The 57,074-nt window shown below is 43.6% G+C and carries 65 protein-coding genes and 1 other annotated feature (2 of these 66 cut by a window edge); of the genes, 3 read left to right on the top strand and 62 right to left on the bottom strand.

Going from position 1 to position 57,074, the window contains the following annotated elements; all coding sequences use genetic code 11:
• The 34 genes from D6856_RS06970 to rpsJ form a co-directional block, all read right to left on the bottom strand.
• A protein-coding gene (locus tag D6856_RS06970; protein WP_092247171.1) for a bL17 family ribosomal protein crosses the window boundary here: on the bottom strand, positions 1–397 show its 5' portion. The gene continues 140 nt to the left of window position 1, outside the view; 397 of the gene's 537 nt are visible here — the first part of the coding sequence; its start codon is at positions 395–397; its stop codon lies beyond the left edge, outside the window.
• A gap of 166 nt (positions 398–563) precedes the next feature.
• Positions 564–1,523 carry a DNA-directed RNA polymerase subunit alpha gene (locus D6856_RS06965; protein WP_092247173.1) on the bottom strand — a complete coding sequence of 320 codons (960 nt, stop codon included), beginning with the start codon at positions 1,521–1,523 and terminating at the stop codon, positions 564–566.
• A gap of 58 nt (positions 1,524–1,581) precedes the next feature.
• The gene (rpsD, locus tag D6856_RS06960) at positions 1,582–2,172 is read right to left on the bottom strand and encodes a 30S ribosomal protein S4 (protein WP_092247176.1); all 591 of its coding nucleotides are present in this window, start codon (positions 2,170–2,172) and stop codon (positions 1,582–1,584) included.
• A 294-nt stretch (positions 2,173–2,466) separates the two neighbouring features.
• A complete protein-coding gene (gene rpsK / locus D6856_RS06955) occupies positions 2,467–2,874 on the bottom strand; it encodes a 30S ribosomal protein S11 (protein ID WP_092247179.1) in 408 nt (135 codons plus the stop codon).
• Between the two features lie 85 nt (positions 2,875–2,959).
• Entirely contained in the window at positions 2,960–3,328 is a 369-nt protein-coding gene (rpsM, locus tag D6856_RS06950) for a 30S ribosomal protein S13 (protein WP_092247182.1), read from the bottom strand.
• 204 nt (positions 3,329–3,532) lie between these two features.
• Positions 3,533–3,646, bottom strand: a complete 114-nt coding sequence (gene rpmJ, locus D6856_RS06945) for a 50S ribosomal protein L36 (protein ID WP_013280022.1) — start codon at positions 3,644–3,646, stop codon at positions 3,533–3,535.
• Between the two features lie 133 nt (positions 3,647–3,779).
• The gene (locus D6856_RS06940; RefSeq protein ID WP_092247185.1) at positions 3,780–5,168 is read right to left on the bottom strand and encodes a uracil-xanthine permease family protein; all 1,389 of its coding nucleotides are present in this window, start codon (positions 5,166–5,168) and stop codon (positions 3,780–3,782) included.
• Positions 5,169–5,279: 111 nt separating this feature from the next.
• The gene (locus D6856_RS06935) at positions 5,280–6,365 is read right to left on the bottom strand and encodes a GGDEF domain-containing protein (RefSeq protein ID WP_158588854.1); all 1,086 of its coding nucleotides are present in this window, start codon (positions 6,363–6,365) and stop codon (positions 5,280–5,282) included.
• Positions 6,366–6,473: 108 nt separating this feature from the next.
• Positions 6,474–7,565 carry a GGDEF domain-containing protein gene (locus D6856_RS06930; RefSeq protein ID WP_120686306.1) on the bottom strand — a complete coding sequence of 364 codons (1,092 nt, stop codon included), beginning with the start codon at positions 7,563–7,565 and terminating at the stop codon, positions 6,474–6,476.
• A 74-nt stretch (positions 7,566–7,639) separates the two neighbouring features.
• Entirely contained in the window at positions 7,640–7,858 is a 219-nt protein-coding gene (infA, locus tag D6856_RS06925; protein ID WP_013280019.1) for a translation initiation factor IF-1, read from the bottom strand.
• A 31-nt stretch (positions 7,859–7,889) separates the two neighbouring features.
• A complete protein-coding gene (map, locus tag D6856_RS06920) occupies positions 7,890–8,642 on the bottom strand; it encodes a type I methionyl aminopeptidase (protein ID WP_120686305.1) in 753 nt (250 codons plus the stop codon).
• Between the two features lie 17 nt (positions 8,643–8,659).
• Entirely contained in the window at positions 8,660–9,304 is a 645-nt protein-coding gene (locus D6856_RS06915) for an adenylate kinase (RefSeq protein ID WP_092247196.1), read from the bottom strand.
• 85 nt (positions 9,305–9,389) lie between these two features.
• The gene (gene secY / locus D6856_RS06910; protein ID WP_120686304.1) at positions 9,390–10,709 is read right to left on the bottom strand and encodes a preprotein translocase subunit SecY; all 1,320 of its coding nucleotides are present in this window, start codon (positions 10,707–10,709) and stop codon (positions 9,390–9,392) included.
• Positions 10,709–11,149, bottom strand: a complete 441-nt coding sequence (gene rplO, locus D6856_RS06905; RefSeq protein WP_026655616.1) for a 50S ribosomal protein L15 — start codon at positions 11,147–11,149, stop codon at positions 10,709–10,711. Before rplO ends, secY begins: the two co-directional genes overlap by 1 nt.
• A 127-nt stretch (positions 11,150–11,276) precedes the next feature.
• Positions 11,277–11,471, bottom strand: a complete 195-nt coding sequence (gene rpmD / locus D6856_RS06900) for a 50S ribosomal protein L30 (RefSeq protein WP_092247202.1) — start codon at positions 11,469–11,471, stop codon at positions 11,277–11,279.
• 15 nt (positions 11,472–11,486) lie between these two features.
• A complete protein-coding gene (gene rpsE, locus D6856_RS06895) occupies positions 11,487–11,996 on the bottom strand; it encodes a 30S ribosomal protein S5 (protein ID WP_092247205.1) in 510 nt (169 codons plus the stop codon).
• 18 nt (positions 11,997–12,014) lie between these two features.
• Positions 12,015–12,383, bottom strand: a complete 369-nt coding sequence (gene rplR / locus D6856_RS06890; RefSeq protein WP_092247208.1) for a 50S ribosomal protein L18 — start codon at positions 12,381–12,383, stop codon at positions 12,015–12,017.
• Between the two features lie 21 nt (positions 12,384–12,404).
• Positions 12,405–12,944, bottom strand: coding sequence for a 50S ribosomal protein L6 (gene rplF, locus D6856_RS06885; RefSeq protein WP_120686303.1), 540 nt, complete (start codon positions 12,942–12,944; stop codon positions 12,405–12,407).
• 15 nt (positions 12,945–12,959) lie between these two features.
• Positions 12,960–13,361, bottom strand: coding sequence for a 30S ribosomal protein S8 (gene rpsH / locus D6856_RS06880; protein WP_092247214.1), 402 nt, complete (start codon positions 13,359–13,361; stop codon positions 12,960–12,962).
• Positions 13,362–13,540: 179 nt separating this feature from the next.
• A complete protein-coding gene (locus D6856_RS06875; RefSeq protein ID WP_022764364.1) occupies positions 13,541–13,726 on the bottom strand; it encodes a type Z 30S ribosomal protein S14 in 186 nt (61 codons plus the stop codon).
• A 20-nt stretch (positions 13,727–13,746) separates the two neighbouring features.
• The gene (gene rplE, locus D6856_RS06870) at positions 13,747–14,286 is read right to left on the bottom strand and encodes a 50S ribosomal protein L5 (protein ID WP_092247217.1); all 540 of its coding nucleotides are present in this window, start codon (positions 14,284–14,286) and stop codon (positions 13,747–13,749) included.
• Positions 14,287–14,308: 22 nt separating this feature from the next.
• Complete coding sequence (gene rplX / locus D6856_RS06865; RefSeq protein WP_092247219.1) at positions 14,309–14,638, bottom strand: 50S ribosomal protein L24; 330 nt, start codon at positions 14,636–14,638, stop codon at positions 14,309–14,311.
• A 13-nt stretch (positions 14,639–14,651) separates the two neighbouring features.
• A complete protein-coding gene (gene rplN / locus D6856_RS06860) occupies positions 14,652–15,020 on the bottom strand; it encodes a 50S ribosomal protein L14 (RefSeq protein ID WP_013280006.1) in 369 nt (122 codons plus the stop codon).
• Positions 15,021–15,041: 21 nt separating this feature from the next.
• Entirely contained in the window at positions 15,042–15,296 is a 255-nt protein-coding gene (gene rpsQ / locus D6856_RS06855; RefSeq protein WP_013280005.1) for a 30S ribosomal protein S17, read from the bottom strand.
• A gap of 31 nt (positions 15,297–15,327) precedes the next feature.
• Positions 15,328–15,537 carry a 50S ribosomal protein L29 gene (gene rpmC / locus D6856_RS06850; RefSeq protein ID WP_092247222.1) on the bottom strand — a complete coding sequence of 70 codons (210 nt, stop codon included), beginning with the start codon at positions 15,535–15,537 and terminating at the stop codon, positions 15,328–15,330.
• Entirely contained in the window at positions 15,534–15,965 is a 432-nt protein-coding gene (gene rplP / locus D6856_RS06845; protein WP_092247225.1) for a 50S ribosomal protein L16, read from the bottom strand. Before rplP ends, rpmC begins: the two co-directional genes overlap by 4 nt.
• Complete coding sequence (rpsC, locus tag D6856_RS06840; RefSeq protein WP_022778093.1) at positions 15,965–16,636, bottom strand: 30S ribosomal protein S3; 672 nt, start codon at positions 16,634–16,636, stop codon at positions 15,965–15,967. The genes rplP and rpsC overlap by 1 nt, the downstream gene beginning before the upstream one ends.
• 19 nt (positions 16,637–16,655) lie before the next feature.
• Positions 16,656–17,051, bottom strand: a complete 396-nt coding sequence (gene rplV / locus D6856_RS06835) for a 50S ribosomal protein L22 (RefSeq protein ID WP_442857313.1) — start codon at positions 17,049–17,051, stop codon at positions 16,656–16,658.
• Positions 17,052–17,079: 28 nt separating this feature from the next.
• Positions 17,080–17,370, bottom strand: a complete 291-nt coding sequence (rpsS, locus tag D6856_RS06830) for a 30S ribosomal protein S19 (protein ID WP_092247228.1) — start codon at positions 17,368–17,370, stop codon at positions 17,080–17,082.
• Positions 17,371–17,381: 11 nt separating this feature from the next.
• Positions 17,382–18,224, bottom strand: a complete 843-nt coding sequence (gene rplB, locus D6856_RS06825; protein ID WP_120686302.1) for a 50S ribosomal protein L2 — start codon at positions 18,222–18,224, stop codon at positions 17,382–17,384.
• A 101-nt stretch (positions 18,225–18,325) separates the two neighbouring features.
• A complete protein-coding gene (gene rplW / locus D6856_RS06820; RefSeq protein WP_092247233.1) occupies positions 18,326–18,625 on the bottom strand; it encodes a 50S ribosomal protein L23 in 300 nt (99 codons plus the stop codon).
• Entirely contained in the window at positions 18,625–19,248 is a 624-nt protein-coding gene (rplD, locus tag D6856_RS06815; protein WP_092247235.1) for a 50S ribosomal protein L4, read from the bottom strand. The genes rplW and rplD overlap by 1 nt, the downstream gene beginning before the upstream one ends.
• Positions 19,249–19,274: 26 nt before the next feature.
• A complete protein-coding gene (rplC, locus tag D6856_RS06810; protein WP_092247238.1) occupies positions 19,275–19,958 on the bottom strand; it encodes a 50S ribosomal protein L3 in 684 nt (227 codons plus the stop codon).
• Positions 19,959–20,139: 181 nt separating this feature from the next.
• Entirely contained in the window at positions 20,140–20,451 is a 312-nt protein-coding gene (gene rpsJ / locus D6856_RS06805) for a 30S ribosomal protein S10 (RefSeq protein ID WP_013279995.1), read from the bottom strand.
• 510 nt (positions 20,452–20,961) lie between these two features.
• On the opposite strand from rpsJ, the gene D6856_RS06800 reads away from it, so the two are divergent.
• Positions 20,962–21,825 carry a class I SAM-dependent methyltransferase gene (locus D6856_RS06800; protein ID WP_120686301.1) on the top strand — a complete coding sequence of 288 codons (864 nt, stop codon included), beginning with the start codon at positions 20,962–20,964 and terminating at the stop codon, positions 21,823–21,825.
• Here the strand turns inward: D6856_RS06800 and D6856_RS06795 are convergent, their stop codons facing one another.
• The 17 genes from D6856_RS06795 to D6856_RS06715 all read right to left on the bottom strand — a co-directional run bounded on the left by D6856_RS06795 (position 21,826) and on the right by D6856_RS06715 (position 42,280).
• The gene (locus D6856_RS06795) at positions 21,826–22,536 is read right to left on the bottom strand and encodes a GTP pyrophosphokinase (protein WP_120657379.1); all 711 of its coding nucleotides are present in this window, start codon (positions 22,534–22,536) and stop codon (positions 21,826–21,828) included.
• A gap of 121 nt (positions 22,537–22,657) precedes the next feature.
• Positions 22,658–23,698, bottom strand: a complete 1,041-nt coding sequence (locus D6856_RS06790; RefSeq protein ID WP_120686300.1) for a hypothetical protein — start codon at positions 23,696–23,698, stop codon at positions 22,658–22,660.
• 315 nt (positions 23,699–24,013) lie between these two features.
• Positions 24,014–25,204 (bottom strand): elongation factor Tu, encoded by a 1,191-nt coding sequence (tuf, locus tag D6856_RS06785; protein WP_120657381.1) that lies wholly within the window; start codon positions 25,202–25,204, stop codon positions 24,014–24,016.
• Positions 25,205–25,303: 99 nt separating this feature from the next.
• Positions 25,304–27,421 (bottom strand): elongation factor G, encoded by a 2,118-nt coding sequence (gene fusA, locus D6856_RS06780; protein WP_120686299.1) that lies wholly within the window; start codon positions 27,419–27,421, stop codon positions 25,304–25,306.
• Positions 27,422–27,457: 36 nt separating this feature from the next.
• Complete coding sequence (rpsG, locus tag D6856_RS06775; protein WP_026515646.1) at positions 27,458–27,928, bottom strand: 30S ribosomal protein S7; 471 nt, start codon at positions 27,926–27,928, stop codon at positions 27,458–27,460.
• Positions 27,929–28,059: 131 nt separating this feature from the next.
• A complete protein-coding gene (gene rpsL / locus D6856_RS06770) occupies positions 28,060–28,479 on the bottom strand; it encodes a 30S ribosomal protein S12 (protein WP_092247259.1) in 420 nt (139 codons plus the stop codon).
• Positions 28,480–28,694: 215 nt separating this feature from the next.
• On the bottom strand, positions 28,695–32,420 hold the full coding sequence (gene rpoC, locus D6856_RS06765; RefSeq protein ID WP_092247355.1) for a DNA-directed RNA polymerase subunit beta': 3,726 nt from the start codon (positions 32,418–32,420) through the stop codon (positions 28,695–28,697).
• 53 nt (positions 32,421–32,473) lie between these two features.
• Positions 32,474–36,346, bottom strand: coding sequence for a DNA-directed RNA polymerase subunit beta (rpoB, locus tag D6856_RS06760; RefSeq protein WP_120686298.1), 3,873 nt, complete (start codon positions 36,344–36,346; stop codon positions 32,474–32,476).
• Between the two features lie 229 nt (positions 36,347–36,575).
• Entirely contained in the window at positions 36,576–36,953 is a 378-nt protein-coding gene (gene rplL, locus D6856_RS06755; RefSeq protein WP_120657384.1) for a 50S ribosomal protein L7/L12, read from the bottom strand.
• A 64-nt stretch (positions 36,954–37,017) separates the two neighbouring features.
• On the bottom strand, positions 37,018–37,650 hold the full coding sequence (rplJ, locus tag D6856_RS06750; protein ID WP_120686297.1) for a 50S ribosomal protein L10: 633 nt from the start codon (positions 37,648–37,650) through the stop codon (positions 37,018–37,020).
• A gap of 21 nt (positions 37,651–37,671) precedes the next feature.
• Positions 37,672–37,803 (bottom strand) — a sequence feature (ribosomal protein L10 leader region).
• Positions 37,804–37,845: 42 nt separating this feature from the next.
• Complete coding sequence (locus tag D6856_RS06745; protein ID WP_120686296.1) at positions 37,846–39,096, bottom strand: CapA family protein; 1,251 nt, start codon at positions 39,094–39,096, stop codon at positions 37,846–37,848.
• Positions 39,097–39,192: 96 nt separating this feature from the next.
• On the bottom strand, positions 39,193–39,882 hold the full coding sequence (rplA, locus tag D6856_RS06740) for a 50S ribosomal protein L1 (protein WP_092247271.1): 690 nt from the start codon (positions 39,880–39,882) through the stop codon (positions 39,193–39,195).
• Between the two features lie 13 nt (positions 39,883–39,895).
• Entirely contained in the window at positions 39,896–40,321 is a 426-nt protein-coding gene (rplK, locus tag D6856_RS06735) for a 50S ribosomal protein L11 (RefSeq protein ID WP_022765113.1), read from the bottom strand.
• Positions 40,322–40,465: 144 nt separating this feature from the next.
• Complete coding sequence (nusG, locus tag D6856_RS06730; protein ID WP_092247274.1) at positions 40,466–41,098, bottom strand: transcription termination/antitermination protein NusG; 633 nt, start codon at positions 41,096–41,098, stop codon at positions 40,466–40,468.
• A 12-nt stretch (positions 41,099–41,110) separates the two neighbouring features.
• Positions 41,111–41,371: a preprotein translocase subunit SecE gene (gene secE / locus D6856_RS06725; protein ID WP_092247276.1), complete on the bottom strand. Its 261-nt coding sequence runs from the start codon at positions 41,369–41,371 to the stop codon at positions 41,111–41,113.
• A 31-nt stretch (positions 41,372–41,402) separates the two neighbouring features.
• Positions 41,403–41,552 (bottom strand): 50S ribosomal protein L33, encoded by a 150-nt coding sequence (gene rpmG / locus D6856_RS06720; protein WP_013281689.1) that lies wholly within the window; start codon positions 41,550–41,552, stop codon positions 41,403–41,405.
• 173 nt (positions 41,553–41,725) lie between these two features.
• The gene (locus D6856_RS06715; RefSeq protein WP_243114046.1) at positions 41,726–42,280 is read right to left on the bottom strand and encodes a biotin transporter BioY; all 555 of its coding nucleotides are present in this window, start codon (positions 42,278–42,280) and stop codon (positions 41,726–41,728) included.
• A 218-nt stretch (positions 42,281–42,498) separates the two neighbouring features.
• Between D6856_RS06715 and bioB the strand changes: the two genes are divergently transcribed.
• Positions 42,499–43,455 (top strand): biotin synthase BioB, encoded by a 957-nt coding sequence (gene bioB, locus D6856_RS06710; protein ID WP_120686295.1) that lies wholly within the window; start codon positions 42,499–42,501, stop codon positions 43,453–43,455.
• A 42-nt stretch (positions 43,456–43,497) separates the two neighbouring features.
• On the opposite strand, the gene D6856_RS06705 is transcribed toward bioB, so the two are convergent.
• The 4 genes from D6856_RS06705 to D6856_RS06690 form a co-directional block, all read right to left on the bottom strand.
• The gene (locus tag D6856_RS06705) at positions 43,498–44,292 is read right to left on the bottom strand and encodes a biotin--[acetyl-CoA-carboxylase] ligase (protein WP_092247361.1); all 795 of its coding nucleotides are present in this window, start codon (positions 44,290–44,292) and stop codon (positions 43,498–43,500) included.
• 11 nt (positions 44,293–44,303) lie between these two features.
• Entirely contained in the window at positions 44,304–45,068 is a 765-nt protein-coding gene (locus D6856_RS06700; RefSeq protein WP_120686294.1) for a hypothetical protein, read from the bottom strand.
• A gap of 47 nt (positions 45,069–45,115) precedes the next feature.
• Positions 45,116–46,468 carry a hypothetical protein gene (locus D6856_RS06695; RefSeq protein WP_120686293.1) on the bottom strand — a complete coding sequence of 451 codons (1,353 nt, stop codon included), beginning with the start codon at positions 46,466–46,468 and terminating at the stop codon, positions 45,116–45,118.
• Positions 46,469–46,543: 75 nt separating this feature from the next.
• A complete protein-coding gene (locus D6856_RS06690; protein WP_120686292.1) occupies positions 46,544–48,613 on the bottom strand; it encodes a hypothetical protein in 2,070 nt (689 codons plus the stop codon).
• 245 nt (positions 48,614–48,858) lie between these two features.
• Here D6856_RS06690 and fliD point away from each other — a divergent pair, with 245 nt between their 5' ends.
• Complete coding sequence (gene fliD, locus D6856_RS06685; protein WP_120686291.1) at positions 48,859–50,169, top strand: flagellar filament capping protein FliD; 1,311 nt, start codon at positions 48,859–48,861, stop codon at positions 50,167–50,169.
• 136 nt (positions 50,170–50,305) lie between these two features.
• Here the strand turns inward: fliD and glf are convergent, their stop codons facing one another.
• The 7 genes from glf to rfbH form a co-directional block, all read right to left on the bottom strand.
• Positions 50,306–51,502 (bottom strand): UDP-galactopyranose mutase, encoded by a 1,197-nt coding sequence (glf, locus tag D6856_RS06680; RefSeq protein WP_120686290.1) that lies wholly within the window; start codon positions 51,500–51,502, stop codon positions 50,306–50,308.
• A 152-nt stretch (positions 51,503–51,654) separates the two neighbouring features.
• Positions 51,655–51,990 (bottom strand): hypothetical protein, encoded by a 336-nt coding sequence (locus D6856_RS06675; RefSeq protein ID WP_022778055.1) that lies wholly within the window; start codon positions 51,988–51,990, stop codon positions 51,655–51,657.
• A gap of 375 nt (positions 51,991–52,365) precedes the next feature.
• On the bottom strand, positions 52,366–53,097 hold the full coding sequence (locus D6856_RS06670) for a zinc ribbon domain-containing protein (RefSeq protein ID WP_120686289.1): 732 nt from the start codon (positions 53,095–53,097) through the stop codon (positions 52,366–52,368).
• Between the two features lie 24 nt (positions 53,098–53,121).
• The gene (locus D6856_RS06665) at positions 53,122–54,732 is read right to left on the bottom strand and encodes a glycosyltransferase (protein ID WP_120686288.1); all 1,611 of its coding nucleotides are present in this window, start codon (positions 54,730–54,732) and stop codon (positions 53,122–53,124) included.
• Between the two features lie 21 nt (positions 54,733–54,753).
• A complete protein-coding gene (locus D6856_RS06660; protein WP_120686287.1) occupies positions 54,754–55,893 on the bottom strand; it encodes a GGDEF domain-containing protein in 1,140 nt (379 codons plus the stop codon).
• A 109-nt stretch (positions 55,894–56,002) separates the two neighbouring features.
• Positions 56,003–56,920 (bottom strand): NAD-dependent epimerase/dehydratase family protein, encoded by a 918-nt coding sequence (locus tag D6856_RS06655; protein WP_120686286.1) that lies wholly within the window; start codon positions 56,918–56,920, stop codon positions 56,003–56,005.
• A protein-coding gene (gene rfbH, locus D6856_RS06650; RefSeq protein ID WP_120686285.1) for a lipopolysaccharide biosynthesis protein RfbH crosses the window boundary here: on the bottom strand, positions 56,913–57,074 show its 3' portion. The gene runs 1,200 nt beyond the window's last position; 162 of the gene's 1,362 nt are visible here — the last part of the coding sequence; its start codon lies off the right edge, out of view; the stop codon is at positions 56,913–56,915. The genes D6856_RS06655 and rfbH overlap by 8 nt, the downstream gene beginning before the upstream one ends.

Here is a 57,074-nt window from a genome sequence, read left to right as displayed (position 1 = left end):
TAGTGTTTCTCTTTCTTCCCTTGTTCTCCTGAGGAACATCAAGTACAGGATAAAGAGTCTTAAGAAGCTGTCTTCTTGCGTGCATACGTGAAGGCATATCTTTCTTGATTTCCTTCTTAACGGTTGTGTACTTAGTAACCTTCTTACCGTCAACAACTTCCTTTACTCTCTTACCGTCCTTGTCCTTCTCAGGAACCTTGCAATCAACTGTAAGTGTCTCGAAGTTGTCCTTTTCCTTAGCTGCAAGAGTGATCATAGGCTCTACGATCTTCTTGATTTCCTTTGCTCTTGCCTCTGTGGTAACAATCTTTCCGTTGTAAAGAAGTGCTGTTACCTGGTTACGAAGAAGTGCTCTTCTGGGCTTTGTTGCTTTTCCAAGCTTTCTGTACATTGCCATGTCTATTTACATCCTTTCTCATTCGCAAGGTTCCCCTTGCAGTGGTACATCACAAAATGCGCATCGGTCTTACTTTTATGATGTTGTTGCATTGTCCATTATGAGAATCCACATTGGTACGCATCGGATTTACCCTCCGCGGATATCATATCAATTCATGTAGATATTACTGTTCGCTATCAATTCTGAGTGAAAGTCCGAGCTCATCAAGCTTAGCAAGAACTTCCTCAAGTGACTTACGTCCAAGATTACGAACCTTCATCATATCATCAGGAGTCTTGTTTGCAAGTTCCTGAACGGTATTGATGCCTGCTCTCTTGAGGCAGTTGAATGAACGAACCGAAAGTTCAAGCTCATCAATTGACATCTCGAGAACCTTGCCCTTCTCGTCATCTTCCTTCTCTACCATAACCTCTGCGGTCTTAGCATTCTCGGAAAGATCGATGAACAGGCTTAAATGCTCACTGAGTACCTTAGCTGCAAGGCTTACTGCCTCGTCGGGAGCAAGTGTACCGTCTGTGTGAACATCAAGTGTAAGCTTATCAAAATCAGTTACCTGACCTACACGAGTATTCTCTACAGTTACGTTAACTCTCTCTACAGGTGTGTAGATAGAATCGATTGCGATCACTCCGATAGGAAGATCTCCTGACTTATTCTTGTCAGAACTTACATAACCTCTTCCCTTTGTGATTGTAAGCTCCATGTAGAGCTTAGCATCTTTTCCGGAAAGTGTAGCGATAACCTGATCGGGATTCATGATCTCAATATCCTGGTCAACCTGAATATCAGAAGCCTTTACAACACCTTCACCGCTGAACTCAATGTATGCAGTCTTAGGCTCATTGGTATCTGAAGAATTCTTAATGGAAAGATTCTTGATATTCATAATGATCTCAGTTACGTCTTCCTTAACTCCGGGAATAGAACTGAACTCATGAAGAACACCTTCGATCTTAACCTGGCTTACTGCTGCTCCGGGAAGTGATGAGAGCATAATCCTACGAAGGGAATTGCCCAGTGTAATACCGTAACCTCTCTCAAGAGGCTCTACTACGAATTTACCATATTTCTTATCATCTGAGATCTCAGCAACTTCAATATTTGGTCTTTCAAAATCAAACACTGATATACCCTCCTTATGTGCTTAGTCAACAAGTTATTTATTAAATGTGCCCTACGAATTACTTAGAGTACAACTCGACGATAAGCATCTCGTCAACGGGAACGTCGATAACATCCCTTGAAGGAAGCTCTTTGATTGTACCCTTGAGGCTCTCCTTGTTAACATCAAGCCACTCAGGAACGAGTCTTGCTGCAGTGATTTCTGCGATATCCTTGAATCTCTGGATATTCTTAGCTACGTCCTTAACTTCGATAACATCACCGGCCTTGATAAGGTATGAAGGTACATTAACCACCTTGCCGTTAACAGTGATGAACTTGTGAAGAACAACCTGTCTAGCCTCTCTTCTTGTTCTGGCGAATCCCATTCTGAATACTACGTTATCAAGTCTTGTCTCAAGAATTGTCATAAGGTTTGAACCTGTCTGACCCTTCATTCTATCAGCTCTGTCATAGTAGTTTCTGAAAGGCTTCTCAAGAACGCCATAGATGAACTTAGCCTTCTGCTTCTCACGAAGCTGAAGTGCGTACTCACTCTTCTTACCTGTTCTTGAAGATGTTCTCTTGGACTTCTTGTCATATCCAAGGAATGTAGGATCCAGATCGAGAGATCTGCATCTCTTTAATACGGGAACTCTGTTTACTGCCATGTTTGGCTCCTTTCTTTTTCTCAGACAACCTCGGTCGTCTGATGTTGTTTACAGTGTTTGCGCACCTTCGTCCAACGAGTTTTAATATACATCTATAAATCTATATATGCACATGTAACTACATTGATGTTGTGAAGCAATATAACGAATTGCTACGTGCTACGCACTCTCGCAATTCTACATACATTCGAAATCCGCATTATCATGCTACTTTCTCATGTATGTTTAGGTCTGTAAATACATAAATTTGTTTGTGCAAGCACACAAATTTATGTGTTTCCACCCCTTTATTGCTTACACTCTACGACGCTTAGGCGGGCGGCATCCGTTATGAGGTACAGGTGTTACGTCTGTGATAGATGTAACTGTAAGACCACTTGCAGCGAGGGCTCTGATTGCAGCCTCTCTTCCTGATCCGGGTCCCTTAACGAATACATCAACAGTCTTAAGGCCATGTACAAGCGCAGCCTTAGTTGCTGTCTCTGCAGCTACCTGTGCAGCATAAGGAGTAGATTTCCTTGAACCCTTAAATCCCAGACCGCCGGCACTTGCCCAGCTAAGAGCGTTTCCTGCAGCATCTGTCAATGTAACGATAGTGTTATTGAAAGATGACTGAATGTGTGCCTGTCCGTGTTCAACGTTTTTCTTGACACGTTTCTTTGCAGCTGATTTCTTAGCTGCAGTTGCTTTCTGATTTGCCATTTTAAACTAACCTACTTTCTTCCTATAAATACTAGTTATAATGTTACTTCGCTCATCTGCCATGCTCAGATACAATAAAGAAAAATTATTTCTTCTTGTTTGCGATTGTTCTCTTCGGTCCTTTTCTTGTTCTTGCGTTTGTCTTAGTTCTCTGACCACGGCAAGGAAGTCCTCTTCTGTGACGGATTCCTCTGAAACATCCGATCTCTGAAAGTCTCTTGATGTTCATAGCGATCTCTCTTCTGAGGTCACCTTCTACATCGTAGTCGCTACCGATAATCTCGGCAATTCTCTTAACTTCTTCATCTGTAAGATCACGAACACGTGTGTCCGGATTTACTTTTGCTGCTTCAAGAATCTTGTTTGAGCTTGTTCTACCGATTCCGTAGATATATGTCAAACCGATCTCTACTCGCTTATCTCTGGGTAAATCTACACCTGCAATACGAGCCATTTTAATTCCTCCATTGAATAAATATAAATAATAGTTGTGAGAAGCTTAGCTTCTCTTGCTCCGATCAAAATACCCCGGAGCGGTTACTTGTTTGATTGGGGCAAATGACATGCCCAACCGGACAGGATCATCCGATCTTTCCAATACGCTATAGATCAGCATGTTCTATATTGGTATCAAAAAGTAATCCGAAAACGGCTCGAATTATCCCTGTCTCTGTTTGTGCTTAGGGTTATCGCAGATAACTCTGATAACGCCCTTTCTCTTAATAACCTTGCACTTCTCGCACATAGGCTTAACAGAAGACCTAACTTTCATTGTTACTCCTTTCCTGCATGGTACAGCATAATGCTTAAAGAAGGGCATAATATCCCCTCTAAATAAAAAGACCATTTAACATAGTAACATAATCAAAGTCAATAGGCAATAGATTTTTTACAATATTTCGATATTAGTTTTCTTCATCCTGAGCATTATTGTTGAAGCTGACTCCTCGATTGATGTCTCCCTTGTAATTCTCGCCGAAATTGTAGTCGTTTCCGGGAAGAATGATGTTGAGAAGAATACCGAGTATAGCTGCTATTGCAAGTGATGTAAGTGTGATCGATACGCCTTTTACCTCAAACGTTATACCGTTTGTAAAGCCAAGTCCCGATACAAGAATAATAGCAGCGATAATAAGGTTTCTTGACTTAGTAAAGTCTACCTTGTTCTCTACAACGTTTCTTACACCGATGGCTGAGATCATTCCGTATAATATGAAGCTTATTCCTCCGATGATCGCTGTGGGCATAGTTCCAATAACATCGGCAATCTTGGGAATAAAGCTGACTACGATCGCATAGCAAGCGGCGATACGCACAACCTTGGGATCATAAACCTTAGAAAGCTCAAGAACACCGGTATTTTCGCCGTATGTTGTATTTGCGGGGCCTCCGAATAGTCCTGCCACCGCTGTTGCAAGGCCGTCACCGAAAAGAGTTCTGTGAAGGCCGGGATCTTCGATAAAGTTTTTACCTGTTGTTGCGGAAATGGCTGAAATATCTCCGACATGCTCCATCATTGTAGCGATCGCGATAGGAGCCATAACAAGTATGGATGTAACGTCAAATTTGGCAATAATGAAAGGAGGAAGTCCCACCCAGCTTGCCTGCGCGATAGGCTCAAAGTTGATGATCGCGCTTCCGTCAGCATTGGTAAAGCCCATGGCCTGCATGATCAGGGCAACGACATAAGCTATAACAACGCCCATAAGTATGGGGATGATCCTAAACATTCCTTTTCCCCAGATATTGAATATAACAACTACCGCAAGTGCCACAAATGCAAGGAATACATTGGCTGAAGCATTCTGAATCGCAGAAGGCACAAGGGAAAGTCCGATACACATAATGATGGGTCCTGTAACGACAGGCGGAAGGAAGTGCATAACCTTCTTAACCCCCACAAGCTTAATGATAACCGCAAGTACGAGGTACAAAAGTCCCGCAATAACGATTCCGCCGCAGGCATACGGTAACTTCTCTCCGAAAGTCATATTTGCATATTTGCCTGTATTTAAATTTGCCACTGTTGAAAAGCCGCCCAAAAAGGCGAATGACGATCCCAGAAAAGCCGGAACCTTAAATTTGGAAAATACGTGGAAGAGGAGCGTTCCCAATCCCGCAAAAAGAAGTGTAACCTGTACCGAAAGTCCTTCACCCCGGAAATATCCGTTTACAAGGATCGGAACCAAAATAGTTGCTCCGAACATGGCGAACATGTGCTGCAGTCCCAAAATAGCCATCTTCGGCTTCCCCAACGTTGTTGCATCATAAATAGCCTGTCTCTTTTCACCCATAACAATCCTCCATAAAAATAAAGAAATAAAAAAGAAATCTTGAACGACGGTAGATTGCCCGTCATTCAAGATTATATCATACTTAACGCCAATATTTCGTATCTATTTTTGTCAGCCGTGTTTCACGACATGGAGGCCTTTTCCTCTCTCTTTTGCCTCAAATAATGCCCTTCCCGCTATGTTTTTGATCTCATCGAAGGAATGCGAATTTTTGTCTTCGCATATACCTATACTGCACGAGAATCCCTTGGCGTCCTCAATCTTTAGTTTCGCCAGGTCCTGCTCGATGTTCTTACATCTCTTTTCTATAAATGTCTCAGGCATCTCGCCCATTACGAGCACCATGAACTTATCACCGCCGACACGTCCCACAACATCGCTTGGGTGAAAATACTCTCGAAGTATTGCGCCGAAGTGCTTTAGAAGCTCATCTCCTATCTGGTGGCCATAGTCTTCGTTAATATACTTAAAGTCATCAAAGTCAAAAACAAACAACGTTGCTTTTGCTCCGGGATTTCTCTCCGTGATATATTCCTTGCTTCGCTCTTCAAAAGATTTTTTGTTCAAAAGACCTGTGAGTATATCCGTCTTACTCTTTTTCTCCATGTCATGCGACACTTCGCTTCTGTCCGTTATGTTATTCATGAGAACGTAATAGCAAAGGCTCGTGACCATTATGGAAAGTGCGATCAAAATAATATCCTCGCGGATCACGGGATTTCTTTTTATCCAATAATCAGCTGTAAGAAAGACAAGGGAAAGTACCACCTTATATATAAGCATTCGCACAAAATAATCAAGATATACGGAAGTGATTATGAATATTCCGATCGGAAGTATTACGGACATTCTGGAAGGCTTAATATAAGCTTCCGTAAGCCCGAACGCAAGAAAGATAACAGAGTAAAATGCGAGCGAAAAGACTCTTACTCTGTTAAAGCTTATTCGTATGTACGGAACAGACTGTCTGTATGCAAGATAACACAGGCCGACCATGATCACGGGAACAAACAGAAATACATCGAACTGTATTGTCAGATTACAGCACCAAGATACTACAAAATAAATGAGTATGCTAAGCGTAATAAAGACCGGCGATTGCTCAATCGCTTTAATATTGTCCGCTGCTATCTTTTTCTCATTATAAGCAATAAAAAAATTGCTTCCTTCGTATACTCGATAAAATCTCTCTAACATTTGGATATCCTCTTGTACACACAAAGAAAAAGCCATGTCTATACATAAAATTATAAGACATGGCTTGATTTTGTACAATAAAACATTTATTAAGTTATGAAAAAAAGCTCATAAAGCACTTTCTGATATGCAAAATTTAGCTTTTCCGCTCTTTTTGGCCTTATACAAAGCTTCATCCGCAGCGTGATATAACTGGGTAAAATTACGTCCCCAAGTATCCTCAACGATTCCTATACTGCATGTAAGTCCCGACGCCTCGTCGATTGTGGTCGTCTTAAACTCATGCAAGACACTTCGACATCTGCGTTCGGTAAATCCTTCAGGCATCTCGCCCATTACAAGTACCATGAATTCATCGCCTCCGATCCTGCCTATAACGTCGTTGGGATGAAAATAGCCCTGCAGGATCTGCGAAAAGGTCTTTATAACCTTATCACCGGTCTGGTGTCCGTAATGATCGTTGACGTATTTAAAATCATCCAGATCAAATATGAAAAGAACACATTTCGCACCGGCTATCCTGTTGGTGAGATATTCGTTGCAACGCTCCTCAAAAGAAAGCTTGTTGAGTACGCCTGTGAGAAGATCCGTCGTACTTCTCTGAACCAGTTTCTTCCTGTCTTCGCCCTTATCCGCTGCAAGATCTATGATCTCATAATAGCAAAAGCATGAGATAAGAACTGCAGTCACAGCGATCATGATATCCTTTCGAACATCATAATACGGTCTTACGACATAATCCATTGCACCATAGATTGCCGTGAGTACGATCTTGAACCAAGTTGTCTCCACAAAGTTGTCAATGTAGACAGCCGTAAATGCAACCATGGCAAACGGAAAAAAAATACATCTGGATTCAGTGTTGTGAAGAATATCGACATAAGAATAGCTTAGTATGATCCAAGCATAGAATATAAAGCAATAAATCCTGGTGAGTACAAAGCTCTCGGTAATATTGCTCAAGAATACTCTCTGAAAAAAGGCTATGCCTGCCGCGATAAGACAAAGCACTATCTGCGCAGCATAAACCGGATAGTTCCCTGAAAACAAGAACGATAAACAAAGAAGCAAAAGGCATACGCAAGTGAGAAATATTATAAGATCCCCCGTATTTCTAATGTTGTCCTCCGCTATCCTTTTCTTGCTATGATGTATGAACGAAACGCTGTCAAAATATCTGTCGAAAATTTTCTGTATCATGAATTCCTCACACAAGAACAGGCGTCATATTATACAACTATATTTTTATTATACTATTTTATTCGGATAAAAAATTATTTATCTCTCCAGATAATTCTACCTTTTGTGAGATCATAAGGTGAAAGCTCAAGAGTAACCTTATCTCCGGGAAGAATTCTGATGAAGTTCTGGCGAAGCTTACCACTGATATGAGCAAGTACAACGTGTCCGTTCTCAAGCTCTACCTGAAACATGGTATTGGGAAGCTTCTCGATTACTTTTCCTTCGATTTCAATAACATCAGCCTTTGACATCTTTTATCTCCTTATTACATTAAGATCAAATTTAAATAATGGTTAATATCTCCGGTTCACCATCCGTGATGGCGATGGTATTTTCATAATGCGCTGCATATGAACCGTCTACGGTAACAACCGTCCACTCATCATCAAGCCATCCGACATAACGCTCACCCATTGTGATCATAGGCTCTACGCATATCGTCATGCCCTTCTTAAGCTTGATTCCTCGTCTCCACTGCTTATAATTCGGAACCGTAGGCTCCTCGTGAAGACTTGTTCCGATGCCGTGGCCCGTAAGTTCCCTTACTATACCGTAACCGTGAGGTTTGATATAAGCATCTATTGCCGCAGATATATCATAAAGTCTGTTTCCCGCCTTAGCCTTTTTTATTCCTTCAAAAAAGCTCTCTCTGGTAACATCAATAAGTTTCTGCGCCTCATCGCTTATCTTGCCGACACCCCAGGTTCTTGCCGCATCAGAATGATACCCTTTATATATAAGTCCCGTATCGAAAGAGACTATATCTCCTTCCATAAGGATTCTGTCTCTGCTTGGTATTCCATGAACGACTTCGTCGTTTACAGATATGCACATAGATGCCGGAAAACCTTCATAGTTCTTACAATTAGGTATTCCGCCAAGAGCACGGATAGTCTTTTCCCCGATCTCATCGAGCTCATATGTTGAGATTCCGGGGCGAAGAGCGGCATGCAGTTCTTCATGAACCTTTGCCAAAAGATGCCCTGACTGTCTCATAAGGTCGATCTCTTGCTCTGTTTTAATACTTATAGCCATATAATAACACCAAGACCTTACGCGTTCAAAATATCAACGATACCGTTAAATACAACCTGCATATCTTTTGTTCCGTCTACAGTCTTTAAGATACCTTTATTCTCGTAATATTCGATAAGAGGCTGAGTCTGCTCATGATAAACGCTGAGTCTGTTCTGTACTGTCTCAGGTTTGTCATCATCTCTCTGAACAAGCTCACTTCCGCACTTATCGCAGATTCCGTCCTTCTGAGGCTTAATATGCTCAATATGATAGGTAGCACCACACTTAAGGCATGCTCTTCTTCCTGACATTCTGCGAACGATATTCTCATCGGGAACGTCAACGTTGATAGCAAAATCAACCTTGTCACCGAGCTTTGTAAGCTCTGCGTCAAGAACGTCTGCCTGAGGTATGGTACGAGGGAATCCATCAAGAACATAACCGTTCTCACAATCCTTGTTTGCTACTCTGTCGAGCAAAAGCTGTACTGTAAGTTCATCGGGAACAAGCTGTCCCTTATCCATATATTCCTTAGCCTTCTTGCCAAGCTCTGTTCCGTTCTTGATATTGGCTCTGAAGATGTCTCCTGTTGAGATGTGGGGAACATTGTACTTCTCCGCGATCATCTGAGCCTGTGTTCCTTTACCCGCGCCGGGTGCGCCTAACATAATAATTTTCATAAATCACTATCCTTCTCTAAAAGTAGAATAAGAGGTTGCAAGACTCGCATAATACGAGCCTTGTACCTCTTTTTAAGTTACAAAATCAGTCTTCCAAAAAACCTTTGTAATTACGAACAAGCATCTGAGACTCAATCTGCTTGATAGTCTCAAGGATAACACTTACCACGATGATAAGGCTGGTTCCACCGAATGAAACCTTAGCTCCGAACATACCGTTAAAGAAGATGGGGAGCACACCGATAATGATGAGTCCGCAAGCTCCGATAAAGATGATATAGTTCAGGATGCTTGTAAGATATTCACTTGTAGGCTTTCCGGGTCTTATTCCGGGTATAAATCCGCCCTGCTTCTTCATATTCTCTGCAATCTCAATAGGATTGAAAGAAATTGACGTATAGAAATACGCAAAGAAGATAAGCAAAAGGATATATACAAGTAATCCAATCGAATAATTCCAGTGATTGGGATTACACCACTCACCCTGACTGAGATACTTTGAGATCTCAGCCCAAATTCCGTCTCCTTTATAACCTGTTAACGAAGTTATAAGAACAGGGAACTGGAAAAGTGACATTGCAAAGATAATAGGCATAACGCCTGCTGTATTAACTTTAAGGGGCATTTCCATGCGGTTACCACCGTATGTCTTTCTGCCCTGTATCTTCTTGGCATACTGAACAGGAATCCTGCGCTCAGCGCCATTAAGAATAACTACCAATACAACCATGGCAATAATTACCGCAAAAATAATTATTGCAGAAACCACTCCCCTTGCAATAGGCTTACCGATCACAAACTGTCCAAACAATGCCGCGATATCATTGGGCATTCTGGAGAGAATGTTTATGGTCAGAACTATTGAAATACCATTTCCAACCCCATTGTCTGTGATTCTTTCGCCAATCCACATTAGGAATGCACTACCGGCTGTAAATGCAGCTACAATCTGAATTATAAGGAATACCTTATTGCCTTCTGCAAGATATCCGCCCTTATTAAATCCAATTGACATAGCAATAGATTCAATAAGTGCCAAGGCAATGGTAAAGAACCTTGTAAGCTTTGTAAGCTTCTTTCTTCCGTCTTCTCCGTCTCTCTGCCACTCCTCAAACTTGGGAATAGCGATTGTAAGAAGCTGAACTATAATGGATGATGTGATATAAGGTGTGATGTTGAGAGCAAGAATTGACATCTTCTCAAATGAACCACCTGTAAATCTATCCAAGAAGCCAAACGTGTCACCTTCTTTGATGCTTGCCAGCCATGCTTTAAACTCTTCAATATTCATACCGGGTACCGCGATAGCAGAACCAAATCTGATTACAGCAAGCATAAAGAGTGTGAAAAGAATTTTCATTCTTATCTCTTTGACCTTTAATGCATTCATTAGGGACTTAAACATTAGATCACCTCTGTTGTTCCACCAAGTGCCTCGATTTTTTCTTTAGCAGCTGCGCTGAAAGCGTTAGCCTTAACCGTAAGCTTCTTAGTAAATTCTCCGTTGCCAAGAATCTTAACACCATCAAGCTCTTTCTTGATGATACCCTGATCCTTGAGTGCCTGAACATCAACAACTGCTCCGTTATCAAATACTTCAAGTGCACTTACGTTGATGCCTACGATATTCTTATGATTGATATTCTTGAAGCCTCTCTTGGGAAGTCTTCTGAAAAGGGGCATCTGACCACCTTCAAAGCCAAGTCTGGGAGCTCCTGAACGAGCCTTCTGACCCTTGTGACCCTTACCGGCTGTCTTACCGTTTCCTGAAGCATGACCACGGCCTCTTCTAAAATTATCGCTCTGTACAGAACCTTCAGCAGGTCTTAAGTTTGATAATTCCATGATATTCCTCCTTCATTTAACTCCGAGGCTTATACCGCTCAACGCAGCCGATATCGCTATCTTCCACTCGCGTATACGTAAAGCAGCCCCGGATACTATTTACATGTAATATAGAATAATCTAAAAATTAGATTTCTTCAACTTTTACAAGATGTCTGATCTGCTGAATCTGTCCTCTTGTAGCTGAGTTATCGGGAAGTTCAACAGAACTGTTAAGCTTCTTAAATCCCATTGATTTAACTGTTGCCACCTGCTTGGGAATAGCACCTATTGTGGACTTAACCAATGTGATCTTAAGCTTCTTATCACTACTCTTTGCCATTGATTTTTCCTCCTATCAAGCAGTTACATCTGCTACGGATTTACCGCGCTTAGCTGCTACTTCTTCAGGTGTCTTAAGCTGAGCAAGGCCATTGATTGTAGCATAAACAACATTCTGCTTATTGTTAGAACCAAGTGACTTTGTTCTGATGTTTCTGATTCCTGCAAGCTCACATACTGAACGAGCGGGACCTCCGGCGATGATACCGGTACCTTCGGGTGATCTCTTAAGTAATACTTCAGCAGAGCCGAACTTACCTACGAAATCATGTGTGATACTGTTGTTCTCATCAAGAGGAACTGTGATGAGATTCTTTGTAGCATCTTCCTTACCCTTACGGATAGCGTCCGGGACTTCAGTAGATTTGCCCAGACCAACACCAACGTGTCCGTTGTTATCACCTACAACAACAAGTGCAGTGAACTTCATGTTACGTCCACCTTTAACAACCTTAGTAACACGCTTGATGGTTACAACTTTATCTGTCAATTCAAGCTGACTAGCATCAACTATTGTACGCTTCATATTGTGTTTTCTCCCTTCTTAGAATTCAAGGCCAGCTTCTCTGGCAGCATCAGCTAAAGCTTTTACTTTTCCGTGGTAGATATATCCACCTCTGTCAAATACAACGGCCTTGATGCCCTTATCTAATGCTCTCTTTGCTACAACATTACCGATCTTTGTAGCAGCCTCAATGTCGTCTGTATTCTTGAGCTCTGCCTTGATATCTTTTTCAAGAGTTGAAGCAGAAACAATTGTCTTGCCGGCAACATCATCAATAACCTGTGCATAAACATGATTATTGCTTCTAAATACTGCTAAACGTGGTCTCTCAGCTGTTCCGCTGAAACGATTACGAATCTTCATGTGCTTCTTAGCACGAACTTTCTGTCTTGATTCTTTACTAACCATTTTGCACTCTCCTTATCTTAATTACTTCTTACCTGTCTTACCAACCTTACGCTTGATAACCTCATCAATGTACTTGATTCCTTTGCCCTTATAAGGTTCGGGAGCTCTCTTCTCTCTGATGATAGCAGCGTGCTGGCCAACAGCCTCTTTGTCGATTCCCTTAACAGTGATTATCTGTCCCTCAACTACTGTCTCAACTCCTTCAGGATCAGCAAGTTCAACGGGATGTGAATAACCAAGTGTAAGAGAGAGTGTCTTACCATTCTTAGCAGCTCTGTAACCTACACCGTTAACCTCGAGCTTCTTCTCGAAACCATCTGTTACACCAACAACCATGTTGTTGAGAAGGCTTCTTGAAAGACCGTGTAAAGCTCTTGTCTTCTTCTGATCGTCAGGTCTCTTAACTTCGATCTGACCATCTGCCTGTGAGAAAGAAATCTCAGCAGGGAATACTCTTGTAAGGGTACCCTTAGGCCCCTTAACAGTCACCTTATTATTTTCTGCAACTTCTACTGTAACTCCAGCAGGAACTGCGATTGGCATTTTTCCGATTCGTGACATGCCCGTACCTCCAATTTACCAAATGAATGCAAGAACTTCGCCACCAACCTGGAGCTCTCTTGCTTTTTTATCAGTTACAACGCCCTGGTTTGTTGAAATGATTGCAATACCAAGACCGCCTAATACTCTGGGAAGCTCATCCTTGCCTGCGTATACACGAAGACCGGGTTTTGAGATTCTCTTAAGGCCTGTAATAACCTTATCGTTTCTGTCTGCACCGTACTTAAGTGTGATGTGAAGATTCTTGAAAGCGCCATCTTCAACAACATCAACCTTCTTAATATAACCCTCATCAAGAAGAATGTTTGCAATCGCAAGCTTCATCTTTGAAGAAGGAACATCAACAGTGTCATGCTTTGCAGTATTTGCGTTACGAATTCTTGTAAGCATATCTGCAATAGGATCGTTCATTGCCATTTTAAATTGCCTCCTTAATTATTCTTGCTTCGCCTTACTACTCCCCGAATTGAGCAGAGACACGAAGCCGCAATGTTTAAATATCTAGGTGTCATACGCAAAATGCTTAACACGCAAGCGTGTATGCATTTTGTTTTAATGACCCTAACAAGTAAAAACTCAACTATAAAACTACAGAATTACCAAGATGCCTTACGAACACCAGGAATCTCGCCCTTATATGCAAGCTCACGGAAGCAAATTCTGCAGATTCCGTACTTTCTAAGATAAGCATGAGGACGACCACAGATCTTACAACGGTTGTATGCACGTGTAGAGAACTTAGGTTTCATCTGCTGTTTCAACTTCATGGATAATTTAGCCATGTGTTATTTCCCTCCTATAATTACTTTGCAAAAGGCATATTGAACAGTCTGAGAAGCTCACGAGCCTCTTCGTCTGTCTTAGCTGTTGTTGTGAAAATTACATCCATACCTCTTGTCTTATCGATCTTATCGTACTCGATCTCAGGGAAGATGAGCTGCTCTTTAAGTCCAAGTGCATAGTTTCCTCTTCCGTCAAAAGAGTTAGGATTAACTCCTCTGAAGTCACGAACTCTGGGAAGAGCAAGGTTTACGAGACGATCAAGGAAATCGTACATCTTCTCGCCACGGAGTGTAACCTTACATCCGATAGGCATGCCCTCTCTCAACTTGAAGTTAGCGATTGACTTCTTAGCCTTTGTATAGATAGGCTTCTGGCCTGTGATGATAGCCATATCGTTTGCAGCGTTCTCAAGAAGCTTAGCATTCTCCTTAGCTTCTCCAACTGCCATATTTACAACGATCTTGTCGAGCTTAGGTACCTGCATAACGTTCTTATAACCGAACTTCTTGGTCATAGCATCAACGATCTCGTTCTTGTATAAATCTTTATATCTACTCAACGCTTAATACCTCCTTCCAAAATTAGTCAATAACCTCACCGGTCTTTTTTGCGATGCGGTTCTTCTTTACAACCTTACCGTTCTCGTCCTTCTCAACCTTGAAGCCGATTCTGGTAGGCTTGCCCTTGTGAAGATACACAACGTTTGAGATATCAAGAGCAGCTTCGCTCTCTACAATTCCGCCGTTAGGGTTCTTAGCAGAAGGCTTCTCATGCTTTGTAACCTTATTGATACCCTCTACAACAACCTTACCGTTCTTAGCATCAACAGAAAGAACCTTGCCTTCCTTGTCGATTTCTCTGCCGGCGATAACCTTAACTGTATCGCCCTTCTTAATCTTACATGTTGACATTATGGGCGCCTCCTTATAATACTTCCGGAGCAAGAGAAAGGATCTTCATGAATTTCTTCTCACGAAGCTCTCTGGCTACGGGTCCAAAAATACGTGTTCCCTTAGGCGTACCATCTTCATTGATAACAACAGCAGCGTTCTCATCAAATCTGATGTAGGAACCGTCCTTACGACGTGTCTCTTTAACAGTACGAACGACAACAGCCTTTACAACATCACCCTTCTTTACAACTCCGCCGGGTGTTGCTTCTTTAACGGAAGCAACGATAGTGTCGCCGATTCTCGCATATCTTCTTGTAGATCCACCCATAACACGGATAGTGAGAAGCTCTTTCGCACCGGTGTTATCAGCGACCTTCAGTCTACTTTCCTGCTGAATCATGATATTTCTCCTTTTTTCGTATTACTTTGCACGTTCAATAATGGATACAAGTCTCCATCTCTTATCTTTGGAGATAGGCTTTGTTTCCATGACTTTAACTGTGTCACCGATACGGCACTCATTGTTCTCGTCATGAGCCTTAAGCTTATATGTTCTCTTCACGATTTTCTTGTAAAGAGGATGCTTAACATGGTCCTCAATGGAAACTGTGATGGTCTTGTCCATCTTATCGCTTGTTACTTTTCCAACACGCGTTTTTCTTAAATTTCTTTCCACGATTATTCTCCTTTTAGATTAGGCAAAAGGCTTAGTTAGCAGCCTTAGCATTCTGTGTGATTACAGTCTGGATTCTTGCAATATTTCTTCTTACTTCTTTGATTCTTGCTGTATTATCCAACTGGTTTGTAGCGTTCTGGAATTTTAAATTAAAAAGTTCCTTCTTAGCTGATACAAGCTCTGTCTGAAGCTCATCAACAGACTTAGCCTTAAGCTCGTCTACATACTTATTTATTTTCATTTAGATACACCGCCTTCCAAATCAGCCTTTGAAACGATCTTGCATTTGCAAGGAAGCTTATGTGTCGCAAGACGAAGAGCTTCTCTAGCATCGGCCTCGGCAACTCCACCGATTTCGAACATTACACGACCGGGCTTAACAACAGCTACCCATCTATCTACTGCACCTTTACCGGAACCCATACGTGTTCCAAGAGGCTTTAATGTGATAGGTTTGTCAGGGAAAATCTTGATCCAAACATTACCACCACGCTTGATGAAACGTGTCATAGCTATACGAGCTGCCTCAATCTGGTTTGAATTGATCCAGCAAGGCTCAAGCGCAACAATTCCGTACTCACCATAAGTGATTGTAGTACCACGAGTAATTTTATGAGCCATTGAACCGCGGAACTGCTTGCGGTGCTTAACTCTCTTAGGCATTAACATTATTTATCGCTCCCTTCCTTATCTGAATTCTCACCAGCCTTGGTCGGAAGTACTTCACCCTTGTAGATCCATACCTTAACACCAACCTTGCCGTAAGTTGTATCTGCTTCAGCAAAACCATAATCGATATCTGCTCTGAGTGTCTGAAGAGGAATAGTTCCCTCGCTGTAGAACTCTGAACGAGCGATATCTGCACCGCCGAGACGGCCTGAGCAGCATGCCTTGATACCAAGTGCATCTGTCTTCATTGTTCTGCTCATGCAAGACTTCATTGCTCTTCTGAATGATACACGGTTCTCAAGCTGCTGAGCGATGTTCTCTGCAACAAGCTGTGCATCCTTATCGGGCTTCTTGATCTCTTTGATATCAACAAGAACCTTCTTGTCTGTGAGCTTTGAAAGCTCTTTCTTGGTTACTTCGATCTCAGCACCACCCTTACCGATAACAACACCGGGCTTAGCTGTGTAAACGATAACCTTAACTCTATCTGATGCTCTCTCGATCTCGATCTTAGAAACACCAGCTGCATATAACTTCTTCTTCAGAAATTTTCTGATATTGTAATCTTCTACAAGATTATTGGCGAAATCGCCAGATTCAGCATACCACTTGGAATCCCAGTCAGCGATAACACCGACTCTGAGGCCATGAGGATTAACTTTCTGTCCCATTTTTCGCTTCTCCTTTCAATTATCTCTCGTCCAAAATAACAGTCAGATGGCTCATTCTCTTGTTGATTCTGTATGCTCTGCCCTGAGCTCTAGGCTGAATTCTCTTCATGATAGGGCCGTTGCTTGCAGTGCACTCAGCAACAAAGAGGTTTGCTCTGTTCATTCCCTTATTGTTCTCTGCGTTAGCTACAGCGCTGTTAAGGAGCTTGTAGATTACGCTTGAAGCATATCTGGGGTTGTACTGAAGGATTGCAAGTGCAGTCTCAACATCCTTACCTCTGATAGCATCCATGACAAAGCATGCCTTCTGAACAGGTATTCTTGCGTAAGATAACTTTGCAAAAGGTCTTGTCTCTTTATTGTCACGATTTCTTTCTCTTTTAATTTTAGATCTATGCTTGATTTCCATTTCCATGGATTTGACCTCCTTTCATTGACACTTCTTAGTTAATGCTGCTCTTTCTCTCAACGGGAGAACTTCCGGCATGTCCTCTGAATGTTCTTGTGGGAACAAACTCACCAAGCTTGTGTCCAACCATATCTTCAGTAACATATACAGGAATATGCTTTCTTCCGTCATGAACAGCTATTGTGTGTCCAACAAAAGACGGGAAAATTGTAGAACGACGTGACCAAGTCTTAACTATCTGCTTCTGGCCCTCTGCGTTCATAGCATCTATCTTCTTGAGCAGGCTTGCGTCTGCAAAAGGTCCCTTTTTAAGTGATCTAGACATTTTATTCCTCCTTATTTGATGGCTTTACCGTTTCTTCTTCTTACGATCAGCTTGTTTGAAGCCTTCTTAGCCTTACGTGTCTTGTAACCAAGAGCAGGCTTGCCCCAAGGTGTGCAAGGGCCAGAACGTCCAATAGGTGCTCTACCTTCACCACCTCCGTGAGGATGGTCGTTAGGGTTCATAACAGAACCACGAACTGTAGGTCTGATACCCATGTGACGGATTCTTCCGGCTTTACCATAGTTAATAAGGTTGTGATCACCGTTTCCTACAACACCGATTGTTGCTCTGCACTCGATAGGAACCATTCTCATCTCGCCTGAAGGAAGACGAAGTGTTGCGTACTTACCTTCTTTAGCCATGAGCTGTGCAGCGTTTCCGGCTGAACGAACCATCTGGCCGCCCTTTCCGGGATAAAGCTCAATGTTGTGTACGTTTTCACCGACAGGAATTGCTGAAAGAGGAAGGCAGTTACCAACTCTGATCTCAGCGTTAGCACCGTTCATAACTTTCATTCCGTCTGTAAGACCGTTAGGTGCAAGGATGTATGACTTTGTTCCATCCTCGTACTGAATAAGTGCGATATTAGCAGATCTGTTAGGATCGTACTCGATACCGATAACTGTTGCAGTCATATCGTCCTTATTTCTCTTGAAATCTATAATTCTGTACTTAACTCTGCCGCCGCATCCACGATGTCTAACAGTGATCTTACCCTGGTTGTTACGTCCGGCCTTGCTGTTCTTAGAAACAACGAGTGATCTCTCGGGAGTCTTCTTTGTGATCTCTGAGAAATCTGAACCGGTCATATTTCTTCTGGATGGGGTATATGGGCCGTATTTCTTAATTCCCATGATATTTTCTCCTTTTTTGTTTATCACGTGCATGGTGCTTGTAGCACTTGAATCCCGGACTTAAGTTGGATTCGCACGTATAGTTTATAGTCGTCTAAAAATTAAAGTCCCTGGAAGATTTCGATGTCCTTGCTGTCCTCAGTTAACTGAACAATAGCTTTCTTAGTCTTAGCTGTGAAGCCGATTGTCATTCCACGTCTCTTCTTCTTGCCGTTGGCATTGAGTGTGTTAACCTTAGCAACCTTTGTTCCTTCGAACATCTTCTCTACAGCTTCCTTGATCTGTGTCTTGTTTGCTTCAGGATTTACAAGGAAAGTGTACTTCTTCTCGCTCATGCCTGCCATGCTCTTCTCAGTAATTACAGGCTTAAGGATTACGTCATAATACTGTAATGCTGCCATTAGCAATACACCTCCTCTATCTTAGCAACTGCGTCCTTTGTAAGAACGAGTGTCCTAGCGTTTACGATATCATACACATTAAGTGTGTTTGTAAGTGTTGTGTTAGCCTCTGCAAGGTTTCTTGCTGAAAGAACTACGTTCTTGTCATTGTCTGCAAGAACTACAAGAGCCTTACGTGTAGCCTTGAGGTTGTTCATAACCTCTGCGAACTTCTTAGTCTTGATCTCATCGAACTTAAGCTCGTCAACTACGATGATGTTGTTGTTCTGTGCCTTATCTGTAAGAGCAGACTTAAGAGCAGCTCTCTTCTCTTTCTTGTTCATCTTGAAAGAGTAATCTCTCGGAACGGGAGCAAATACAACTCCGCCGCCCTTCCACTGAGGAGCTCTGATAGATCCCTGTCTAGCATGACCTGTTCCCTTCTGTCTCCAAGGCTTTCTTCCGCCTCCTGAAACTTCAGAACGTGTCTTTGCTTTCTGTGTACCCTGGCGCTTGTCAGCGAGCTGCTGAAGAACTGCCATGTGTACGAGATGTTCATTTACTTCAACTCCGAAGATAGCATCGCTTAAATCAAGCTTACCAACTTCTTTGCCTTCCATATTGTAAACAGATACATTAGCCATCTGTATGGTCCTCCTTTCGCGCTCTATTAACCGATAACCTTAACGGTTTCCTTGATAGTAACAAGTCCCTTCTTAGGTCCGGGAATAGCACCCTTAACAAGAATAAGATTCTTGTCGGCATCTACTCTAACAACCTCAAGATTCTGAACTGTTACTTTTACACTACCCATGTGACCGGGCATTCCCTTACCCTTAAATACGCGGCTGGGATCTGAAGATGAACCATTAGAACCCTGATGACGGTGGAATTTGGAACCGTGAGCCATAGGTCCTCTGTGCTGACCATTCTTCTTGATGGCACCCTGGAATCCTTTTCCCTTTGAAATTGCTGTAGCGTCGATCTTGTCGCCCTCAGCAAATACATCAGCCTTGATCTCTGCACCAAGCTCATACTCTGCAGCGTTCTCAAGCTTGAACTCTCTTACATATCTCTTGCAAGAAACTCCTGCCTTCTTGAAGTGACCCTGCTCAGCCTTGGTTGCACCATGGCGATGGTAAATTGTCTTGTTTCCGTTTTTGTCCTTGTTAACAACCTTTTCCTTCTTGTCAACAAAGCCAACCTGGACAGCGCTGTAACCGTCGTTCTCAACAGTCTTGATCTGTGTAACAACACAAGGTCCTGCCTGAAGAACTGTTACAGGAACGAGTGAACCGTCCTCTTTGAAGATCTGAGTCATTCCGACTTTAGTAGCTAAAATAGCCTTCTTCATGTTTTTACCTCCTTATTACGTCTACAGCGGATGCTTACTTCATTCGCAATGTCGCTTCAATTGTTCCGCAACGTTTTGAACAATTCTCCAGTTATCACGGCATCATGCGTCTCGCATCATACTAGTAGAGGTTTAAAATAAATAGTTACTTTATTAGATAATGTAATACTTCTTATATGTATTACTTCATCTTAATGTTAATGTTTACACCTGCAGGCATCTCGAGTCTCTGAAGAGCCTCTACTGTCTTGGAAGTAGGTGTAATGATATCGATAAGTCTCTTGTGTGTTCTCTGCTCGAACTGCTCTCTTGAATCCTTATACTTATGAACAGCTCTTAAGATAGTAACAACTTCCTTCTTTGTAGGAAGGGGAACAGGTCCGCTTACCTGAGAACCGTTCTTCTTGACTGTCTCGATGATCTTCTTGGCAGATGCATCAACAAGCTGATGATCATATGCCTTAAGTGTAATTCTCATTACCTGATTTGCCATAAAAAAAGTCGCCTCCTTTTCGCACTTTTGAATTAAGTACGACAAGCGGTGACTGTACACTCTCCCGTGTGTGTCCTAAGCAATAAACCAAATTAAAGCTGTAAAACTTCTACACGTCGTTTCTGCCTTGGGTTAGTCGGCAGACTTAAATTACTGTACAGTGACTTGTCGTCAGTTTGTTTGGCTGCTCGGCAGCCTCTAGACATTCGCTCCACGGAAAACCTGCTTAACTGGATAAAGCAGCAACCTCACGCTTCATAGCTATCATGTCACAGCGTCTTATACTATAAAACATTTTTCCGATATATGCAACCTCTTTTTATAAATTAATCACTTTAATCGCAAAATCAATGTTTTTTGCCCATTTTACTTGATCTATTTTAATCTCTTTTACCATTTCATTGGAATGACGGTAATTATCGTGATATCATTCACGATGGACATGAGTTAGAATCATATTATATAAGAAAAAAGACATTGTTCATAATATAAACAGAAAGGCACTAAGATATGTGGATTGCAGACGGATGGAAAGATTATGAGGTCATCGATACCTCAAGCGGCGAGAAGCTCGAAAGATGGGGCGACTACCTGCTTGTAAGACCGGATCCTCAGGTAATATGGAACACTGAAAAGAAACACTTCGGATGGAAGAAGCCCAACGGACATTATCACAGAAGTAATAAAGGCGGCGGCGAGTGGGAGTTCCACAAGCTTCCGGAGGAATGGACTATTAATTACAAGGATCTTACTTTTAATCTTAAGCCCTTCAGCTTCAAACATACGGGTCTTTTCCCGGAGCAGGCTGCAAACTGGGATTGGTTTTCTTCTTTAATAAAGAAGGCCGATCGCCCGATCAAGGTTCTCAACCTCTTTGCTTATACGGGAGGTGCCACTGTCTCGGCCGCCAAGGCAGGTGCTAGTGTCACACACGTTGACGCAGCCAAGGGCATGGTGGCTTGGGCAAAAGAGAATGCGGCTTCCTCAGGGCTTGCCGATGCGCCCATCAGATATCTCGTAGATGACTGCGTTAAATTCGTAGAAAGAGAAATAAGAAGAGGAAACAAATATGACGGCATAATAATGGATCCTCCTTCTTACGGAAGAGGACCCAAAGGTGAGATCTGGAAGATTGAGGAATCTGTTTTTCCTTTTATTCAGCTTACAAGTAAGCTCCTTTCGGATAATCCTCTTTTCTTCCTTATAAATTCGTATACAACCGGTTTACAGCCCGCAGTTCTTTCATACATGCTTCATACTGTTCTTGATCCTATTCACGCCGGAACAATTGAAGCAAATGAGATTGGTCTTCCGGTTAAAAACAACGGTCTCGTTCTTCCCTGCGGTGCCAGCGGAAGATGGACAGCCAAATAATTATTCTTCGCTTGCATCGATCTTTTCTCGTATCTGCTGCATTCTAAGATCGAGCTGATTTATAAGATCTGCGCTAAACTTAAGATCATCGGAAATCACATCCTGGTTTTCGATGTTCTTTTTATATTTCATCTTGTGTTCAAGACTTGCCCAGAAGTCCATCGCGATCGTTCTGAACTGAACTTCCACCTTCATAAACTCTTTTTCCTGAGTTAAGAATATAGGAACCTCAATAATAAGGTGTAAGCTCCTGTAACCGCTCTTCTTGGGCTTTTCGATGTAATCTTTTTTCTGTATTACCTCAATGTCATCCTGCTTGGCAAGGCAATCGGCGAGCATGTAAATGTCATCGACAAACGAGCAAATGACTCTTATACCTGCGATGTCCGATATGTTCTTTTTTATATTATCCAGTGAAAAATCAAGTCCTTTTGCCTCCAACTTGTTGTAGATACTCATTGGAGTCTTTATTCTCATCTTGATCGCCTCAAAAGGGTTTCTGTTGTTTCGAAGCGAAAGCTCTTTGTTGAGTACATCCAGCTTGGTTCTGACTTCCGACAAAGCACAATCATATTTCATCATCAGAAGCTGAAAATCTTTATACTGATCTTTCATTTTGAGAAGATTCTCGAGATCACTGTGTGTGATACTCCCATCTCCCCCCTGCTTAGCAAAATCTATCTTGGAATAGTCGACGTGTTTTACTGCCATAGACTTCACTCCTTTTCTTGTAGTTCTCGTAAGTTCAGTATAACAGCAAGGCTTAAACATTCTATGAACTAATTATAAAAATACTGCTAATCTTGCGTATTTTTAGGCGTTTGAACACATTTTACACTTGATTATCTATGGAAGCTCCTTTTACATCATTGGATAAAAGACTTAGCTTATTGAGGATGTTGGTTATCTCAATATTGACATCTTCCTGCACATCTTCAAGCGACTTTTCCTCTGTGATAACAACCTTCTTATAATTATCGGGATTGTTCTCCTCTGCCTCCGCGCGCTCTCTTCTTGCTATTGCTCTCTTTGCATCTGCGCCGCTTGCATGTCCGAGTTCAGTTCTATCTTTTATATTCTCGATAAGTTCCTGCAACTGAGCCTCTTTCTCCAGCTTCTTGGCTTCTTTCTTCTTTTCCTCTTTCTTCTCTTCTGCAGCTTCCTTGGCTTCCTCTTCGCGCTCTTTCTGCTCTTCATCGATATTCTCGACTGCGTCGTTAGTCAAAAGAGCTATCGCCTCCTTAGTGGATGCGTCCATAATATTATCAGCTTCCTTTTGCGCATCGAGCATATCATTGGATTTAAGGCGTTCTCTCTTGATGTCCGCATAGCCGCAGACGAGTGATGCCATCTTATTCTCTATATCCCTCATTTCTTTTGTTTTATCTTGGTCCGATGAGACATAGTACAACGCTTTCTTTTGAAACTCAGTTAGATTGTTATATTCATCTAAAGAAAGCTGAGTATCGGGATCAGTACTCCGTGCTCTCTCGGCGTACCCCTCAAGTTCAATATACTCTCTACTTGTTGGTTCAACCCCATATTCAGACATGAGCTCTTTTAGCATGGCATTGTCCGCTTTGCGCTGCTCTTTCATTTCATTTAATTCTTCAGAAAGGGATTTCATCTGATCCTTTATTGACTGCATTTGAGCATCAAGCTTCTTCTCACCGCCAAATGCATCCGCTACGATCTTAAGCGCATTCTTCTTAGCAAAGTCCTGACGCTGCTCAAGCAAGCTCTGAATTTTGAGATTGGCTCCTGACACAGAAACATTCTTCCCTTTGTCACTTGTTTTGACTTTATCGGGATCGATCGGCTCCTGTGTGGGATAAAGATTATTCTGAACATCCATGTTCTGTTGTATACGCATAAAGCTCCTCCTGTGTTAGTGAAAAATATGTATAGTTATCCTTATATCGTATATATCGGATAAAGGGCGGCGGAAGTTTATAGTGACGCTGCCTCGATTCCGCTTCGCTTCACGTACCCGAAATCGATGTTTTCGCTGAGCGCAACCTCGATTCCGCTTCGCTCGCTGCTTTAAGCCGCTCCGCAACCGAAATCATAGATTTCGCTTGCTAGCGCGGGGCATTCGCCCCATGCACGAATAAAAAAGAGCTTGGAAAAGTGCAAGCACTTTCCAAGCTCTATATTTATTCGTACGCGCGGCTCAAAGCCGAAGGCTTTACTCTACGATTGTAGCAACCTTACCTGATCCAACTGTACGTCCACCCTCACGGATAGCGAACTTAAGACCCTGCTCCATAGCGATGGGGTGAATAAGCTCGATAGACATTGTTACGTGGTCACCAGGCATGCACATCTCAACACCATCGGGAAGGTTGCAGACACCTGTAACGTCAGTTGTTCTGAAGTAGAACTGAGGTCTGTAGTTTGTGAAGAAAGGTGTATGACGGCCACCCTCGTCCTTAGTAAGAACGTAAACCTCAGCAGTGAACTTTGTATGGCAAGTTACTGTGCCGGGCTTTGTGATAACCTGACCTCTCTGGATACCTTCACGGTCAACACCACGAAGAAGAAGACCTACGTTGTCACCAGCCTCGCAGTAATCCATTGTCTTACGGAACATCTCGATACCTGTTACAACAGACTTAGATGTCTCTTCCTTGATACCAACGATTTCGATTTCGTCGTTGAGGTTAAGTGAACCTCTCTCTACTCTACCAGTAGCAACTGTTCCACGTCCTGTGATTGTGAATACGTCCTCAACAGGCATAAGGAAAGGCTTATCTGTCTCACGAGTAGGCTCAGGGATGTACTCGTCAACTGTGTTCATGAGCTCAACGATCTTGTCGCCCCACTCGCACTTAGGATCCTCAAGAGCCTTAAGAGCTGAACCACGGATGATAGGTGTGTCATCTCCGGGGAACTCATACTCTGTAAGAAGGTCTCTGATCTCCATCTCAACGAGGTCAAGAAGCTCAGGATCATCAACCATATCACACTTGTTCATGAATACGATGATGTAAGGAACACCAACCTGACGAGCAAGAAGAACGTGCTCCTTAGTCTGTGCCATAACACCGTCAGTAGCAGCAACAACGAGGATAGAACCATCCATCTGAGCTGCACCGGTGATCATGTTCTTTACATAGTCAGCGTGGCCAGGGCAGTCAACGTGTGCATAGTGTCTCTTCTCTGTCTCATACTCGATGTGTGCAGAGTTGATTGTGATACCTCTCTCCTTCTCTTCGGGAGCCTTATCAATCTGATCAAATGCAACTGCAGGGCTGAATCCTCTGTCAGCAAGTACTGCTGTGATTGCAGCTGTAAGAGTTGTCTTACCATGGTCAACGTGTCCGATTGTACCAATGTTAACGTGTGGTTTGCTTCTGTCAAACTTAGCTTTTGCCATTTCTAAATATCCTCCTTAGGTTAAATGTTAATCAACATTTACATACATAATTTAACCGACTACATCGATTATATTAAAACTTCGGCGTTTTATCAATAATTATTTCGCCTTATTTGTAAGAACTTTCTCCTGAACGTTCTTAGGAACGGGCTCATACTTCTCAAAGAACATTGAGTAGTTACCACGACCCTGAGTTCTTGAACGAAGGTCTGTAGCGTATCCGAACATCTCAGCAAGAGGAACATAAGCTCTTACGATCTTACCGCCGCCGAGATCGTCCATACCTTCTACACGTCCACGACGTGAGTTTACATCACCGATAACGTCACCCATGTATTCCTCGGGCATAGTTACCTCAACCTTCATGATAGGCTCAAGAAGAACAGGTGCACCCTTCTGCATAGCATCCTTGAACGCCATAGATCCTGCGATGTGGAATGCCATTTCTGAAGAGTCGACTTCGTGATATGATCCGTCGTATACAGTAGCGTGTACACCTACAACAGGATATCCACCAAGTGTTCCGGCCTTCATAGCCTCTTCGATACCTTCGCTGATAGGCTGGATGAATTCCTTAGGAATAGCACCGCCGACAACTTCGCTATCGAACTGGTAAAGATTGTCTCCGTTGGCATCCATGGGCTCAAAACGAACTTTACAATGTCCGTACTGTCCACGTCCACCGGACTGCTTAGCATATTTAGACTCAATATCAACTGCCTTTGTAAGTGCCTCTCTATATGCAACCTGAGGAGCACCAACGTTAGCCTCAACCTTGTACTCACGAAGAAGTCTGTCTACGATAATGTCAAGGTGAAGCTCACCCATTCCGGCAATGATCGTCTGACCTGTCTCAGAGTTTGTGTGAGCTCTGAATGTAGGATCTTCTTCAGCAAGCTTCTGAAGAGCCTCGTCAAGCTTCTGCTGACCGGCCTTAGTCTTAGGCTCGATAGCAAGCTCGATAACAGGATCAGGGAATTCCATAGACTCAAGGATAACAGGATTCTTCTCATCGCAAAGTGTGTCACCGGTTACAGTGTTCTTAAGTCCAACTGCAGCAGCGATATCACCTGAGTAAACCTTATCAAGGTCTGATCTCTTGTTAGCGTGCATCTGAAGAATACGTCCAAGACGTTCCTTATTATCTTTTGAGCTGTTAAGTACGTATGAACCTGAGTTTGCTGTACCACGATATACACGGAAGAATGCAAGCTTTCCTACGAAAGGATCGCTGACAATCTTGAATGCAAGTGCTGCAAACGGGCCATCGTCTGTTGACTCAATCTCAACTTCATTGCCATCCATGTCTGTACCCTTACATGCAGGGATATCAACAGGTGAAGGCATGAATTCGATAACTGCGTCGATAAGTTTCTGGATACCTCTGTTCTTGTGCGCTGAACCGCAGCAAACAGGGAATGCTCTACATTCGCAAGTAGCCTTACGAAGTGCAGCCTTGAGCTCTTCCTTAGAAGGCTCGTTACCCTCAAGGTACTCCATCATAAGATCTTCATCAAGATCGCAGATCTTCTCAACGAGTTCGCCATGATAAAGCTCAGCGTCGTCCTTAAGGTCAGCGGGGATCTCACCGATAGTAACATCCTCACCCTTATCGTCGTTGTAGATGTATGCCTGCATCTCGAAAAGGTCGATAACACCCTGGAACTGATCCTCAGCTCCGATAGGGATCTCGATCATAATAGCATTTTTCTTAAGTCTGTTACGGATCTGCTCAACTGCTCCGTAGTAGTTTGCTCCGATGATATCCATCTTGTTGATGAATGCCATACGAGGAACATTAAATCCGTCAGCCTGACGCCAAACGTTCTCAGACTGAGGCTCAACACCTTCCTTAGCACTGAATACGCCTACGGCGCCATCAAGTACTCTAAGTGAACGCTCAACCTCAACGGTGAAGTCTACGTGGCCGGGTGTATCAATGATATTGATACGGTGCTCAAGAGCGCCGGGCTTAGTCTTACCGTTTTCCTGAAGTGTCCAGTGGCATGTTGTAGCTGCGGATGTGATTGTGATACCTCTTTCCTGCTCCTGTTCCATCCAGTCCATGGTAGCAGTACCTTCATAGGTCTCACCAATCTTATAGTTTACACCGGTATAGTAAAGAATACGCTCTGTAAGAGTAGTCTTACCTGCGTCGATATGAGCCATGATACCGATGTTCCTGGTTCTCTCCAATGGGTATTGTCTATCAGCCAAAGGTTCTTCCTCCTAAAAATCTGAAATCTCACCAGATTAGAATCTGTAGTGTGAGAATGCCTTGTTTGCTTCTGCCATCTTGTGCATGTCTTCTTTTCTCTTTACAGCTGCACCAGTGTTATTGTATGCATCCATAATCTCTGAAGCGAGTCTGTCTACCATAGTCTTCTCGCCTCTTGCACGTGAGAAAGTTACAAGCCAACGAAGCGCAAGAGCCTGACGTCTGTCTGGTCTAACCTCAATAGGAACCTGGTATGTAGCACCACCAATACGTCTTGCTTTTACTTCGAGAGCGGGCATGATGTTATTCATAGCTCCCTCGAAAATTTCAAGAGCGGGCTTTCCACCCTTCTCTTCTACCTGTGCAAATGCACCATATACGATCTTCTGAGCAACGCCCTTCTTACCATCGAGCATTACCTGGTTAACAAGCTTGGTTACAACCTTGTTATCGTATAAAGGATCTGCTAATACGTCACGTTTTACAATATGTCCTTTACGCGGCACGGTTCTTCCCTCCTTTAGAATTGCTAAAATCAACGGTACTCACTAATTTAGTGTACGTGCGGTTTCTTTACTACTTATATATAGAATAGAACACCAACACTTTTAAAATTAGATCTGTTACTTAAAATAAATTACTTGGCAGCCTTAGGCTTCTTAGCGCCATACTTAGAACGAGCCTGTTTTCTGTCGGCTACACCTGCAGTATCAAGAGTACCTCTGATAATGTGATACCTTGTACCAGGGAGATCCTTAACTCTTCCGCCACGGATAAGAACAACGCTATGCTCCTGAAGGTTGTGACCTTCTCCGGGAATGTAGCTTGTTACCTCAATACCGTTAGAAAGACGTACTCTGGCGATTTTTCTCAGAGCAGAGTTAGGCTTCTTAGGGGTTGCTGTCTTAACAGCTGTGCAAACACCACGCTTCTGAGGAGAAGCTGTTGCAGTTGCCTTCTTGTGAAGAGAGTTAAAACCCTTCTGCAACGCAGGTGCTGTAGACTTCTTAACAGATGTCTGACGACCCTTTCTAACTAACTGGTTAAATGTTGGCATTCCTTTTACCTCCTATTTTGATAAGAAAAACTAATATAAAAAGCGGATTCATAACCCGCGATTTATAGCATAAAACAAAAGGGCATAGTTTCACCCTCTTGTCTATACACGCAATTATGAATTATATAGACAATTTTTTTCATTGTCAACAAATATTTTTCATGGAAGTTCCTGCGAACCGGTTAAGATTCGCAGGAACGATATTACATTTATGATTACTCTTCGTCGTCAGAAACAGAAACTTCATCGTCAATCTCGATCTCATCTTCGATGATCTCTTCTTTTTCGATGTCCTTCTTTTTCTTCTTAAGGATAAGCTTCTCTGCATCTTCGAAGTTGGCGTCGGTATTAAGAGCTGTGTTTCTGTATCTCTTCATACCTGTTCCGGCAGGGATAAGCTTACCGATAATAACGTTCTCTTTAAGTCCGATAAGTGGATCAACCTTACCCTTGATAGCTGCATCAGTAAGAACCTTGGTTGTCTCCTGGAATGATGCTGCTGAAAGGAACGAGTTGGTTGCAAGTGCTGCCTTGGTGATACCAAGGATTACCTGCTTACCTTCCGCAGGTCTCTTCTCCTCAGAGATGAGTGCCTCGTTCTTATCCTCGAAATCAAGAACATCAACAAGTGTTCCGGGAAGGAAATCTGTATCTCCGCTCTCGTCGATTCTTACTTTCTTAAGCATCTGACGAACGATAACCTCGATGTGCTTATCGCAGATATCAACACCCTGTAAGCGGTAAACTCTCTGAACTTCTCTTAAGAGATAATCCTGTACTGCACGGATTCCCTTGATCTTAAGAAGATCGTGAGGGTTAACGGAACCTTCTGTAAGCTCGTCACCGGCTTCGATTGTTGTTCCGTCCTGAACCTTGATACGTGATCCGTAAGGGATAAGATAAGCTTTTGACTCGCCTGTCTCATCGTTGGTTACGATAACTTCACGTTTCTTCTTGGTGTCTCTGATCTCAACCTGACCGTCAAGCTCTGAGATGATCGCAAGTCCCTTAGGCTTTCTTGCCTCGAACAACTCCTCGACACGGGGAAGACCCTGTGTGATATCGCCACCGGCAACACCACCTGTGTGGAATGTTCTCATGGTAAGCTGTGTACCGGGCTCACCGATTGACTGAGCAGCGATGATACCAACTGCCTCACCGACCTGAACAGCCTCACCTGTTGCCATGTTAGCGCCGTAGCACTTAGCACAGATTCCGTTGTGTGAACGGCAAGTAAGGATTGTACGGATCTTAACTGCATCAACAGGCTGTCCCTTAGCATTGACACCTATTGTAAGAATCTTCTCAGCTCTTGAAGGAGTGATCATGTGATTCTTCTTAACAAGAACGTTGCCGTCCTTATCTTTTATAGTTTCGCAGGAATATCTTCCTGTGATTCTGTCCTTAAGAGGCTCGATTGTCTCTTTTCCGTCCATGAATGCCTTGACGGTCATTCCGGGGATAACTTCCTTACCTTCGCAGCAATCGATGTCACGAATGATAAGTTCCTGAGATACGTCTACCATTCGACGTGTAAGGTATCCGGAATCGGCTGTACGAAGAGCCGTATCTGAAAGTCCCTTACGAGCACCGTGCGCTGACATGAAGTATTCCAAAACGTCAAGTCCTTCACGGAAGTTAGACTTGATAGGAAGCTCGATGGTACGACCTGTTGTATCGGCCATAAGTCCACGCATACCTGCTAGCTGCTTGATCTGCTGGTTACTACCACGGGCACCTGAATCAGCCATCATGTAGATGTTGTTGTACTTATCAAGACCTGCAAGAAGCACTTCTGTGAGCTCTTTATCGGTCTCCATCCAAGTATCAACTACCGCACGATAACGCTCTTCGTCTGTGATGAGACCACGGCGATAGTTAGCTGCGATCTTATCAACAGTTGCCTGAGCTTCATCAAGCATCTGCTGCTTCTGAGGAGGCACTGTCATATCCGCGATGGAAACGGTCATGGCTGCTCTTGTTGAGTAGTGATAACCTGTTGCCTTGATATTATCAAGAACCTCTGCAGTTGCGAATGTACCGTGTGTATTGATCATAGCGGTAACGATCTGCTTAAGCTGTTTCTTACCAACCATGAAGTCAACTTCAAGCTTGAATGTATTCTCGGGATTGGTTCTGTCTACAAAACCAAGATCCTGAGGGATGATCTCATTGAAGAGGAATCTTCCGAGTGTTGATTCTGCAAATCCTGTAGAAACCTCACCTTCGGCATTCTTCTTTTCAATTCTGATCTTAATTCTTGACTGAAGTGTAATGTAACCGTTCTCGTATGCAAGAATAGCCTCGTCTACGCTCTTGAAGACTTTTCCTTCGCCAAGGGCTCCGGGTCTTTCCTGTGTAAGGTAGTAAATACCAAGTACCATATCCTGTGTAGGAACGTTTACAGGGCCACCGTCAGAAGGCTTAAGAAGGTTGTTGGGTGAGAGCATAAGGAATCTACACTCAGCCTGTGCCTCTACTGACAATGGAAGGTGTACAGCCATCTGGTCACCGTCGAAGTCGGCGTTGAAAGGTGTACATACAAGAGGATGAAGCTTAATAGCTTTACCTTCTACAAGGATAGGCTCAAATGCCTGAATACCAAGTCTGTGAAGTGTGGGAGCACGGTTAAGCATAACAGGGTGCTCTTTGATTACATCCTCAAGAACGTCCCAAACCTGCTCATCAAGTCTCTCAACGAGCTTCTTGGCGTTCTTTATGTTCTGTGAGATTCCTCTGGAAACAAGCTCTTTCATAACGAAAGGCTTGAAGAGCTCGATGGCCATTTCCTTAGGAAGTCCGCACTGATAAATCTTAAGTTCGGGTCCAACGACGATAACCGAACGTCCTGAATAGTCTACGCGCTTACCGAGAAGGTTCTGACGGAAACGTCCCGACTTACCCTTAAGCATGTCTGAAAGAGACTTAAGTGCTCTGTTACCGGGGCCTGTTACAGGTCTTCCTCTTCTACCGTTATCGATAAGTGCATCAACAGCCTCCTGGAGCATTCTCTTCTCGTTACGAACGATGATGTCGGGAGCTCCGAGATCCATAAGTCTCTTAAGTCTGTTGTTTCTGTTAATGATTCTTCTGTAAAGATCGTTAAGGTCAGATGTAGCGAAACGTCCGCCATCAAGCTGAACCATAGGACGAAGATCCGGAGGAATAACCGGGATGCAGTCCATGATCATCCATGCAGGAAGATTTCCTGACTCTCTGAATGCCTCTACAACCTCAAGTCTCTTGATAATTCTTGCTCTCTTCTGTCCGCTTGAAGTATCAAGACCCTCTTTTAACTCCTGGTACTCTTTCTCAAGATCGATATCGAGAAGGAGCTCTTTTATGGACTCAGCACCCATTCCTGCGCGGAACTTGCCGCCCCACTCTTCTCTTGCGTCTTGATATTCTTTCTCGGAGAGAACCTGCTTGTACTCAAGTGTTGTCTCACCGGGATCAAGTACTATATAAGAAGCAAAATACAATACTTTTTCAAGAACACGGGGTGAAAGGTCAAGGATAAGTCCCATTCTGCTGGGGATACCCTTGAAGTACCAGATATGTGATACGGGAGCTGCAAGCTCGATGTATCCCATTCTCTCACGACGTACGCTTGATTTGGTGATCTCTACGCCGCAACGGTCGCAGACAACACCCTTATATCTGATCTTCTTGTACTTACCACAGTGACATTCCCAGTCCTTGGTAGGTCCAAAAATTCTTTCGCAGAACAAACCGTCTCTTTCGGGCTTAAGTGTTCTGTAGTTGATTGTCTCAGGCTTGGTAACCTGTCCACTGAGTGGATCGTTATCTATTCTGTGTACCCAGCTTCTGATCTTCTCAGGAGAAGCAAGACCGATCTTGATGGAGTCGAAAGTCATCGGCTGATAAGTCTGCTGCTGTGTTGATCTGCCGCTGGAAGCTTCATTTATTGCTTTATTCATAGTTGAATCAGACATTCGTAACCTCTTTTCTTTGCTTTATTAGTTACTGCAAATTACTCGTCATCAGATGCATCGCCAAAATCATCGAAATCTTCATCTGAATCGAAGCTTCCGGAATTCTCAACCTCTGATACAAGCTCGCCGCTCTCATCAAAGCGCTGCTGAGTATATCCGTTTGCCTCAAATGATTCCTTGCCATAATCACGTCCCGAAGTATCACCTTCGATCTCATAGCGATAATCAGAATCCGTATAATCTACGCTCTCTTTGATTTCAACTTCTGTGTTGTCCTCACGGAGAACCTTGATATCAAGACCGAGTGACTGAAGCTCTTTCAAAAGAACCTTGAATGACTCAGGTACACCGGGTTCAGGGATGTTATCGCCCTTGATGATAGCCTCGTAAGTCTTAACACGTCCTACAACGTCATCAGACTTAACTGTAAGAATCTCCTGAAGTGTATAAGCAGCACCATAAGCCTCGAGAGCCCAAACCTCCATCTCTCCGAAACGCTGTCCACCGAACTGTGCCTTACCGCCGAGAGGCTGCTGTGTAACAAGTGAGTAAGGGCCGGTTGAACGTGCGTGGATCTTATCGTCTACAAGGTGATGGAGCTTGAGGTAATGCATGTGTCCGATAGTTGTAGGGCTGTCAAACTTCTGTCCTGTTCTACCGTCACGGAGCTGTACCTTTCCGTCTGATCTGATCGGAACGCCCTTCCAAAGCTCTCTGTGATCTCTGTTCTCGTAGAGATAATCCATTATCTCGGGATGTACAAGATCCTTATATTTCTTTTCAAAATCTTCCCATGAGTCGTTAACGTAATCGTTAGCCATCTCAAGAGTATCCTGAATGTCTATCTCGTTAGCACCGTCAAAGATAGGTGTAGCGATATTAAATCCAAGTGCTTTTGCAGCAAGTGAAAGGTGAATCTCGAGGACCTGTCCGATATTCATACGGGAAGGAACGCCGAGGGGGTTAAGCACGATATCAAGAGGTCTACCGTTAGGAAGATAAGGCATATCTTCTATAGGAAGTACTCTTGAAACGACACCCTTGTTACCGTGACGTCCGGCCATCTTATCACCCACAGAGATCTTTCTCTTCTGAGCGATGTAGATACGAACAGCCTGGTTAACACCGGGTGAAAGCTCATCACCGTTTTCTCTTGTAAATACTTTGGCATCCACAACGATACCGTATTCTCCGTGAGGAACCTTAAGAGATGTATCTCTAACTTCTCTTGCCTTCTCACCGAAGATAGCACGAAGGAGTCTCTCCTCAGCTGTAAGCTCTGTCTCTCCCTTAGGAGTAACCTTACCTACAAGGATATCACCGGCACGAACCTCTGCACCGATACGGATGATTCCGCGATCGTCGAGATCCTTGAGTGCATCGTCACCGACACCGGGAACGTCACGTGTGATCTCTTCGGGTCCGAGCTTGGTCTCACGAGCCTCTGCCTCGTACTCTTCTATATGTACAGATGTAAATACATCATCACGAACAAGTCTTTCTGAAAGAAGAACAGCGTCCTCGTAGTTGTAACCTTCCCATGTCATGAAACCGATAAGAGGGTTCTTACCAAGACCAAGCTCTCCCTGTGAAGTTGAAGGACCGTCTGCGATAACCTGTCCTGCCTCAACGTGGTCGCCCTTGAATACGATGGGTCTCTGGTTGTAGCAGTTACTCTGGTTGGATCTCTGGAACTTAATGAGGTGGAACTCTTCCTTCTCACCGTCATCGTATGTCATCTGGATAAGCTTGCTGTCAACGAAGTCAACAGTTCCGGCTTTTCTTGCGACAACGCAGACACCTGAGTCAACGGCTGCCTTGCGCTCCATACCTGTTCCTACTGCAGGTGCTTCTGTTGTAAGAAGCGGCACTGCCTGACGCTGCATGTTTGATCCCATGAGGGCACGGTTAGCATCGTCGTTCTCAAGGAAAGGAATAAGTGCTGTAGCAACTGAGAATACCATTCTGGGAGACACGTCCATATACTCAAATGCTGTCTTGGGATATGCCGATGTCTCTTCTCTGTAACGGCCCGATACTGTATTTCTCTTGAAGAAACCGTTCTCATCAAGAGGAGTATTAGCCTGAGCTACATGGTAATTATCTTCTTCGTCGGCTGTAAGGTACTCAACCTCGTCAGTTACTCTTGGATTCTCAGGGTCTGACTGGTCAACCTTACGATAAGGCGCCTCAACGAAACCATAGTCGTTAACTCTTGCATAGCTTGCAAGTGAGTTGATAAGACCGATGTTAGGTCCTTCAGGTGTCTCGATAGGACACATACGACCATAGTGTGTATAGTGAACGTCTCGAACCTCGAATCCGGCTCTGTCTCTTGAAAGACCACCGGGACCAAGTGCTGAAAGACGTCTCTTGTGAGTAAGCTCACCGAGAGGGTTGTTCTGGTCCATGAACTGTGAAAGCTGTGATGAACCGAAGAACTCCTTAACAGCAGCCTGTACAGGCTTGATGTTGATAAGGATCTGAGGAGAAACTTCCTCAGTGTCATGAGTTGTCATTCTCTCACGAACTACTCTCTCAAGTCTTGAAAGTCCGATACGGTACTGGTTCTGAAGAAGTTCGCCTACGCAACGGATACGTCTGTTTCCGAGGTGGTCGATATCATCATCGTTACCGATGCCGTACTCAAGATGAATATTATAGTTAATAGAAGCAATGATATCTTCTCTTGTAATGTGCTTGGGAATAAGATCATGTACACGCTTCTTGATGGTCTCAGCAAGTCCTTCGGGGTCGTTCTTGGCTGTGTACTCATCAAGGATCTCTTTAAGTACGGGATAGTAAACATCCTCGTTGATTCCAAGCTCGGCAGGATCACAGTCAATGAAGTGTGTGATGTCTACCATCATATTGGAAAGAACCTTAACGTTGCGCTCTTCCTCCTGAAGGAATACATAAGGAATAGCACAGTTCTGGATCTCTGTAGCAAGTGCTCGGTCTACCTTGGTTCCTGCCGAAGCGATCATCTCACCTGTGAACTCATCAACTACATCCTCAGCGAGAACGTGTCCGTTGATACGGTTCTTGAAGTGAAGCTTCTTATTGAACTTATATCTACCAACCTTGGCAAGATCATATCTTCTTGCATCAAAGAACATAGCGTTGATAAGGCTCTCTGCACTCTCAACAGAAAGAGGCTCACCGGGACGTATTTTTCTGTACAGCTCAAGAAGACCACTCTGATAATCTGTAGAAGGGTCTTTAGAAAAACTTCCCTGAATCTTGGGCTCGTCGCCGAAGAGTTCAAGAATCTCTTCATTTGTTCCGATTCCGAGCGCTCTAATAAGAACAGTAACGGGAACCTTTCTCGTTCTGTCTACTCTTGCGTAGAATACGTCATTAGAATCGGTCTCATACTCAAGCCATGCACCTCTGTTAGGAATAACGGTACATGCAATAAGCTCCTTACCGATCTTATCGTATGTAATATCGTAATAGATACCGGGTGAACGTACCAACTGGCTGACGATAACACGCTCAGCTCCGTTGATTACAAAGGTACCTGTTGCAGTCATGAGAGGGAGGTCACCCATAAAGATCTCATGCTCGGTAAACTCGTTCTTCTCCTTATTATGAAGACGAACCTTTACCTTTAAAGGTGCAGCAAATGTTGCATCTCTCTCCTTGCACTTCTCAATCGTATTCTTATTCTTGTCAATCTCATCCTCGCAAAGCTTGAAATCAACAAATTCCAGACTGAGTTTGCCACTGTAGTCCTCAATAGGAGAGATATCGTCAAAGACTTCCTTCAAGCCTTCGTCAAGAAACCACTGATATGAATTCTTCTGAACTTCAATCAGGTTCGGCATCTCCAGGACTTCCTTCTGGCGCTGGAAGCTCATTCGTATGTTCTTACCAGAGCCGGTAGGATGTAATCTGTTTTTTTCCATTGACATTCACCCCGTTCTTTTAGTATTGATATATATTGCAGAGTCTGTCCGGGCACTTTAAAAAAGCGCGCAAAAAGACCCATTACACCACAATAGTGCATTTTCCATTGTACTTCTAAAAAATCTTCATGTCAATAAGAAATTTATGAGTTTTTTTACAAAAAATAAAAGGCTTACTACATGCAAGCATGTAATAAGCCTTTTGCTTTTGACACATATATCGCGTAGATTATTTAAGAGTAACCTTAGCGCCCTCAGCCTCAACCTTAGCCTTGATGTCCTCAGCCTCAGCCTTAGCTGCGTTCTCCTTGATCATCTTAGGAGCTCCGTCTACGAGATCCTTTGCTTCCTTAAGTCCAAGACCTGTGATCTCACGAACAACCTTGATAACCTTAACCTTGTTAGGTCCAACCTCTGTAAGCTCAACGTTGAACTCAGACTTCTCTTCTCCGCCTGCACCTGCGCCAGCACCAGCTGCTGCAACTACAACGCCTGCTGCTGCAGATACGCCGAACTCTTCCTCACAAGCCTTTACAAGCTCGTTTAACTCAAGAACTGTTAACTCTTTGATAGCATCAATGATTTCTGCTGTAGATAACTTTGCCATTTTATATACCTCCGTATAATAATCAATAAATTAGTGTTGTTAAAATTATGAAGCAACGCACAGATTACTCTGCTGCAGGTGCTTCTGCCTCTGCTGCGGGAGCCTCAGCTGTCTCAGCGGGAGCTTCTGCTGTCTCAGCAGGTGCCGCCTCAACAGGTGCCTCTTCTGCTGCAGGAGCTGCCTCCTCAGCTGCGGGTGCCTCTGCCTCACCTGCACCGCCTTTCTCTGCGATCTGATTGATAACGCGAGCGAAGTTTGCGATAGGTGACTGCATAGAGCCAAGCAACTTGGAAAGAAGAACTTCCTTTGAAGGGATAGCAGCGATCTCAGACATTGCCTGAGCGTCATAGAACTTTCCTTCTATAACACCACCCTTAATCTCAAGAGCCTTAGCCTTCTTAGCGAAGTCATAAAGCACACGAGCGGGAGCTGCAGGATCGTTAGTAGATACAGCCATTGCGCTGGGTCCGTTAAGAAGATCCTTAAGCTGCTCGAAATCTGTTCCCTTGAATGCGAAGTTCATCATCGTATTCTTGTAAACCTTATATGTAACGCCTTCTTCACGAAGTTTCTTACGAAGCTCAGTATCCTGTGCAACAGTAAGTCCGCGGTGATCTACAAGTACGAGCGCCTGTGCGTCTTTAATCTTCTCAGAAATCTCTTCAACTACAGGCTTTTTAAGTTCAACCTTTGCCATTCTTTTTACCTCCTTATAGAATTTACCGCCGAAAAAAACCTCTCGAAGACATCGAGAGGCTAAAAGTCTAATCATAACTTTTCCTCGGCAGGCGTTTTCACATTACGTTCCTCTCGGAACACCTGCTGTCTTCGGCACGGTTGTCATCTATTCTTACGACAACCTTAGATAATTTATCATAATAACTATATGTTGTCAAGGACTAATATATCCTTTTTCATCTATATGAACTCCGGGTGAAATACCGGCCATCCAATTAAGTATCCTGCTCTTTTCCTCGCCCTCTGCTTCATTGACACAGCAGCCACTCTGAATCGCAGGCACGAACTGAAGGTTTACTGCTCCGTTCTTATGAAGTGTCGTGATAACCATTCCCGTATCAAGTGTCTTGGAGTTAAAAATAAAATTGCCAAGACTATAAACAACAGGAACATCGTCCACATAATCAATCTTCTGAAGCACATGAGGATGATCGCCTATTATAAGATTGGCTCCGGCATCCGCTATCTCTTTTGCCTGATCCCTCTGAAGATAATCGATCTCCGTAGCACTCTCGGTTCCCCAGTGAACAAACACGATCACATACGCATTCTTCTCTCTGGCTTCCTTGATCTTATCAACCAAAAGCTCACCGTTAAAGCATCTGAAGACGCCCGGCGAATCCTCGGTCGCGCCCTTCGTATCGGGATGATCAAGCCTCTCGATCTGAGTTGCGCAGATAAAAGCAATCTTCATGCCGCTTTCAGTTATGTAATAAACAGGGTGAGACGCTTCTTCTATATTATTGCCCGCGCCGGCATAAACAATGTCCTGATCTCTTATATGGTCAAAAGAATCTACGAGTGCATCTTCTCCGTAATCATAAGCATGGTTATTGGCAAGAGATACGATATCCGCTCCCATCGAAGTAAGTATTCCCGCAGTCTCGGGGCGTGCTCTGAAAGTATAAGTCTTACCGGGAGTCGGCTCACCTCTGTCGGAATAAGGAAACTCGTTGTTGATCATCATGATATCAACGCCGCGCATTTTCTCTAAAAGACTACTTCCGACGATGCCTTCCGCAGTGTCACCGTTTCTTTTAAACTTATCTCCCACGGCATAGTTTTCGTCAAAAAGAATATCTCCCGCAAAGCCGATAGTAACGCACTCATCATCGTACGTTCCGATCTTATGCGTATAGTCCTTATCTTCTTCAGCAACTTCCATCGCCTTCTTGGCGGATTCTTCATCCGTTACCGCAGCGTTCATTGCATAGCCCGCCTCAGGAATATCCTCCCAGGCATCAGTCAAAAAACCATGATTCGATGCGTGGTTGTTCTTTATATTCTTCATTATAAAAAGAGTCGGAAGTCCCACCACTAGCATGATCGCAAGTGTTGCCAAAAAAATCTTTATAGCCGGAGAAACATTGATGCTCCGCCTTTTGTCGTCATAATATCTGCTCATATCGTGGTTATTATACCATATTTTGTGGTTTTGTCTGTTACAACCACAAAAAAGAGACGCATTTATGCGTCTCTTTAAAAAATCTTATGCAAGTAATCAATACTTGTTAGCTACAACCTTAACGCCGGGGCCCATTGTTGTTGCAAGAGTAATGCTCTTGAGGTACTGACCCTTAACTGATGAAGGCTTAGCCTTTGTGATAGCATCCATAAGAGCGTTGAAGTTCTGCTCAAGCTGCTCCTCTGTGAAAGATGCCTTTCCAACAGGAACGTGGATGATGTTAGCCTTATCAAGTCTGTACTCGATCTTACCGGCCTTGATATCGTTAACAGCCTTAGTTACATCCATAGTAACTGTGCCTGCCTTAGGGTTGGGCATAAGTCCCTTAGGTCCGAGAACCTTACCAAGACGTCCAACTACACCCATCATGTCAGGTGTTGCAACTACAACGTCGAAATCAAGCCATCCATCATTCTGGATCTTAGGAATAAGCTCCTCACCACCAACGTAATCTGCGCCGGCAGCCTGTGCCTCATCAAGCTTTGTACCCTTAGCGAATACAAGAACCTTAACTGTCTTACCTGTTCCGTTAGGAAGAACAACAGCGCCTCTGATCTGCTGATCAGCGTGACGGCTGTCACAACCTGTTCTGATGTGAAGCTCTACAGTCTCATCAAACTTTGCAGTAGCAGACTTCTTAACAAGAGCTATTGCATCAGCGGCTTCATACTGCTGAGTCTTATCAATAAGCTTAGCAGCTTCTAAGTATTTCTTTCCGTGTTTCATCTCTCATCCTCCATCAGTCTTCTACTACGATTCCCATGCTACGTGCTGTTCCAGCGATCATGCTCATAGCACCCTCGATGTCTACAGCATTAAGGTCAGGCATCTTTGTCTCTGCAATCTTTCTAACATCTTCCTTAGAAACGGTTGCAACCTTAGTCTTGTTAGGAACTCCTGAACCCTTCTGAATCTTAGCTGCCTTCTTAAGAAGAACTGCAGCAGGTGGAGTCTTTGTGATGAATGTGAAACTTCTGTCTGCATAAACTGTGATAACAACAGGGATGATAACGTCACCCTTATCTGCTGTCTGTGCGTTGAACTGCTTTGTGAATTCAACGATGTTTACACCGTGCTGACCAAGTGCGGGTCCAACCGGTGGTGCTGGTGTTGCTTTACCAGCCTGGATCTGTAACTTAATATATCCTTCGACTTTCTTTGCCATTATGGCACCTCCTGAAAATATGTGGTCGGCGCATTATCCCCGGGGGACAATGCTCCCACTCCAGCGGTTACATGCCCGTATTAAAACGAGCAATATATATTCAAGCACAAATGCGCCTAAATATCAAATAAAATATAAACTATATCAGCGGTCGATCTTTCTGACCTCAGCAAAGCTGATCTCAACCGGTGTCTCACGTCCAAAGAGATCTACATTGATAGTAGCAGTCTGCTTACCAAAATCCATTCTCTGAACAACTCCGGCAGTATCTTTCCAAACGCCTGCCACAACAGCGATCTCATCACCGACACCGAAATCAACGGAAACTGTATCCGTTTTGATTCCGAGAGGCTTGATCTCTGCATCGGTAAGCGGAACCGGCTTGCTTCCGGGTCCTACGAAACCTGTTACGCCACGTGTATTACGAACAACATACCAAGTCTCGTCGTTCATATCCATGTTGACAAGAACGTATCCGGGGAACATCTTCCTCTGAACATTCTTGCGAACGCCGTTCTTAACCTCAACCACATCCTGAAGAGGAATTCTTACTTCAAAGATCTGATCCTCAAGATGTCTGTTGATGATAGCGCTCTCAAGGTTGTCCTTAACCTTCTTCTCATAACCTGAATATGTATGAACAACGTACCAGTGCGCATTCTCGTTTGTATTTGTATCAGTGCTCTGTGTATCAGCCGCAACTTCGCCTTCAGCGGGAACGGCTACATCTGATAATACCTCATCAGATTCAAAAGACTTTTCCATTTCTTCTGACATATTATCTCCTTATTATTTAGCAATAGATATTAAGAAACTAATACCTTCACTAAACGCATAGTCCAATACAGCTATCAAAGCGCAGCAAATAACAGAAACAACAATAACCGCTGTTGTCTGCTTGATCATATCGTTCTTGGTCGGCCAAATGATCTTGCCAAACTCAGCCTTAACTCCTGTGAAAAAAGCTGCAATTCCGGAGCCAAATTTTTCGCCTGAATTTTTCTTTTTAGAAGTAGCGGACTTGTTTTCTACTACCTTGGTCTCTTCCATACCCGTAGTCTCCCTCCTATAAAGGATGAAATTACTTTGTTTCTTTATGTAAAGTGTGCTTCTTGCAGAAAGGGCAATACTTCTTCATCTCAACACGATCAGGATGTGTCTTCTTATCCTTGGTTGTGTCATAGTTACGGTTCTTGCAGTCTGTGCAAGCAAGTGTAATTCTTGTACGCATTATCTCACCTCCGGCGTGTACTCTTCTAAATCGCCACAATAATTTTTTGCATAAAAAAAAGACGTAAATCTCATGTCGCTTGTCTAATATATCATACTGTTTTATCTTCGTCAACGAAAATTTGCGTCTTTTTCCCAAATATCCAAACAACTTACAGATTCCGCACAGGCGCCTTAATCAAGCACCTTTCTGAAAGCGGGAATTACCTGCGCCGCCACAACGGCTTTTAACAGATCAAGTGGGATAAAAGGGACGAATCCCATAAGCATTCCCGTTTTAAGATCGTAGCCCATAGAATGCATAAGCCACAGCATCCCAACCAAATCAATTATAAGCACTCCAATTATGCCACATACGCTGTACCAAATTCTGTTGTATTTTCTTCCTCTTATAATAGGAAGAACAAGGAACACGATCAGAAATGCCCAGGTATATGCGCCATAAGGTGCTACAAGATATCCGACTCCCGCGCCGCCTCCGATAAACACCGGAAGTCCTACAGTTCCCAGAAGGAACCAAACTATTCCTATAAGAACAGATTCATTCACCGGGAAAAGAAGCGCTATCAGAAACACCACAAAATTCATCATTGTGATCTTGGGCGCCATGGGCAGCATAGTGGGTATGCTTAAATACGCAGATATGCACAAAAGCGCTGCAAACAGGGCGCACACCACAAGCTTCTTGGTGGTAAGTTTCCGTCCCTTATTCATACTCTCGTCACTCATCTCAAGTCTCCTCTTTATTCAGTCATTATGTCAAAAGAGATCCGATAACCGCTTCGTCATCTCTTTTGCCAAAAGTAATAATAATAGAAAGAGTTATTATTGTCAACCTTGTAATATTAATTGGTTGACAATCTACATATCCTATACTATCCTACCTTTCAGAAGCTGCTTTTCGCACATATCATACAGCTTACTATCATACTAAGGCAGGAACGGAAATGACTATTAATGAACTTACCGGCAAGATAATCAACGGAAAAGAGATAACGAAAGAAGAGGCCCTACGCCTCGTTGACGCGCCCCTCGAAGAATTGTGCGAGGCCGCGGATAAGATAAGACAACACTACAACGGGAATAAATTCGACATGTGCGCCATCCAAAGCGTAAAGGGCGGTCGCTGCAGCGAAAACTGCAAATTCTGTGCGCAGTCAAGCTGCTCAAAGGCAGACATTCCTTCATTTGAAATAAGAGACAGAGATTATGTGGTAGCCGACGCCAAGAAACTGGACGGACTCGGCATAACTCACTACTGTCAGGTTTCATCGGGAAGAAAGCTAAGCAAAAAAGAAATTGAAAAGATCTGCGATAATGTGAGGGGAATTGTCGAAGAAACAGGCTTCGCGCCATGCGTATCACTCGGACTTCTGGATAAAGAAGATCTCAAGATGCTAAAAGAAGCCGGTGTAAAAAGAGTTCATAATAATATAGAAACAAGCCCGGAGTATTTTAAAAAGATCTGCACAACACACACGACAGACGAAAAACTTGCAGTCATGAAAACCGTTCATGAGCTTGGGCTTGAATTGTGCAGCGGAGGTATATTCGGAATTGGCGAGACTTGGGAAGATCGCATAGACATGGCATTTGCGCTTACGGATATTAAGCCCGAATCGATCCCGATAAATATGCTGAAACCCATAAAAGGAACTCCCATGGATAACAGAGAGACCCTTACAAAGGACGAGGTCAGAAGGATCGTTGCTATATTCAAATTCATTCTTCCGAAGTCCTCTATCAGGTTTGCCGCAGGACGAGACATCCTTGACGATACGGGAATCAGCTGTTTCAAGGGCGGTTCCAATTCAACGATCACAGGAAACATGCTCACGGTAAAGGGTATATCGGTCGAAGAAAATCTAAAGACCATCAAATCACTCGGTTATAAACTCGCATAAAAAGACGCGTCGAATCATTTTACATTCGACGCGTTTTACATATTACAGATCCGCAATTCTTCCTATTATCTCAGCCGCAAGCTTGTTTTTGGACACCGCGGCTTTACCCGGAAGAAACAGGCTTGTAGCAATATCTTTTACCTCCGAGGGAAAAGAGCTTATGTCGGAATCAAAGTTAATGCCGATGCCGACAACTATCCACTGAACAAGCCCCGTCTCAAACTCGGTACCTGCTTCGGTGAGGATTCCACAGACTTTCTTATCTCCTATATAAAGGTCGTTCACAGGTTTCAACGTAGGAGTGATACCGGTCAGCTCCTCAATAGCGTCAATAACACTGTTACCGACCGCCATTGTGACAGCATCCGGCTTAAGCTCGCCTATATCCATATATTCGGGTCTTAGCAAAATGCTCATGTACAGACCGCCCTTTGGAGAAAAGAAGCTGTGGTCACTTCTTCCATGCCCATCCGTCTGCACGTTCGCTATGATAACGGAGCCATGGTCGCCTCCTGCGATAGCAAGCTCTTTTGCCAAGCGGTTCGTAGAACCGACCGTGTCGTAGACGCAGATAAGCTCCTCATCCTTGTAAGCCTTTTGGTACTCGTGCGGAAGAAAAGAGATTATGCCTGCTGCCGAGAGAATGTCGCTGGACTCCTTAAGCATATACCCCTTGTTGCTCACCGCCTCAATCTCGTAGCCGCTCTTCCTAAGCTCATTCACCGCCTTCCAGACCGCAGTCCTTGAAAGCTCAAGCGACTCCGCAACGGCTTCGCCCGAGATATACTTTCCTTTATTTGATTCAAGAAATTCAAGCACCTTTTCTTTTGAAGTCATAGCGCACCTCATCAGTCTATTTCCGCTTCGCTCACGGGACTATATAAACTATCATCGGAAAGATCCTTGGAAAGATATCCGGTCAAACCAAGATCGCCTTTAAGTCCCGGCAAAGTTGCCGTCCACTCAATTCCGGTGTTGTCTTTAAAAGTCTTTTCAAACTCTTCTTTGGAAATTTCTTTTTCAAAGCTGTCGGAATAATAGTACGGCTTATCATCAGCTCCCACTCCGCAGCCTACAATCTGCTTGGCTTCTCCGTTTTCAAACTTATACAAAACCGTATCCTCGCTAAACGCAGGTCCCGTAATGAAATAATTTGTATCCTTGATCTGCCTTAACATGATAGATCCCGATGTATGATATCCGCAGTAAACATCTGTGGTTTTAACGGTATTCGATGATTCGTCATACGCATAGATCTCTTTGGTTCCTTTTGAATCAGTATCCAAAAAGAGCTCGGGAATGCCATCGTTATCCAGGTCAAAAAGAGAAAACTGCCCGTCACCGTCAAGTTCTTTTAGAAATCTGAAATAGCAGCCTCGCCATCCCTCATCTGAGATCAAGTTTATATCGCTAATATCTGCACTTGCCTGTGCAGAAGAATCTTCTGATGAAGCCTCGCCTGAAGCACTTTCATTCGAATAAGTTTCTATAGAGCTCTCCGCCGAAACATCTTCAGTCGATGAAGTATCACCTGCGACCTGCTCCTCCCTGGAATTACCACATGCGCTCAGCATTAAACAACTGATTGCCATAAATGCAAATACTTTTTTCATTGTTCCCCTATCCTTTTAATTATTATTTATCCGGATTTCCGGCATCCTCAATCTCCGACAGCACAGATCTTAAGCTTACCGTCTACATTCTTCACAACAATATACGGTTTATACTCACAATAAACATTCATGGTTATAATAAGCTCTGCTTTTCCGTCAAGGCCGACATCCGTATAGTTCTTTTTATAGCCTTCACGTTCCCAATCATCGTGCTTCTTATTCCAATCATCGAATTTCTCAAAAATTTCTCGAAGCGTGTATGATTCTTTGTCAGTCAAAAACTCGGAAAACTTCACGTGTTCTCCGGTATCGGAACTTACGTCGAATTCGGCTTTTTCTTTATCATCAAGAAATGCCTCGTATAGCTCTCTTGATCCCTCACAATTCAAGTTGTAGACTTCATCGGTATATCCGATCTTTTTGCGGGCATCCGCAACCATTTTGTCGAATTCATCCTTGGAGATAATATTGTATCCCGCATCCTTATACGCCTTCCTTACAGTTTCATAAGGATTGTTGTCGGAAGAAGGATCTTCTTCAATAGTGTTATAATCCTTGTCATCCATAATGAAATAGTAGTATTCATCCGCCTTTTCATGTTCCTTCTTAAAAGAAAGCATTTCTTCGGAAACATAAGCTACCCCGTCAAGCTCAGGCAAATTGCCGATCCGAGCGTTACCGTAACCTGCTTCGGATTCGCAGTCTACATACCAGAAATGATAATCACCTTCGCCGTCAATAAATCCATGTTCAGAACCATGCATATCTCCCGAATTCATAAACCGTTCCGTCTCTCCGCAATAATTGACAATAGAATAATCTCTTTCTGCGGAATCGGAAAGATAGCATATTTTTAATTCTCCACCCTTATCTTTGACGATAAAGTCATAACCTCTAGAGTCTTCAAACCCAAGAGATACCAGAAGCTCCAATTTGCCATCAAGAGCACAATCAATGTATTCCTTGGTGCCGCGCTCCAAATGAGCGTTATCCTTAACCAGATCAATAAGATCATCAAGCGTATAGGACTCTTTATCTTTCAAAAGATCATAATAATACGGAAAACACTTGTGGAACTCTTCCGATGCATCGAATACAGCCTTTTCTTTTCCGTCAAAAAAATCTTGGTATAGCTTCTTGGATGCCTCATCCATCAAATCTTCCGGCATGGCCGCAACATCATCGGAAAGCTCCGTGCCGGCCTGTGTAGATGCTTCATTTGATACAGGCTCTACAGAAGCTTCCGTCGAAGCAGCCTGCAAAATCTCCGCCGAAGCTGTATTTGATGCTTCCTTAGGCGCCTGCGCTTCGCTTACATTTTCCCCTATGTTCGTTTCGCCGCATGCCGACAAAAGCAGCATTGCAGCACTTGCAACTCCGATAAAAATTCTCTTCCTCATTTTTTATTACCTTTCCTTTATAAGTCGTTTTATCCTCACAAACCAAGGACATTTATATAACATCGGCGCACCGGATCATTCCAGGAAGACGCCGCCGTTATCATAAATAATACTATACACTTTCCTGCTCTCTAATTCTGCCCCCTCTTTTAATAAAGGAGTAAAAAGATCTTTTGAAAGCATCTCATCATCTTCTATATATAAATACGAAGCATGACTTTCAGAAATCTTCCTCACCATTACATCCGCGCTGTCTTCCTCAGCGATAAAGCCGTCGTAGACAAGCGCAACGGGAGAAGCCTTACCGCTTATATAAGCGTTGTGCACCCAGTGATAGGTGTGACCGTCGCGCATCACGAGAACTCTTTTCCCCCAGAGCTCTTTATTTGCAAAAACAGTCTCCGCAAGCACCTTACCATCTTCTCCGACCATCTCGTCTACGTAAGCCGCATTCTCTTCCATCGCCTGCTTGTGGTCAAAAAGATATCCGAAAATGCCGACGTAGTTGGCGGTAAGAAAAACAAAAATCGCAAACACAGATACCTCAAGCCAAGCGCGTATTGCAGTAAATCTGCTGCTGCCGGAATCAGATTTCAAACCTGATGATGCAGCTTGCCCCGCGCAGTTCGCTCCCAAGATCCTGTCATAATACATGCACATCAGCAGATACACTCCGCCCAACGCGAACGGGCATCCGTATCTCGCGATAGACACCGACATCGTAAACGCATCAAGATACTGATCTTCCGTCATGAATATCGAGATGTGCGCAAGGAATATGATCCCATAGGTCAAAAGAGCTGTCACAGCCATGAAAACTGCAAGTTTCACCGCCTCTTTTTTCTTGATGATCTTAGTTATGCCCAAAACAGCTATTGCCGCAAATATCAATATAACAACAACGCCTGTTGATATGTCAAAAGTCAGGTTAGTATCTGCGTGGATCGGCATCATCCAAAAGCCCTGAATAAAGTACTTCGCCTTATCCCAAGCATTGGCGGGCGCTTCATACGTTCCCGACGTAGCCATCTTGATCCCCGCGCCCGTAAGCTTCGCGACACGCCTGTTGATCAGGCAGAACAAAAGCCAGCTTCCGTAAACCGCGCCGCTTCCGAGAATTGTGATAACCATACCCTTCGCAGAGCCACGGCTATTCACAGCAAGATCTGATGAACCGTCATCTGCACCCGCTGTTTTTTTCCTATTCATGATAAAATAAAACACCAGCGCAAAGATTGCCCACTCGATTCCTACAGACTTGGTCAAAAGAAGCATCGAAGTCATAAGGAATATCCTGATGTAATAAAACGGACCGCTAACCCCGCCTCCAAGGATCATATACAAAAGCGCGCCGTAAACTATCGCCATCGTCACATCTGCGGGCGTTCCGTAATAGATTATCCCGTTGAACACACCCGGGAAAAGAACTATCGCAAGAAATGTGATCACGCACAAAGCGTAGCGCACAACCTTTACGCCAAGAATCTTATTCGTCGCACCATCGCCATTGAAAGCACGGCGCTCCGTCGCAGCGCCGATCCCCCTCTTCACCGCACCATACAAAGGAAGCAGGAAAACCAGATTCATCGTGAAATACCCGAAGAACTGAAGGCTCTCATCATACTCACCCGGCGAGATCTGAAGGAAAAGCCACTTTATAAGAGACCCCGCGGGCGGATAGTCTCCAAACTCAGGGGAAACATTGCCGTATTTACCGGGGAATCCTCCCAAGAAAAAGAGCTGTTTAACATCAGATGACCAGAAATTGATATCATCCCACCAATTAAAGACCATATCACGCGTCAGAACCCTTACGGCAAAAAGAAATACCGTAAGAACCGCAAGCTCTATCCATGGAATTACGGAAAAAAACTCTTTTAACCGAGTCTTGAAAACAACACTTCGCCCATCGTCTTTGGACGAGGCGACACAAGTCTTAAGATAAAAGCCTATCCCAAGAACCGCTATAAACAGCACCGAGATCAACCCGATAAACCGCATGCCCCCAAAAAACGCCAGCACATAGAGCGCCAACATCGCAGTAACAAGCGACAAAGATAAAGTATTATAAAAAGAATCTTTATATTTATATGAAAGTGTGGCCGAAAGCAAAAGTATCGCCACAAAAGTGATCGCAAATATCATATCAGTCCGTCCTTTACACCTCATCATTATAGTATGAGCGTGGGTGCAAAAGCAATTTACGGGATTTCATATATAAATTTTTTGTAAAATCTTCGATTTTGTGATAAAAAACAGTTGACAATTGACCAATAAAAAATATAATGTAAGTATCTAAAGGTGGCTAAACATGCCCTCGTGCGACTGATGTCAATGGATTGGCAGAGTATATATTGCGCACGTTATCACGGAAGAAAGGAGGGGCACGTATGGCAGGCATATCTTTAAATGGCGTATATAACCATTTCATACAGGATTACGTATCCAAAGATGTCACACATGCTGACGCACATCGAAAAGATGAGCTTCGGGATGTGTATAAGTCTATAGCTAAACACAACAAGCAATCCCCTCTGTATCTTTTGACCAATGATGACGAATCCCGCTACGATGCGATTGATATAAAAGAGCGTGCGAGACAGCTTCAGGGTAATATATTCAGTCTGAGCGACCAGGAAGACAGATCTTCGCTCACACATACTTCTGCGTTCACGACTGATCCGAACAGAGTTGCCGCTTCCTACATCGGAAAAACTCCCGATCAGGACGTTGGCGTTATCGGCTTTGACATTGAGGTTATACAGCTGGCTTCTGTTCAGACCAACCAAGGACATCCGCTTCCGCTCGAAGCGCAGTCCGCACTCAAAGAAGGAAGCTATGCCTTTGATGTAAGCATCGGTTCACAGGAATTTGAGTTCCAGTTCAGCATTTATGAAGAAGACAAGAACATCGACATTCTTCAGAAGCTTGAAAGGCTCATAAACAAGGCAGATGTCGGACTCAAAGCAAAGATAACCGAATTCGAGAACGGATTTGGTGCAATCGAGATCACATCGAACAGAACCGGCATAAGAGAAGGTTCTTTTAACCAGTTTGATATATACGAAACTTCCGGAGACCTTGGAAAAGGCTCGGTAGCTACGCTTGGACTCGACAATGTTATAAAGCCCGCTTCCAACGCACTCTTCACACTTAACGGTGAAGAAAAGAGCGCGGTTTCCAATCACTTTACGGTTGGTTCCAAGTTCGATATCCAGATAAGCGACGTGACAGATCCCGGAAAGCCGATACATGTCGGAGTAATGAAGGACAACGAAGCTCTTCGCCGTCACATAATGTCGATCATGGAAAGCTATAACACATTCGTGACCGATACCGTCGGCGAATACAACGATAAATTCAAGAGCGACAGAGTCAAGAGTGAAGCGATCGGAATCGCCAAACTGTACATGACGGGCTGTGAAGATATAGGAATTTCTTTCTCCGGAGACGGCACCATAGCGGTCGACGAAGAACTGCTCAAGCAGGCGATCGAAGCTTCTCTTGATAACAAGCAGCTCGCATCCATCAAGAACTTTACGGATGCTCTTATCAAGAAGGCAAAAGACATTTCGGTAGACCCGATGAAGTACATAGACAGACCGGTTGTTAACTACAAGAACCCGGAATCAACGAAAAACACTACATCGCCTTACATAACCAGCGAGTATTCCGGAATGATGTTCAACAATTACAGCTAAACATAGTTAAGAGTCCCTATCTGCAGGTAGGTGACTTGATCTCATAGAAAAGAAGCAGCACGCTCCATCAGCGTGTTGCTTCTTTTTTTGCAGAAAAATATGTGTAAACGACCGTTTATAGTATCTTAAAGTGCGTTTATGCTCCAAGCTCCTTGCACATATCAAGTGCCGCTCTTACGACCTGATCCATGTTGTAATACTTGTACTGGCCAAGTCTTCCTCCAAAGAGAATGTTCGGATACTCCGAAGCAAGCTCGGTGTACTTCTTGTAGAGCTCATTGTTCTTATCATCATTCATAGGATAATAAGGCTCATCGCCATGCTTCCAGTCAGCGGGATACTCTCTGGTAATGATGGTTCCCTTACCCTGACCGTACTCAAAGTGCTTATGCTCGATAATTCTTGTATAAGGGATCTCGCGCTCCGTATAGTTAACAACGGCATTACCCTGATAGTTGTCGACCTCGGGAAGTTCCTCTGTCTCAAATCTAAGAGATCTGTACTCGAGAGTTCCGAGCTTGTAGCCAAAGAACTCGTCGATCATACCTGTAAAGAGAATCTTGTCAAAAGAGTCTCCGTTTACAGATTCAAACGGCTCTGCCGGAACATTGCCCGCAAGCTTGACGAAATCATAATAATCAACACCCGTCTTTACCGTAATCGAACCGCTTACCTTGGAATCATCGCCTATAAGCAATATCTTTTCAACCAACTTGGTATATCCGCCCATGGGAATACCCTGGAATCTGTCGTTAAAGTAATTGTTGTCATAGATAAATCTCATGGGAAGGCGCTTAATGATAAATGCCGGAAGATCCGTGCAATCTCTGCCCCACTGCTTCTCCGTGTAGCCCTTTACGAGCTTTTCGTAGATATCTCTTCCCGCAAGCGAAAGAGCCTGCTCCTCAAGATTATCTGCAGTGAAGGTATCCGTACCCTTCTTTTCATTGATCTTCTTTTTCTCTTCTTCGGCCTGCTTGTCGATAATAGCCTTAGCTTCAGCGGGAGTCTTGATATTCCACATCTTGCTGAAAGTATTCATGTTAAAAGGAAGATTGTAGAGCTCATCCTTATAAACAGCGACGGGGCTGTTTATGTAGTTGTTGAACTCGGCAAACCTGTTCACATACTCCCATACTTCCTTATCCGATGTGTGGAAAATATGAGCTCCGTACTTATGAACATTGATGCCCAGCTTTTCTTCTGTATATATATTGCCGGCGATATTGTCTCTCTTATCTATAACAAGGACATTCTTGCCGTTCTCTGCCATATTACGGGCAAACACAGCTCCGAAAAGGCCTGCGCCAACCACTAAATAATCGTATTTCATATTGTAAGCCTCCATAACAAATGGTAATGCGGAAAGTTCCGCGCTCGCGGCATAAAAAATAACACCGCGGACTTTATTATACCAAATCCGCGGTGTTAATCATACCATTATCTATACTATTGTTGATATCGCCTTTCGGTGCATCCAAAGTATCAGTCAGCCTGGTACTTATCAAGCTGTGAGAAGTCTCCCATCATATCAAGGATCTTCTTACGACCTGCCTTGTTAAGCTTAACGTACTGCTGCATAACACGGTTCTCTACGATCTTCTTTCCAAGGTCTGTTCCCTGCTCAAGTGTTGAGAAATCAACAGGGTTAAGGTTCAAACGATCACACATCTTAATAACTGTTCCGTAAGCCATTCCTTCAATGCCCCTATCTAAAGCAGTTACAAGTGTGCTGTAAGGGATAGACATATCGATTGCAAACTGTCTGACACTCTTGTACTGCTGTAAAATCTCTTTCTTTAAAATCTCAGCTTTTGTCATATTGATAAAACCTCCTGATATATTATTATTCACATGTGAATGTCTTTTCTTTTGCAAAAACAAGTCTACCACATAGACGTAATTTCGTCATTCACTTTTTAGGGGAATTTTCACATAAAAATTCATTAAGATTGACGACTGTTTTTTGGCATTTTAACGAAAATCCAGTAAGAAACAATAATTTGCTAAAGTGTTCACACATTTTTCACAACTCGCAGTTATAATGAACACTTTATACCGTCAACGGCATACAGACCAGAATTGGCTGCGTGCTACAATTTTCCATACAATAGACGAAAAAACAAACAGCACCTGAGTGCTGTTTTTCGTTTATTAATATATATTTTTTGGTTTTTGCGTATATTCAGTCATTTTTTATGCATTCTTTACTTCTTCAATTCTATTGGACAAAAATGCCAAAACCTCATTGTAGATATCTTTCGGAATACTATAAACTTTATGGACATTTCCATCGCATTGAATGTCAATTGAGCCCATTTTCTTTTTGACCGCGACAACGTTCTTATAATACACGATTTCTTTTATCATGCTTGTATCGGCAATAAATTCGCACCTCTCACCGTATATTGCAAGAGTGCCTTCCTTAAGGCCGCTCGAAACCCTAAACTCATAGTCGGGGCCGTCATTTCCAAGAAGCGTATCAAAGCCCGCCTTGTCATTTTCAACAACCATAATGGGCGGCGTAAGGCTCATCGTATTTATCTTGAATTCATTGGTATTATCAACATATTTGGTTATTCCGGTCTCTATAAGCCCCGAAAGCGAATTAAAATACGCCTTGATCGCATAGCTTGAATTAACCAAAAGCGTTATGCTCTTATTTCTCACCTTTTGTCTGAATCTGATCGTATGGAAACCCGCTTTTGCGGCAAAACAAATACTCTCGCCCGCCTGAACCTCGTAAAGCTGCCTGTCGTCAAGAAAAACCATCATGTTAGGCTCGCCCATCGATCTTTGGCCGACGCATTCTACCTGTATCACATATTCTTTTCCATCCTCAAACAGCCTGCTTCCGCACATCGGACAGAACTTGATCTTGATGTTCATATTGTCCGGAAACTCCCGGTTGCAATTTGGACAGTTCATGAAACCCTCCCATATATCTGTGAATCACAGCAGATTATCTATCTTCTCCGAGTCGAACCCCGCCGCATTAACGTTTATAATATCGCTTTCCTTCTCAGACTTCGCAGCATCCTCACCGGCGCCGAGCCATAGTCCGTCAGGCTTAAGGTATCTCATAACCTGCCCCATGCTGACCTCGCCCTTTGGTGCGATCACTATGTCAAAAGACCTGTCGCTCCACGGAAGTCTCATGGCATTGGTGTCGCCCCAGCAAACATCATCGGCAAGCCTCTTGGAAATACCCGCTTCAAAAGAATTCCTGCAGACGCCCGCGATAAATGTTTCCGGACAACTACTCTTTATATAAGACGCCGTTGCACCAAAACCGCAGGTAAAATCAACAATGCGAAGGCTGCCCTTCTTCTCTTTTACCATGGCGATAACTTCGTCGGCGACCTCAAACCACGGAAGCGAGTAGCCCCAGATGTCAAAGCCCCACTTCTCCTTAAACTTCTCTCTGCCTGCCTCAAGCGCGTCATTATGACCCTCAAAGCCGCTTCCGCCGTTGTGATATACAAGGGAATTCTTACAAACAAGCTGTGCAAAACCAGCTCTGGCAAGCCTTATCCCGAGATCGTCATCCTCAAAATATCCGGGTGAAAAGCTCTCGTCAAATACCTTCATGTCGGTGGCAACCTCGTTTATTGCCTGGCATGACAAAAGCAGAGCAAAGCCTGTCAGCCTAAACCTCTTGATATAAGCATTTCTCATGGGATAAGCGTGGTCGTGGGCATAGCCCTTGAACACCTCGATGCTCTTTTCTACGCCAAGAGTCTTGTGCCAGTTATCCGCAAGCTCTTTTCCCGCATACTTATAGAACTCCGACGGTGGCAGTTCCTGAAGCGACGCGCTGTTTGAAAGCGGTCCGACAGCCCCCACGTCCCTGTTATCGTAAAGTCCCATCCTAAGGAAAAACAGCGCATTCCTGGTAAGACAGGCATCATTGTTCAGATAAAAAACATCATTTTCCTTATCGCAATACTTGGTTCCAAGATTGCAGCCCTTGGGGAATCCAAGATTCTCATCGCAGGCGATCAGCTTGATGTTAAATTCAGACTGCTCCTTTTTATCCTTGAGATACTCGACAACTCCTTCTTCCGTAGAAGCGTTGTCGACAACAACAATCTCACAACTACTCTTCGGAACATACTTTTCAATCGAAGCGATACACCTCTTAAGGAGCTCTAAATCGTTATAAGACAAGATCATGATGCTGGTATTTCTGACCCTGAAACCGGGAGAATTAATTATCTCGTCAAAAGAATCTTCTATTACGCGCCTGTCATCGGTATTGTCGCAGTAAAACAGCGCCATCTCCATGCATAGATACGCCTTGTTCACGTTGATATCCTTATAATACAGACCAAGCATATAAAAAAGCTCGTAGTTCGACCCATCATAGGCTATTCCACGAGCTATAGCGTCAAACTCAGCCGTGTCATCGCCCAGAGCCTCCCAGATAGTAGCCTCCAAAACGCACAGCTTCGCCGCATCGATATTGTTTTTTTCATCTATATGCAGATATTCATCCTGAAACTCATAAAGAGCTTCCTTAAAATCACCTTCCCCTATCAGCCCGGCCAGTTTCTCGTACATTGCTATCTCCCGTCTTTACCCTTATTCCGTTTTCTTTCTCCTGTCGTGTGTCTTGTAATACTCCGCCTTATCGGCGTACATAAGCTTATCTATATTGCTGATAAAATCAGCGCTAGGATCGTCAAAATCATACACAGAGCCGCCTACAGCCGCTGAAAGCTTGTACGGCTTTCCGGAAGTCTCGTTGTACTCATCGATCGACTCCGCGATCTTTTTCTTGCAATCTGTCACCGCCTCTTCAGTGACGGAATCAAGAACTATAATAAACTCATCACCCGCAAAGCGGATAACCACGCCCTTACTCCTTACCACATTGCTCAAAATATCTGCGATCGCGATAAGTGCATTGTCACCCTCTGCATGTGAGAAATTATCGTTTATCTTCTTAAACCCGTTCATATCAAGCATAAGAGCCGCATATTCACCGCCGCGCCTCCTTGCCATGTTCATGAATTCATCAAGGTAAAATCTGTTATACGCCCCTGTCAGCTTATCAAGATAGATACTCTCATTTTGCAGAGAAATAGCAATCTCGCAAAACGCAACGCCAACGCACGGCCATATAAGTGAAATGCCATAGACACAGGACTGAACTATCATTCCGACTATGATCGGCACAAGGAACTGCCAAGCGGGGAAGTACTTAAGGAATCTTCCCCTCATCTTCGCTGCTATATACACGTACAGACCATATCCAAGAAAAAAGAGCTCCGCCCCTATATACAGCCAATAAAAGCTCAATCGACAATATGAATTATTCTCATTGACGTAAAATACAACCGGGTAAAAGATATTGATGATAAGCACCAGTAATTCTATCACGCAAACAGAATAAATAAAAAACTTCTGCTTAATACCCTGTCGCTCATTGATATGACGCTCAATAAGGGTAATATATCCCGGTCCTATAACTATATTAAGAAAAAAAAGCAGAGTATTGCTGACATAAACACCTATCCTGCTGACATTGCCCGGCTGTCCATCCAAGAAAGACGCTATCGGATCAAAAACACAACCCACCATGACGGCAAATATCATCACAAGCAAAATACCACTCTCAGAGTTCTTGGTCTGGATTCTCCAGCCTCGACTAAGGAGCAGGCTCGCCATCAACAGAAATCCAACTATATTACTCGCAAAAACAGACGTAATATCAATCATAAATACCCATCCATTATATCCAGATAAATATAGTTAAAGGTTTTTGTTCCATAAAAATTATGCGAAAAAACAAGATTTCTCCACTATCTTAATGGTATCTGTTGTATTGTCATATGTCAATAAAGGTATTCCTTAAAGTTTTCTCAAAAATTATCGAAATTTCAAACTCCGTATCAGCTTTAAGCTTACTTACAGAAGGTTTCAGGCTGACAAACGGCTCAGCTTTTTGACCGTAGTGAATGAGATTCTTATCCGCACCGAGAACTTCCGCAGCTTTCTCAACAAAATAAGAGAGCTTATGATAATCGCCGTTTGCAATGTTATAGCTCTCGGAATCTTTTCCTTTTTCGCCAAGGAGTCTGATCGCTTCGGCGGCATCAGCCACATCCATATAATCCCAGTACTGCTCGCAGGAGCTAAGATGCACATCCTCGCCGTTTTTAAGCTTGTTGCAAAGATCCGGGAACATGCGACCGGCGGGTTCATATTTCCCGATCAGACTGAAAATCCTGCCCCAGACAAAATCGATGCCTCCGATACGAGCCTTACTCTTTAAAAGATGATACGCAGCCGCCTTACAGCTTCCGTATGCCGTAAACGGCTTAAGAGGAGTCTCCTCTGTTATAACATCACTGCACACGCCGTACTCAGCCTGAGATCCAATGCCGATAAAACGGGCTTTCATCGCTATCGCAGAGTCCATTGCCTTAAGCGAGCCCTCTACGTTCGCATACTGCGCTTTAAAATCGTCTCTTGCGCCGCCCCATGATAAATGGAAAAAGAGCACGCGCTCCGCCGAACGTAATTCCTCGGCGTCCACGTACTCATGAATCTTGTCGTAGTCTTGCATGTCCAGGAAGATCTTGGTTACCGAACCCGGTTCTCTCAGCAGCCTGTTATTGTGAGCAGATCCTTCCCTGCAGACCGCATAGACTTTATATCCGTTTTTTATAAGATTTTCCGTCAGGCTCGCGCCCGCAAATCCGAACGCGCCCGTGACGATTGCAATCTTATGGTTATCAGCCATTTTTGCATGCCTCTTTTATCACCTTGATCATGAAGTCGATCTTGGCATCTGAAAGTCCCGGATACACTCCGATCCAGAACGCATTGTTCATAACGCTGTCAGTGACTGTAAGATCTCCGACTACTCTGTAATCCTTTCCTTCCTCAAATTCATT

This window comes from Butyrivibrio sp. XB500-5, assembly GCF_003625505.1.
Taxonomy (GTDB): Bacteria; Bacillota; Clostridia; order Lachnospirales; family Lachnospiraceae; genus Butyrivibrio.
This window is presented reverse-complemented; position numbering and strand designations above follow the sequence as displayed.

Coding starts and splice junctions, on each gene's coding strand:
- rplV (WP_442857313.1), bottom strand. CDS start 17,051: ATGGAAATGGAAATCAAGCATAGATCTAAAATTAAAAGAGAAAGAAAT.
- D6856_RS06795 (WP_120657379.1), bottom strand. CDS start 22,536: ATGGCAGTAAAACACGTCGACTATTCCAAGATAGATTTTGCTAAGCAG.
- rplW (WP_092247233.1), bottom strand. CDS start 18,625: ATGGCAGCATTACAGTATTATGACGTAATCCTTAAGCCTGTAATTACT.
- rpmJ (WP_013280022.1), bottom strand. CDS start 3,646: ATGAAAGTTAGGTCTTCTGTTAAGCCTATGTGCGAGAAGTGCAAGGTT.
- glf (WP_120686290.1), bottom strand. CDS start 51,502: ATGAAATACGATTATTTAGTGGTTGGCGCAGGCCTTTTCGGAGCTGTG.
- rpsS (WP_092247228.1), bottom strand. CDS start 17,370: ATGTCTAGATCACTTAAAAAGGGACCTTTTGCAGACGCAAGCCTGCTC.
- rplP (WP_092247225.1), bottom strand. CDS start 15,965: ATGTTAATGCCTAAGAGAGTTAAGCACCGCAAGCAGTTCCGCGGTTCA.
- rpsM (WP_092247182.1), bottom strand. CDS start 3,328: ATGGCTCGTATTGCAGGTGTAGATTTACCCAGAGATAAGCGAGTAGAG.
- fliD (WP_120686291.1), top strand. CDS start 48,859: ATGGCAGGCATATCTTTAAATGGCGTATATAACCATTTCATACAGGAT.
- rpmD (WP_092247202.1), bottom strand. CDS start 11,471: ATGGCAAAGAGTAGTGATAAGAAGCTTAAGATCACATTGGTTAAGTCC.
- D6856_RS06660 (WP_120686287.1), bottom strand. CDS start 55,893: ATGATTGATATTACGTCTGTTTTTGCGAGTAATATAGTTGGATTTCTG.
- D6856_RS06705 (WP_092247361.1), bottom strand. CDS start 44,292: ATGACTTCAAAAGAAAAGGTGCTTGAATTTCTTGAATCAAATAAAGGA.
- D6856_RS06670 (WP_120686289.1), bottom strand. CDS start 53,097: ATGAACTGTCCAAATTGCAACCGGGAGTTTCCGGACAATATGAACATC.
- rpsD (WP_092247176.1), bottom strand. CDS start 2,172: ATGGCAGTAAACAGAGTTCCCGTATTAAAGAGATGCAGATCTCTCGAT.
- rplF (WP_120686303.1), bottom strand. CDS start 12,944: ATGTCACGAATCGGAAAAATGCCAATCGCAGTTCCTGCTGGAGTTACA.
- D6856_RS06715 (WP_243114046.1), bottom strand. CDS start 42,280: ATGAGTGACGAGAGTATGAATAAGGGACGGAAACTTACCACCAAGAAG.
- secE (WP_092247276.1), bottom strand. CDS start 41,371: ATGGAAGAGACCAAGGTAGTAGAAAACAAGTCCGCTACTTCTAAAAAG.
- D6856_RS06875 (WP_022764364.1), bottom strand. CDS start 13,726: ATGGCTAAATTATCCATGAAGTTGAAACAGCAGATGAAACCTAAGTTC.
- D6856_RS06930 (WP_120686306.1), bottom strand. CDS start 7,565: ATGATACAGAAAATTTTCGACAGATATTTTGACAGCGTTTCGTTCATA.
- rplC (WP_092247238.1), bottom strand. CDS start 19,958: ATGAAGAAGGCTATTTTAGCTACTAAAGTCGGAATGACTCAGATCTTC.
- rplK (WP_022765113.1), bottom strand. CDS start 40,321: ATGGCAAAGAAAGTCGAAGGATATATTAAGTTACAGATCCAGGCTGGT.
- secY (WP_120686304.1), bottom strand. CDS start 10,709: ATGTTTAAGTCCCTAATGAATGCATTAAAGGTCAAAGAGATAAGAATG.
- rpsH (WP_092247214.1), bottom strand. CDS start 13,361: ATGGCAATGAACGATCCTATTGCAGATATGCTTACAAGAATTCGTAAC.
- rpmC (WP_092247222.1), bottom strand. CDS start 15,537: ATGAAAATAAATAAGTATGTAGACGAGCTTAAGGCTAAGTCTGTTGAT.
- rplA (WP_092247271.1), bottom strand. CDS start 39,882: ATGAAACACGGAAAGAAATACTTAGAAGCTGCTAAGCTTATTGATAAG.
- bioB (WP_120686295.1), top strand. CDS start 42,499: ATGACTATTAATGAACTTACCGGCAAGATAATCAACGGAAAAGAGATA.
- rpsC (WP_022778093.1), bottom strand. CDS start 16,636: ATGGGACAGAAAGTTAATCCTCATGGCCTCAGAGTCGGTGTTATCGCT.
- rplR (WP_092247208.1), bottom strand. CDS start 12,383: ATGGTTAGTAAAGAATCAAGACAGAAAGTTCGTGCTAAGAAGCACATG.
- rpsJ (WP_013279995.1), bottom strand. CDS start 20,451: ATGGCAAATCAGGTAATGAGAATTACACTTAAGGCATATGATCATCAG.
- rpsK (WP_092247179.1), bottom strand. CDS start 2,874: ATGGCAAATCAGAAAGCAACTGCAGCTAAGAAATCAGCTGCAAAGAAA.
- tuf (WP_120657381.1), bottom strand. CDS start 25,204: ATGGCAAAAGCTAAGTTTGACAGAAGCAAACCACACGTTAACATTGGT.
- rpoB (WP_120686298.1), bottom strand. CDS start 36,346: ATGGAAAAAAACAGATTACATCCTACCGGCTCTGGTAAGAACATACGA.
- D6856_RS06745 (WP_120686296.1), bottom strand. CDS start 39,096: ATGAGCAGATATTATGACGACAAAAGGCGGAGCATCAATGTTTCTCCG.
- D6856_RS06935 (WP_158588854.1), bottom strand. CDS start 6,365: ATGTTAGAGAGATTTTATCGAGTATACGAAGGAAGCAATTTTTTTATT.
- rplO (WP_026655616.1), bottom strand. CDS start 11,149: ATGGAATTATCAAACTTAAGACCTGCTGAAGGTTCTGTACAGAGCGAT.
- rplL (WP_120657384.1), bottom strand. CDS start 36,953: ATGGCAAAGTTATCTACAGCAGAAATCATTGATGCTATCAAAGAGTTA.
- rplJ (WP_120686297.1), bottom strand. CDS start 37,650: ATGGCAAAGGTTGAACTTAAAAAGCCTGTAGTTGAAGAGATTTCTGAG.
- D6856_RS06695 (WP_120686293.1), bottom strand. CDS start 46,468: ATGAGGAAGAGAATTTTTATCGGAGTTGCAAGTGCTGCAATGCTGCTT.
- D6856_RS06665 (WP_120686288.1), bottom strand. CDS start 54,732: ATGTACGAGAAACTGGCCGGGCTGATAGGGGAAGGTGATTTTAAGGAA.
- D6856_RS06690 (WP_120686292.1), bottom strand. CDS start 48,613: ATGATATTTGCGATCACTTTTGTGGCGATACTTTTGCTTTCGGCCACA.
- D6856_RS06800 (WP_120686301.1), top strand. CDS start 20,962: ATGTGGATTGCAGACGGATGGAAAGATTATGAGGTCATCGATACCTCA.
- D6856_RS06940 (WP_092247185.1), bottom strand. CDS start 5,168: ATGGGTGAAAAGAGACAGGCTATTTATGATGCAACAACGTTGGGGAAG.
- D6856_RS06700 (WP_120686294.1), bottom strand. CDS start 45,068: ATGAAAAAAGTATTTGCATTTATGGCAATCAGTTGTTTAATGCTGAGC.
- infA (WP_013280019.1), bottom strand. CDS start 7,858: ATGTCAAAGGCTGATGTTATTGAAATCGAAGGAAAAGTAATCGAGAAG.
- rplX (WP_092247219.1), bottom strand. CDS start 14,638: ATGTCAACATGTAAGATTAAGAAGGGCGATACAGTTAAGGTTATCGCC.
- rplN (WP_013280006.1), bottom strand. CDS start 15,020: ATGATTCAGCAGGAAAGTAGACTGAAGGTCGCTGATAACACCGGTGCG.
- D6856_RS06675 (WP_022778055.1), bottom strand. CDS start 51,990: ATGACAAAAGCTGAGATTTTAAAGAAAGAGATTTTACAGCAGTACAAG.
- rpmG (WP_013281689.1), bottom strand. CDS start 41,552: ATGCGTACAAGAATTACACTTGCTTGCACAGACTGCAAGAACCGTAAC.
- D6856_RS06790 (WP_120686300.1), bottom strand. CDS start 23,698: ATGCGTATACAACAGAACATGGATGTTCAGAATAATCTTTATCCCACA.
- rpoC (WP_092247355.1), bottom strand. CDS start 32,420: ATGAATAAAGCAATAAATGAAGCTTCCAGCGGCAGATCAACACAGCAG.
- D6856_RS06915 (WP_092247196.1), bottom strand. CDS start 9,304: ATGAAAATTATTATGTTAGGCGCACCCGGCGCGGGTAAAGGAACACAG.
- rpsL (WP_092247259.1), bottom strand. CDS start 28,479: ATGCCAACATTTAACCAGTTAGTTAGAAAGGGTCGTCAGACATCTGTT.
- rpsE (WP_092247205.1), bottom strand. CDS start 11,996: ATGAAGCGTACAATAGTTGATGCTAGTCAGCTTGAATTGACAGATAAA.
- nusG (WP_092247274.1), bottom strand. CDS start 41,098: ATGTCAGAAGAAATGGAAAAGTCTTTTGAATCTGATGAGGTATTATCA.
- D6856_RS06655 (WP_120686286.1), bottom strand. CDS start 56,920: ATGGCTGATAACCATAAGATTGCAATCGTCACGGGCGCGTTCGGATTT.
- map (WP_120686305.1), bottom strand. CDS start 8,642: ATGGCTATAAGTATTAAAACAGAGCAAGAGATCGACCTTATGAGACAG.
- rplD (WP_092247235.1), bottom strand. CDS start 19,248: ATGGCTAATGTATCTGTTTACAATATGGAAGGCAAAGAAGTTGGTAAG.
- rplB (WP_120686302.1), bottom strand. CDS start 18,224: ATGGGAATTAAGAAATACGGCCCATATACCCCATCCAGAAGAAATATG.